We start from the raw sequence: 42,864 nt of genomic DNA on the forward strand, positions 1-42,864 counted from the left end.
CATGGTGTGGGCGTTTTGATGTTGTCTTCAGAACCAATATCATGCCAGAAATGGGCGCCCACGCCCCTCCATCATGCCGAGTCCGGCGATCAAATTCACACACGTGACCAGTTTTGCAAGTGCCTCAATTGCTCGAAGCACCCGCATACTCCGTTGAAAATCGTAACGGGTAGCCCCACTGTATTCATTAATGGCCTTCCGGCCGCCAGGGTTGGCGACAAGATTGAATGCAGTGCCTTTATCGTCGAAGGTTCTGGTAATGTGTTTATCGGTGGCGGCACAGTGCAGACTGACCAAACTTTGCCAGATGTCGCCTTGGTGCCAGGAATTCAAAACGCCTTGCGGTTGGCAGCCGGCGGTGCGGCCGCCGCCTTGTCTGGAGCGTTAGAGGCAGCTGCAAAACAGTTGCTGGATAGCGGCTTGGGACGTAGCGTTACGGCAGCGCTGATGCCCGGGTGGATGGTAAATGCGGATAGTGGCGCAGGCATGCCGGCGCAGGCTAATTCTGCCCGCTACAATCCGGCTGAGGGCTATCTGATTCCGCAGGTGAACGTCAGGAAAGGAGCTGAAAAACCGATAGCGCTCACTACCAGGGAGCAAGTGGTAGGACAGCGGGCCTTCAGAATAAAATTCAATGAAAACGTGCCACAAGATCTTGTCAACGCCGTTTCAAAGAACTTGCAGACGCTTGAAGCCACTCTTCCAGACCTGTCAAAGCGCTTCAACGCCATGAACAAAATGGGGAATGGACCAAATGTTACCGTGATGGGCGTTGATGAGTACAACAAAGTCTATTTGCCGCAGTATACAAAAGATGGCAAACAGGCTTTCTGGCAGTTGAAGCCATTGGCCTCCGACACAACGCTCATGTGGACGCTCCACAACGATATCGTGGTCGTGAACAATAAGGTTGCATCGGCGGTGCAGCCTTCGCCCGGAGATTGGGCAAGTGCCTTCGGACACGAGTTGGTACATGAGTGGCAGTGGGAATCACGGCAGATGCCGAAAATGCCTCAGCCAGAACCAAACGCCTATCAATGGCAGATTGATAATATGGGAAAATTTGGCGAGCAAAAGGTATTCTCGGCTGAAGCATTGGAAAAATCGCGTGACGCCTATAAAAACGGGAAGCAGCCAGGCGCTGGCTCTGAAAATAAGACGCCGAGCCCGGCCGGGAAAAAATGAGAATTCACGTCTACAAGTTTCTATGCTCAATTTGCCTTGTTTTGCTAAGTGCATTCCCCACGCTGACACGTGCGCAAATGCGTCATGTGGTTTTTCAATCGAATTCCACGTTCTATGCACCTGAGGTCAACGTTGTGTTATTCAACGATAAAGCTCACCCGGTTTCCGTCGCGCTGGACTTCGGAACCGCCGGTGCGAATCTGGATCTGCTTACGGAGCGGACATGTTACTCGCGCAATCGTGCAGCGCAGTTTGCCGGCAGTCGTTTTGAAGCTTTGTTTGATAGGGACGGCATAAAACGAGCCAAGCTGTTCGAGGCGGAATCGACAATTGCTATCATTCCTCCTAAGAGCTTTGCCCATCGTTATTATCCGGTTGGATTCCTTTCCACATTCCCATGCGAAGTCTTGTTTACATTGACAGATCTGCCTGGAGATAAACGCGTTACTCGTCAATTCATGGTCAAGCCAACTGCAAAAGCACACTTTCAGGATGTTGTCGATGTTAGTGTTAATTCAAGCGTCGAAACTTTTTCCGATAATAAATTGATGTTTATAACGCTGTTGTTTAGAAATAACGGTAACAAGCCGACGCACTTCAAACTGATGCGAAAAACCTTACTGGGATGTGCGGCCGATATCAGGGATGGGATGGTACGTCAGGGTATGGAGGGTGGTGTCGTCGAGATAGACCCGCTCTCGTATGCTGCGACAAAAACGGTGATAGAACTTCGCAAAAGCGCGACCGCAGAAAATTGTCGCTTGATAGTGGAATTTGCTGGAATTGGCGGGGTTGCCATTCCTAAATATCTGCAAAAAATCACTGTTCCGATGAAGCAGCGTGGGAAGTATCAGTTCTTGCCGAGCGTGATGTTGCATGAGTAAGCTAACTGGTGTGTTTCTTGACGTACCTGTATTTAGCGCGAATCGCGTTGTTTCAACAGCACTTGGCTCAACTGGCGCACCAGAGGGTACATCATCCCGGCCAACGAATTAATCAGCACCACAAAGACGAAGGTTGTCGGGATAAAGGAATAATTCGGGAAATCGAGTCCCTTGGCATTATGAAGACTTATCAGGACCACCGCCATCTACCCAGAGCCGTCCACCGCCGTTTTTTGCCCACTCGGGTACGCAACAATCATGGAAATCAATATTTTGTCCGACACGGAAGTAATTTAGAAGAGGTAAAGCCTGACAATTTCTCTGACTTATCTTCTCGTTTTATCAGTAGGTGAAACGAGCCGTGGACTTTTAATCGTTGATTGCAATTTCAAATCTCGCACGGCTACTGAGTAGTTGCGAATATTGAATCCAGCGCTTCTAACCATTTAATCCAATAGCTGTCCATGAATCTATAATGTCCCAAAATTTCAAATTCATCTTTGGCAACTTATTACTCCACCAGATCATAGCGGCGCACTCTTCTTTGGGCGGCGAAACATCAAGACAGACGTAACCAGACATTCCATTTGTAAAGAATGCGATCGTTTTATCGAGATTAACCGGAGCCAGACCAATTTCATCCAAAATACCCCAATCTTCGTCGGAAAGCACGAACAATTCCTCTGCGGGTAGCAACCCCATGGAATGCGACGCCAAATAGAACCAGCCGTCATGCACCGCATAGAAATCTCGAATACTTTGCGGGACACGTGGCCACAAAGAGCAAATTTTTGAATTGAATTTCCGACAAATTGGATTCTTTGCCTGATAGTATAAGATTCGTTCTGCAGCACTAACTCCATATAGCAACGAATAAGTATCACCTTCTTTCAAAAGATCAACAGAAACTAGGCTGCTCTTCAATTTATCCGTAACTTCGGATAGCCCTTCACCAAATCTCTCCCACAAGGCAATGACGTAAGAAATGCGCTCTTTCCCTTCCAACGAAAGGAGGTCGATCCACTCCGCCGGAAGAGCCTCCATTCCTGATCCGGAATCGGAAAGCGCAACAATGCTTGGGCTCGCACAATATTTCTCTAAATAATGAAGAAGTTCGGTGGTCATACAACTCCTTTCGATACTAATTAGTGTTTTGGCCGCATTTTGGGATGCGCGAGATCGCAATCGAGGGGCATTTCAGATAGGCTGCCAGCGCCGCCACGACGCGATCGAGGCACTGGCGCGACGCCCGTCCGGCCACGCCGTAGGCCCTGTGCAGCGCATGCTTGCCGAGAAGGAGCCGGTCGTTCTCGGCGAACCGTCGTACCAGCTCGACCACCCACGCTTCGCAGGCCAGGTGAAACCCGTGCTTGCCGCAAGCGCTGCACACGCCGGGACCGAAGAGATCGTCATCGCCCTGGGTCAGGTATTGTTCGTTCAACGGCTTCACTTCCTCCATCGCGGCACTCACATACCGTGCAAATGCCGCGCCGCCGCCAGGAAATCGGCGTCGCCAATGTCGCTCAGCTCCACCACTTCGGCCTTGCCGACCTGGATGAAATTGCGGTCGATCGAGCGCAGGTAGGCCGGATCGTAATGCGACGCCAGCAGTTCGTCCACCAGCACCGGCATCTGCCCGCCGCTGGCCAGCGCGTGCCAGCTGTCGATCTTGTCGCGCCCGTGCAGCTGCGCCAGGCAGTCGAGCTGGGTATTGAGCGTGTCCGGGCTGTTGGTGAAATGCTCGTAATCCTCCATCAGCAGGCGCACGCGGTTCGGGCGCGACAGCATCAAGGAAATGCAGGGCGATTGCCGCATCTTGTCCATCAGCGCGTCCGGTACGCGCAACTGGCCGACCTTTTTGCTTTCGGACTCCACGAACACCGGCCGCGCCGGGTCGAAGCGACGCAGCTTTTCCCAGATCGTCGTCTCGAACCTCTTTTGCGACGGCTGTGGCTTGCTCGGCAAATTGCCCAGCACCGAGCCGCGATGCGCGGCCAGCTGTTCCAGGTCCAGCACTTGCGCGCCGATCGAGTCGAGCACCTGCAGCAGGCGGCTCTTGCCGCTGCCCGTGGTGCCGCAAATGACCTTCAATTCGGGCAGGGGCGATTCGAGCAGCGCCGCGCTCACGTGGGCGCGATACGCCTTGTAGCCGCCGTCGAGCTGCACCGCCGGCCAGCCGATCTTGGCCAGGATCAGCGCCATCGAGCCGCTGCGGTTGCCGCCGCGCCAGCAATAAATCAGTGGACGCCATTCCTTCGGCTTGTCCAGGAACAAAGTTTCGATATGGCGCGCGATATTCTTGGCCACCAGCGCCGCGCCGACCTTTTTCGCTTCGAACGCGTTGATCTGTTTGTACATGGTGCCGACCCGCACCCGCTCCGGATCGCTCAGCACCGGGCAGTTGATGGCGCCGGGAAGATGGTCGAGCGCAAATTCGGATTCGCTGCGCGCGTCGATGATGCAGTCGAACTGGTCGAGCTGCGGCAGCAGGGCCGCAAAATTTTCAAGGGCGGGATATTTCATCGTGATGTCACCAATGGCAGCATGTGCGGCCAGATCGTGGCCAGGATGATCGGATGCGCGTTGGCGGCCGGATGCAGGCGGTCTGGCTGGAACAGCGGTGGCTTGTCGGCCACGCCGTCCAGCATGAACGGCACCAGCCCCGTTTTGTACTGGGTGGCGAGCGACTTGTACATGCCGAAAAAGCTGTCGGTGTATTGACGTCCATAGTTGGGAGGAATGCGCATGCCGACCAACAGCACGCGCGCCTTGGTTTTCTGCGCCAGCTCGATCATGGTGCGCATGTTCGCTTCGGCGGCCGGCACCGGCAAGCCGCGCAAGCCGTCGTTGGCCCCCAGTTCGATGACCACGACGTCGGGCTTGTGCCTGGTCAGCAGGGCCGGCAGGCGCGCGCGCCCGCCACTGGTGGTCTCGCCGCTGATGCTGGCGTTGACGATGGCCGCCTCGATATTTTCGGCCTTGAGTTTCTGTTCCATCAGCGCGACCCAGCCGGCGCCGCGATTGAGGCCATACTCGGCGGACAGGCTGTCGCCCAGCACAAGCACGGTTTTTGGTGCAGAATAGGCGCTCGCCGAGGCGGCCATCATCAGCAGCCCGTAAACAGACCATTTTTTGAGATAAACAAGCATGCGTGACATTCCTGATTCTTCCAATCGTTACGTAAGTGACCATGCAAGGGCGCCTGCGGCGATCGAGGTGATCGGCCTGTCGAAGCGCGTAGCCGATGCCAGTGGCGAACTGACCATCCTGCACAGCGTCGATTTTACAGTGCAACCGGCCGAGACGCTCGCGATCGTGGGCGCGTCCGGTTCGGGCAAGTCGACCTTGCTGGGACTACTGGCGGGCCTGGACACGCCGTCCAGCGGCAAGGTGATCCTCGCCGGCGACGATATCTTCGCGCTCGATGAAGATGGCCGCGCCAGTCTGCGCAAGGCCAAGCTGGGCTTCGTGTTCCAGTCGTTCCAGTTGTTGGCGCATTTGAATGCGCTGGAAAACGTCATGCTGCCGATGGAGCTGCGCGGCGAAAGCGATGCCAGGGAAAAGGCGGCGGCGATGCTGGGACGGGTAGGGCTGTCGAGCCGCCTGAAGCATTATCCCAAGTTCTTGTCGGGCGGGGAGCAGCAGCGGGTGGCCCTGGCGCGCGCGTTCGTGACCGAGCCGCCGTTGTTGTTCGCCGACGAGCCGACCGGCAGCCTGGATGCGGCGACCGGCGAGGCGGTGATTCAATTGATGTTCGAGTTGAACCGCGAGCGCGGTTCAACCCTGGTGCTGGTGACGCACGATCCGTCGATTGCGGCGCGTTGCGGCAGGACGATTACGATTGCGGGTGGACGGTTGGTATAGGTCTTTCGTTCAGCGCTTACCCCGTCGTTCCCGCGCAGGCGGGAACCCAAGTTTTTTGGGCCGCCACCGGCTACGGCACGAACTTGGGTTCCCGCCTGCGCGGGAACGACGTAATTCTAGCGCGCCAGCGCGTTAAGCACCGCGCGCGCGGCCACCGGCAATTCCCCGGCCGTCAACCCAATCGGCCCGCTCCCTTGCGCCACCAGGCGGTCGGCCGCCGCGCCGTGCACCCATACCGCGCCAATCGCCGCCTCCCACGCCTGCCACCCCTGCGCCAGCAAACTGCCGCACATCCCGGCCAGCACATCGCCGCTGCCCGCTGTCGCCAGGCCCGCGTTGCCGGTCGGATTAATCACCACCGCGCCGCCGGCATTGGCAATGACCGTGCCCGAGCCCTTCAGCACCACCACCGCGTTCAAGCGCGACGCCAGTTCGCGCGCAGCAGCGAGCCGGTCGCCCTGGACCACGGCGCTGGTCACGCCCAACAGCCGCGCCGCCTCCAGCGGATGGGGCGTGACGATCGCCGTCGCCTCGCGCTGCGCCAGCCGTCCCTGCAAGTCCGGGCTGTCGGCGATCAGATTGAGCGCATCGGCGTCGATCACCAGCGCCGCCTTGCCTTCGAGCGCCTTGAACAGCACCCGCATCGCGGTCACCGAGTCGCCCATGCCCGGTCCGATCACCAGGGTGGCGTCGCCGCTGTCGAAGTCCTGGGCGTCGCGCATCATGATCTCTGGCTGCACGAAATCGACCGCGCCCGCCGGCTCGATGGCCGCCACGAACACCCGCCCGGCTCCGGTAAACAGCGCCCCGCGCGCCGCCATCAGCGGCGCGCCCGCCATGCCTTTGGCGCCGCCGATCACCGCCACGTCGCCAAAGCTGCCTTTGTGGCTGTTATGCCGGCGCGGCGCCAGGTGGCGCGCAAACAGCGCTGGCTCGTTCAGGCGCGCCGCAGCCGCCGGCCGCTGGCCCGGATCGATGCCCAGCGGCGCCAGCTGCACCTGGCCCGCGTAATCGCGTCCTTCAAACGTATGCAGGCCGGGCTTGTCGCCGATGAAGGTAATCGTGCGCGTGGCCCGGATCGCCACGCCATCGGGGCCGATCACGGCGCCGGTGTCGGCATCGAGCCCGCTCGGTACATCGAGCGCCAGCACCGGTCGCCCGAGCGCGTTGATGGCCTCGACCAGCGCGCGCATGTCGCCCTCGATCGGGCGCCCCAGGCCAATGCCGAACAAACCGTCGACGATCAGGCCCCAGTCGCGCCCGAGCGGCAGGCTGTCGACAAACACCGCCTTGCTGGCGCGCGCACGGGCCAGCGCCTGCGCGCTGTCGGCCGAGGGGGCGGGGCCGCCGAGGTACAGCACCGTCACCTCGGCGTCAAGGTCGGTGTCGGCGCCGGCCAGGTTGGCCGCCACTTCGAGCGCGTCGCCTCCGTTGTTGCCAGGGCCGGCCAGCACAAGCACCTTGCGTCCGGCCAGCATGGCGCGCGCGGCGCTGGCCGCCGCTTCGCCGGCGCGCTGCATGAGCGTGCCGGCCGGCAGACTTTCTGCCATGCTGTGTTCGATACTGCGGATTTCGGCGACGCTGTACAGTGATTTCATCATAACTCCGTTGCAAAGGCGCCAAGATTGCGCCAGTTTCAATACACGCTGACTAAAATTTCGGGATGGGCACTACAATATGCGCCATCCCAAACACATTTAAGGATGGCACATGGATTGGCAATTCTGGATCGATCGCGGCGGCACATTTACCGACATCGTGGCGCGTCAGCCTGACGGCAGCCTGGTGACCCATAAATTGTTGTCCGAGAATCCGGAGCAGTACGGCGACGCCGCCGTCGCCGGCATCCGCCACCTGCTTGGCCTCGCCGCCGACGCTCCGATGCCGGTGGACGCCATCGAGGCTGTCAAAATGGGCACCACCGTCGCCACCAACGCCCTGCTCGAGCGCAAAGGCGAGCGCACGGCGCTGGCCATCACGCGGGGCTTTCGCGACGCGCTGCGCATAGCGTATCAGAACCGGCCAAAATTGTTCGATCGGCATATCGTGCTGCCGGAACTGCTGTACAGCCATGTGGTGGAAATCGACGAACGGATCGGCGCCCATGGCGACGTGCTCACGGCGCTCGACGACGCCACCACCCGCGCCGCCCTGCAAACGGCCTACGACGACGGCGCCCGTTCGCTGGCCATCGTCTTCATGCACGGCTACCGCTACACCGCCCACGAGGCCGCTTGCGCGCGCATCGCCCGCGCCATCGGCTTTACCCAGGTCTCGGTCTCGCACGAGGTGAGCCCGATGATGAAACTGGTCGCGCGCGGCGACACCACCGTCGTCGACGCCTACCTGTCGCCGATTTTGCGCCGCTATGTCGACCAGGTGGCCACCGAAATGCCGGGCGTGAACCTGCAATTCATGCAGTCGAACGGCGGCCTGACCGACGCCCGCGCCTTCCAGGGCAAGGACAGCATCTTGTCCGGCCCCGCCGGCGGCATCGTCGGCATGGCGCGCGCCAGCCAGGCGGCCGGTTTCGACAAGGTGATCGGCTTCGACATGGGCGGCACCTCGACCGACGTGTCGCACTTTTCGGGCGAATTCGAACGCGTGTTCGAAACCCTGGTCGCGGGCGTGCGAATGCGCGCCCCGATGATGAGCATTCATACGGTCGCCGCCGGCGGCGGCTCGCTGCTGCATTTCGACGGCAGCCGCTATCGCGTGGGGCCCGACAGCGCCGGCGCCAATCCGGGGCCGGCCAGCTACCGGCGCGGCGGCCCGCTCGCGGTCACCGACTGCAACGTCATGCTGGGTAAAATCCAGCCCGCCCATTTTCCGCGCCTGTTCGGACCAAGCGCCAACCAGCCGCTCGACGTCGAGCGCGTGCGTGCCCAGTTCCTCGCCATGGCGCAGAAAATCGGTGCCGCCACCGGGGTCACCCCGGCGCCGGAGCAGGTGGCCGAAGGCTTCATCCAGATCGCGGTCGGGAACATGGCCAACGCGATCAAGCAGATCTCGGTGCAGCGCGGCCACGACGTGACCGAGTACGCGCTGACCAGTTTCGGCGGCGCCGGCGGGCAGCACGCCTGCCTCGTGGCCGACGCCCTCGGCATGAAAACCGTGTTCGTGCACTCGCTGGCCGGCGTGCTGTCGGCCTACGGCATGGGCCTGGCCGACCAGCGCGCCATGCGCGAACGCGCGGTCGAACTGCGCCTGCTCGATACCACCCCCGATATGCTGCACGGCTACCTCAGCGCGCTGGGGGACGCATTGACCCGTGAACTGACCGACCAGGGCGTGGCCGCCGCGCGCATTGGCCTGGTGCGGCGCGTGCACCTGCGCTACGAAGGCACCGATTCGGCCATCATCGTGCTGTTCGATAATCCCGAGCGCATGAAGAACCAGTTCGAAGCAGCCTACAAAAAGCGCTTCTCGTTCCTGATGCCGTCCAAGGCGATGGTCGTGGAAGCGGTGTCGGTGGAAGCCATCGGCGCCTCCGACGCCCCGGCCGAGAGCCTGGCGGTGCAGGCCCCGCGCGCAGGCGCGCTCAAGGCGCGCGAGACGGTGCGCATGTTCGGCGCCGATTCGTGGCACAACACGGGCCTGTACAAGCGCGCCGACATGCGCCCGGGCGACGTGATCAAAGGCCCGGCCATTGTCGCCGAAGACAACGCCACCACCGTGGTGGAACTGGGCTGGCAGGCCAGGGTCACGCCGCACAATCATCTGGTGCTCACGCGCATCGAAGCGATGCCCGAACGACGCGCCATCGGCACCACGGCCGATCCGGTGATGCTCGAGATTTTCAATAACCTGTTCATGTCGATCGCCGAGCAAATGGGACTGCGCCTGCAGAACACCGCGTACTCGGTCAACATCAAGGAACGGCTGGACTTCAGCTGCGCCATTTTCGACGCTTGCGGCAACCTGATCGCCAATGCGCCGCACATGCCGGTGCATCTGGGCTCGATGGGCGAGTCGATCAAGACGGTCATGACCGAAAACGCGGGCAAGATGCGTCCGGGCGACGTGTTCATGCTCAACGACCCTTACCACGGCGGCACCCACCTGCCGGACGTCACGGTCATTACGCCAGTGTTCGACCAGGCGGGCGGCGCGATCCTGTTTTACGTCGGCTCGCGCGGCCACCACGCCGACATCGGCGGCACCACGCCGGGGTCGATGCCGCCGGACTCGGTCTTCATCGAGCAGGAAGGCGTGTTGATCGATAACTTCAAGCTGGTCGACGGCGTCGACGGGCTGCTGCGCGACCTTGAGGCGCGCGCGCTCCTGGGCGGCGCGCGCTACCCGGCGCGCAATCCCGACCAGAACATGGCAGACCTGCGCGCGCAGGTGGCCGCCAACCAGAAGGGCGTGGACGAACTGCGCAAGATGGTCGCGCACTTCGGCCTGGGCGTGGTGCAGGCGTACATGGGCCACGTGCAGGACAACGCCGAAGAAGCGGTGCGGCGCGTGATCGGCGCCTTAAAGGACGGCGACTTCACCACGCAGCTCGACAACGGCGCGCAGATCAAGGTGGCGATCCGGGTCGACCAGGCCGCGCGCAGCGCCACCATCGACTTTAGCGGCACCTCGCCGCAACTGGCCAACAACTTCAACGCGCCGTCGGCGGTGTGCATGGCGGCGGTGCTGTACGTGTTCCGCACGCTGGTCGACGATGAAATTCCGCTCAACGCGGGCTGCCTGAAACCGCTGAAGGTGCTCATTCCGCCGGGCTCGATGCTCAATCCGCATTATCCGGCGTCGGTCGTGTCGGGCAATGTGGAGACCTCGACCTGCATCACCAACACGCTGTACGGCGCGCTCGGGGTCATGGCCGCGTCGCAAGGCACGATGAACAACTTCACCTTCGGGAACGCCAAATACCAGTATTACGAGACAATTTCGGGCGGCTCCGGCGCGGGCGAGGGTTACGACGGCACCGACGTCGTCCAGACCAATATGACCAATTCGCGCCTGACCGATCCGGAAATCCTGGAATTCCGCTTCCCGGTGCGGCTCGAGAGCTACGAAATCCGGCACGGATCGGGCGGGGCGGGGCGCTGGCACGGTGGTAACGGCGGCGTGCGCAAGGTGCGCTTTTTGGAGCCGATGACGGCCGCGATCCTGTCGAACAACCGCATCCACGCGCCGTTTGGCATGGCGGGCGGCAGCCCGGGCGCATGCGGCGTCAACAGCGTGGTGCGGGCCGACGGCAGCGTGGAACTGCTGGCCCACATCGGCAAAACCGAGATGGCGGCCGGCGACCTGTTTGTGATCGAAACCCCCGGCGGCGGCGGTTTTGGCGATTTGTGCTCCAAAAGTTTGTAATATTGGCTACACTTGTGACTTGGTACACAATTTAGTGTCAGATCAATAAAGGTTAGATTTTGGAATCACATGAGCAAAACGGACCTCGGCGCGTCGAGCCGAGCCTGACACCGGACGATGCGACGTTCGATCCTGCGCCACCGGCGCCTGCCGCGAAGCTGCCGGTACCGTCCTTGCTGCCCGACGAACCCGAGGGTCCGCCGGCGCTGTCGGGCATCCTGCAGGAAAAACCGCCCGAGGACAACTGGATCGGCACGGCGGTGGCATGGGGCGGCGGCGCGCTTGCGCTGGCGGCGCTGATTGGCGGCGGACTGTGGTTCAATGCCGAACGCAAGCTCGACGACGCCATGCATGCCGTGGCGATGAGCGCCAAGGTCGATCCGGCGGCGCCGGCCAAGCCAGCGGCCAAGCCGCCGAAGGCTGCTCTCGCTCCGGTGGTCACCGAACCCGTGCCGGACAACACCGCGCCGCCGCCGGGCCGGATCACGCCGGCGCCGGAACCGATACCGCCCCTGGTGGTCTTGCCGCCGGAGCCGGAAAAACCGGTGGTCAACAAGCCGGTCGAAAGTGCGCATGTGGAAAAGCCGCTACCGGTACCGAAACCGAAACCGAAACCGGCGCCCACACGTGCGCATCCGCTGGCTGTCACCGTGGTAAAAAAAGCGCCTGCGGCCAAGCCGGTGGCGAAAGCCAGGGCGCCCACGATTCCGACGAAAAAGCCGCTCGCAAAGGCAAAAGCACCTGTGGCGCCGGTCAAGCCGGCGGCCAGGAAAACCATGCCGCCGGCGCCAGCGAAAGCGGCTGCGAAAAAGAAGCTCGCCGTCGTTCCGGCAAAAGCTGGCGTCAAGCCCAAAGTGGCAGCCAAGCCAGCGGCCAAGCCTGCCGTGAAGGCCAAACCCGCCCCTGCGAAACCGGTAGCTGGGCATCAACCGGCGTTCAAGCTGCATACGCCGGCCAATGCCGATCCGTGCAAGAGTGGGGGGCTGGCGCGCGAGTGCTGAAGCGCTGTCCGGCAAGCGGGACTCTTTGACGGCGTGCCGGTGACGATTGCCGTTCCGGTTGCCGGCCATCGCGCCGCCGTGCGGGTGATTATTTCCGGCCGGGCATCTCGTCGAGATGTCCGCACATTCCCCATCAATGTTATCGAAATACTCACGCCGAGTAGTTGCTGCGGGTAAAATGCCGGGCACAATCCGACTCGCCCACGCACGTCATCATGCCGACCCAGCCCATCCTGATCCGAAATCATTTCCAGCCCGACGACGAATATGACGATCTGCTCGTTATTCATGAGGGCGTGGCGCGCGCCATGGAGCCACCGCTGGTCCAGGTGCTGGGGCCGTTCTGGGACGACGGACGCGGCGGCCTGATCGCCGCCGCCTCGGCCGGCGACGATGCATGCGGCTACATCAACGCGACCGGTGACTGGCTGGTGGCGCCCGATCTGGAAGACGCGCGCACGTTCAGCGACGATGGCCTTTCCCGCTTCCGCACGAACGGCCTCTGGGGCTACATGAATTTGCTTGGACAGTGCGTCATCGCACCTAGGCATGAGGCGGTGAGCGCGTTTGCGCACGGGTTGGCGGCCGTGAAAGTGTCTGCGGCCGCGTGGCGGTATATCGATATGCACGGCCAGTTCGCCTTCGACGGCAGCTTCTTCAACGCCGGGCAATTCGCCGCGAACGGCCTGGCCGCCGCGCGCCTGGGCGAACAAGATCAGACCGGTTACATCGGCCGCGATGGGCAGTGGGTCATCGCTGCGCAGTTTGACGATGCGCTCGGGTTTTCCGTCCACGGCGTGGCGCCAGCGGCGAGCGCGCCGAAAATGTTCGGCCTGATCGACACGGCAGGCAACTGGATTGTGCCACCGCGTCATGATCGGATCGACGAATTCAATGCCGACGGACTTGCATTTTGTCTTCAGAAGGGCTTCAAGTTCGCTTATCTGGACGCCAGCGGCAAGCATGTGCTCAAGGATCAGTCCTATCACCTGTCCACGACGATGACGTGCGGAATCGTCAAATATGGCGAAAAAACGTACTTCAAGGCGGACGGGAGCGAACTCGACACGCAGTATGTCTATTGGGGAACGGATTTCACCGAGCACGGGTTTGCCATCGGCCACGGCTCCCCTGCTGCGGAAGATCCCACCGGAATCGATGACGGCTCCCTGATATGGGGCCTCGTGCGCAGCGACGGCGTGTTCCTGCCGGCGCCGAAAGAGGTCATCGAAGTATTGTCGTCCGACGGCGCACTGTGGCTTCCGGAGGCGAATACGCCGCTGGCGCCGTTCCTTGGGCGCGATGGCGTGGTGCTGCTCGACCGCGACGCGCGCGTGGCGTACCGCTGGCGGCGCGAACATGGCGACGCGGGCCAGTTCGCCGCGCTCTACGATCACGCGGGACGTTTGGTGTGGCAGGGCCGCCCCCGGGCGGAGGTGGCCATGCCGCCGGTCTTTTTTGCAGCCGCTCCGGACACCTTCCTGGACGAACTCGAATCGCGCGCCGCTTTCCCCGACCTGGTGCGGGACATGCTTGCCGAGACCATGCAAAAACTGCAGCGCCATGCCAACGACCCGGGGTTCGACGTCTGGGCTGCCGGGGAGCACGATGACGGGGATGGCGAGGACGACGAGGATGACGTAGACGAGCACGACAGGTATGACCGCGCCAGGTGTTATGGCCCCTCGGCCGTGCGCCGCATATTTCGCAGCTACCGCGACGAAGGCGTGAACGGCGCATACCAGTTTTTGAGCAGCATGCGCGTGGAGGCGCAGGAGGCCATCTATAACGATCTTGCGGCGCAGTTGGTGGCGCAGTTTGGCCCGGGCGACCCGGCCCCCGACCACGCCTGCCTTCGCGGCCTGTACCGGGAACAAGGCTGGGCTGTCGACTTGCCGGCCCCACTGGCAGGGACGGAAGGCGCGAAGGAATTGAATCGTGTGTGGCTCGTCATCGCCACCTTTGGCGACAGCGGCGATGGCGACGAATGGGACGAAGTCTGGTTAAGCTGCTCGCCGTCCGGCAAGACCCTCGAGGCAGCCGATGGCGCGCGCAGCCTGCTCACGGAACTTGAATCCGATTGACGCCATGACCCGCACCGTGGTGGTCCGGCATTCGCCGAAACCACCCTGCGAGCCAGGCGAGCTGCTTCGCATCGATGACGGGGACGCCCTGATCGCCGACGCGGTCTGTCAGCGCGTGTTCCGCGCGCCAGAACAGCCGCTCGAACGGCGCTGCCCCTTCCCCGACAGCGAGCGCGCCGACGTGCTGGACAACACGCGCGACGAACTGCTGGCGCAGCTGGACGCGCGCTTCGGCGGATCGGCCTTGACGGCTCAACGATGACGCAGTGTGCCATCGTCGCCAATGGGGATTTTCGTGAACGCCAGACCCCGGACCTCGTCGACCGCGATCTGGAATCCGGTAACCTCATTGCCATTGCCTCGATTGAATTTGATACTCCCCATGAAGTCCTTATTGCCGGAAAAGAGGTCGGCCGTAATGGGCTTGAAAACGACCGTGCCAACACGTAGGTTTCTGGCAGTCAGGAGTCCGCCACGCGTCTCCAGTACAAAGGAAGAGTCGAGTTCCTTGCAGTAGAATGTGCCGGCGAACTGTGCCAAGGCGCTTTCCGAGTAGGAAACGGGTGTGTACGACTCGAAAACAAGCGGATCGCTGTTTGCCATGATGAAGTGCATGTCCCGGCCTTCTTTCTTCTCCACAAACTTGATCGTATATTTGTCGTCGCCGTCGATTTTCAGCTGAAAAACCGAGTCGCTTAGCGGGATCGCGGCGCGTCCGTCCGAGCCTTCCGTCCTGCTGTAATGTAAGACACCGTCTTTGACGTGAACTTTTGCGGAAATGGCGCGCAGGCGGTTCCAATAGTTTCCCGCGTATTTCCGCAGCAGTTCGGGACGCACCTTGGCACCTGCGATGCCCGCATAGTCGATTGTCTCCGGTTCGGTGAAATGGTTTTTCAGCACAACGGAGGCGATCCGCATTGCATAATTTCCGTTATAGGCCAGGCCGGAACTGAGCGCAATCGCTGTGACATTCTGCTCGGGAAAATGAAAGATCGAACTGGCGTACCCGCCAGAATTTCCCGTTCGATAGAACTTGGAAATGCCTCTTTCCATGCCCGCATGCAGCTGCCCATATGTGGAAATACCGGAAATATCCCTGACCACGTTTCCGGCATCTAGCCTGACAGGCGCATTCAATCTGTCCGCCAGCGATTTTTTGCCCGGCGCTGGCGCTGACATGGCCGCCCTCCAGAGTGAAAGATCCCGGATCGTTGTGTAAAGATCGATCGGTCCTGCCGCTTTGCCTCCGGCGTGGGTGGTTTTGTACGCTCCTTTGGCTTCGGCAAGGTACGGTACCGCCACGTTGCTCACCGGTTCGGAATTTTCGTTAAGAAACAGCGTGTTCGACATGTTGAGAGGTGAAAATATGTTCTCCTTCATGTAAGTGTCGAAGGCTTGCCCCGACACGCGCTCCACAATTTTCATCAACAGGACGAGCCTGGTGTCGCCACCGGGCGAAAACGCTTCTCCAGGGTTGAAATTGAGTGCTTTTTGTCCTTTTATGAATGGCAAAATGGTCTCGTAGCGTTCCGGCTCTTTCGGTTCCCATCCACCCAGGGACTTCATGACCCGATATCCGTACAGACCATCGGTGGAGCTCAGTAAATGGTTGATGGATATTTTTTTGCCGAAATCGGGTATTTGCGGCAGGTATTTCCTGATGTCGTCGGTCAGTGCCAGCTGCCCTCGCTCTTCCAGCGTCAGGATAGCGGACGCGATGAATTCCCATGCCAGCGAATCGACTTGAAATTTCGTATCGACTGTCGCTGCCACCTTGTATTCAAGATTGGCATTCCCGAAGGCGTTCTCGTAAATGACCTTTCCATCTTGCAAAAGGGTGATGGCTAACGCAGGCTTGTCCGGCCCTCCATACTCGCTGAGCACCTTGGCGATGGCTTGCCCATGCGCGGTCTCTGCAAGATTGCTGGCGTTGGCCGTCACTGGGCATAGTGCGAGGCAGCCGGCGATCAGATAGTTTGTTGGTGAAAAGTTTTCGTTCATGTCGATGTCTTCCTGTGAATTCGAATGGTCAGGCTGCGGAGTCAGGGCGCTGTCAGTGCATTTTCTGAATGGTCTCAATGACTTTCCGCGCGACCGAAGCAGTGGAAGAGGGGTCTTGCCCTGTTATGAAGTTGCCGTCGACCACATGAAAATTGTCGCCGAAGCGCTTTGAATGGACAAAATTCCCGCCTTGCCTGGCGATTTCCTTGCCGATGGAAAAAGGGAAGGTCTTGTAATAGTCGGCTGCGGTATTTTCGAATATGTCGGGGAAGCCGGTAATTTTCCTGTTTGAAAAAATGGACGCGCCGGCACTGTTTTTCAGGTTCACGATGCCGGCAGTGCCATGGCAGACAGCCGATATCACACCGCCATTGTCGTGAATCTTGAGCGCGATGCGTTGAATGTCCGCGTTCTCGGCGACGCCGAACATGGCCGCGCCGCCACCGCTGTAGTAGATCGCCTTGTAGTCATTCGGATCGACCTGTGCCGGCTTGAAGGTATTCTTCAGCAGATTCATGAAACCGGCGTCGTACAGGTAGTCCTTTTGCGTCTGGTTGGATGTGTCGACATAGCCCACGGGAATCGCCCCACCGTTGGGGCTGACAAAATCCACGACCAGGCCGCTTTTCCTGAAAATGTCATAGGCGATGACGATTTCTTCAAAGTGGTTTGACGCATTCAACTTGGTATTGCCGTAGGTGTGTTGATTCGAGGTGATGAACAAGACCTTGTCTTTGCTTTTGGGAGCCTCCTTCCAGGTGTAACTCTTGTGCACGATCTTCCAGCCGCCTTCATATTTCAGCAGCATGAAGTAATCGGTATATATCCTGAAGTTGGGCATCGCGATTTCGACTTTCGCGCTTGCCGCATTGTTTTCGACGTCGATCGACAGGATGCGCCCGATCCGGTTGACCTTGTTTCCCGGTTTTATGTCCGCGATATATTTTCCGCCAGAACGAACCAGCAATGTACCGGCTTCGGTGACCGCATACAGATTGAAGTCCGGGTGAAAGGCGCGTCTTAGCCGTTCGGGTTCGCCATTTGCCGTCCCTTCCATGTAGTCCGTTAAGGTTTCGCGGATTTGTTCGGTATCGCCCGGCGCGGCGATTGCCGTCGCCCGCCCGGACAGGCAAAACAGAAGACAGGCGCCGAGCAGGGCGCGCAAGAAGAAGTGTTGACGCATACATTATCCCAAAGTCCTACAAGTACCTTTTACCGAAGGTAGATACGGTTGTCCGGCAGGTGCGCTGCTGTGCGCCATGCCGAACGGTAGGATAGGGCGAACGTGGTGGCCTGCTGTCGCAAGCCATGATCCGGGACTCCGGATACATGATTCCGCACCGTGGCGGTGGTGGGAGGCCCGGCGGATGCGCCGGTGAGCGGCGAAAAATCGGCCGGCAAACGGAAGGGTCAGGAAGGGATGCCGGGCTGGTGGTCGGGTGATGATGAAGCATGCCGGGCCGCAGATGTGGCGCGATAGCTTGCCGGTGTTTGGCCGGCGATCTTCTTGAACGCCGCAAAAAATGTCGAGTTGGAGTTGAATCCGCTACGTTCCGCAACGAGTTCCATGGTCAAATGGGACTCATCGCTCAATAACTGCTTGGCGTATTGAATGCGAAACTCGTTGATGTAAAGATTGAAACTCTTGTCCAGTTTTTCATTAATCGCCTGGGATACGGTCGTTTGCAGATAGCCGACTTTCTTGGCCAATAGCGGCAGGCTCAGGTTTGGATTCAAGTACAGCCGCTGTTCGGACATCGCCCGGTCCAGCGAATCGAGCAGTGCGCGGGAATCCTCGTCCGCCAGCTGTCGATTCTGATACTTCTCCTTTTTGGCGGTCTCCACCCGCGCGTCTTTTTGCAGGACGAAGATCAGGATGCTGATATGCATCGACACGGTAAACGAAATCGCCCCCACAATATACGAGGTAAACGGCGTGCTGGCATAGGCCACGAGGATCAGGAAACTGCTGACATAAACGCTGAGAACGAGATAACTTTGACGTGATATCCGTCCGTCTGCGCCGAGCAGCACGTCGCGCGCTTGCCACAGCTGTTTGCCGGCCAATAACAGATAGAACAACCAGTAAGCATGTACGGCAAGAATCGAATAACACCAGATATGCGGGTAGCGGGAATAGGGAAAGATGATGCCAATGCCGATCGCACATAGCGCCAGCAAAAGATGCGTGCGCCAATGCTTGCCGACGGCACGCTGCGCCAGGTCCGCGAGATGGCAATGCACATACAGATAGGATAATGGACCGATCAGCAGGCAAGCCGATATCCCGGCCTGCAGGATCTCGACGGCAATAGCGGGGTTGAAGTAGTAAAAAGTCGACTTTGCAGTACGAAACCCGATCGCCAGCAGCAATGCGCCCAACATGCTGTTGGTGAGGCGATGCGATCGGCGGCTGAACTGGTAGCAGGCCAGGAAAATCCCGTTGACCGCGCCGAGCGCGCTAATGAAAAACAGCAGTTGGCTTGAAATCACGAGTCGACGATGTGGAAGTGAAGAGCGGGATCCGGTTCGCATGCGCGCCGGCGTCGGAAGCGCATCAGCTCGAAATACCGTACTTGCGCTGGGCGCCGTGGTAATCCTCGGTCAGCCCCGGCAACAGCGGGTTGCCCGGATCGGTCTTGCGCACGGCCTCGATCTGGCTGATGCACACTTCGGCCAGCGGATGATCCCAGCCCAGGTCTTCGAGCTGGCGCAAGATCGCCTTGGCCAGCGCCAGCATGACCTGCACGTTCTTGGGCGCCATGTGCTGCGCTTCGAGCAGGGTCTGCACCGCGCCCTTGACGTCGCCCATGTTGCCTTTTTCGGCGGCCAGGTCGAGCAATTCCCGCACCTGGGTCATCAGGCGCGAGTTCATGCCTTCGGCCAGGTCGGGGCGGCCGGCCTTGACGAACACGCTCATCGCATCCTGCATCGACACATTGCTGTCGACATCGTTCATCACCGTGAGCATCACTTCCGCCGCCGCGTTATCGAGCCGGTTCGACAGGCAGGTGCGCGCAAGGCCCATCTTGAAGTCGCTCGATAAGCCCTTGGACAGACGCACCGCCGCCACCGCCGCGTTCAGTTCCGTCACCGCCGCCGAGGTATTGCCCGCCGATTCATGCAGCAGCGCCACCGAAACGGCCTTGCAGGCGTCGATCGCGGCATTGCCGCGCAGTGACTTTTCCATATCGCGGATGACGCTGCCGGCCTGGTTGGCGTCACCCTTTTTCAGCAGCGTCTTGACCAGCTTGACGTGGTCTTCCGGATCGCGAAATTCGGAGTATTTGGACTTCGATACCACCTGTTTAAACGATTTTTCGGCCACCACCACGTCGCCCGCTTCCAGCGCCACCTCGCCCAGGCGACGCAGGCGGCGCACCATGTGCGGCGAAATCGCCACCGCTTCTTCCAGGGTTTTCTGGGCGCGATAGGCGGCGCCGTTCATTTCGTGGCATTTGGCCAGCAAGTCGTAGGCGGCCATGAACTTCGGATTGTCTTCGATGAGCTTGGTGACAACGGCCTCGGCTTCCTCGATCTTGTCCTGCGCAAACAGCACGCGCGCCAGGCCCAGGCTGGCCCAGCCGATCGACTTGCTGGCCAGGATATCGGTGTAGATATCCTCGGCCTGGGGCAATTCGCCGAGCGTCACATGCATGTCGGCGCGCAGGCGGGCAAAATCGGCCACATGGCGCGGGTGCGACGCTTCGCCGGCCGCCGCCGACTTGATCGCCTCGCGCAGGTTGCCCTGGCCGATCAGGTGATAGGTCGGCAGGAACACCGCGCGGCGCTCGATGGCGCGGTTGATGCGCACGCTGAGCGTGTCCACCGTGAACGGCTTGAGGATGTAGTCGGTCGGGGTCAGTTCGGCGGCGCTGACCACCTTGCTGTAGACGCCTTCCGAGGTAATGATGATAAAAATGGTGCCGAGGCCGATCAACTTGTGATGGCGCATGTCTTCCAGCAACTGCTGGCCATCCTGGCCGCTCTCGGCGCCGCCGCCCTCTAAATCGTACTCGCACAGGATCAGGTCGTACTTGCGCTTGTCGACCTGCTTGATGGCGGTGCTGGCGTTGACGGCGAAGTCGATCTTGGTGATGCTCGACTGCGTCAGCATGTTTTGCAGGCTGCCGCGCATGCCCGGATTCGGGTCGATCACCAATACCGACAAGTTGCTGTTATCTTGCATCTGTTCACTTTCGTGCCCCCTTGAGCGGGGGGTACACCTATTAACGGTTCGTGCGGGAAACTCTTGAAACCCTACGATACGCTAATCCCGACGCCGTCGGCAACTGTCACGCAATGGCGGTGAGGCGAATACGCCGCGCTGCCGGGGTAGCAACACGGTATAATGTCGGCCTAAAGGATTCCAGCCCTGCCCAGTTTCGTGCCTTCATTACCTTTAACCCCGCAGCCTCGCTGCATCAACCACCTTCCAACCATGTTGATACTACCGGGTTCCAATGCCCTGTCCGTATTTCGCAGCCAACGCCTCCTGAGCCAATTGCAAGCTGTCGCCCCGGCGATTACGGCGGTCCAGGCGCGTTTTTATCACTTTATCGATACCAGCGCCGCGTTGTCGGCCGAGGACACGTCGCGCCTGGACGCGATGCTGACCTACGGCGAACCGGCTGCGGCGAGCCCGCGCGAGGGCGTGACGGAAGAATTCTTCGTCATTCCGCGCCTGGGCACCATTTCGCCATGGGCTTCGAAAGCGACCGATATCGCGCACAACTGCGGCATGGCGCAGGTGCACCGGATCGAGCGCGGGATTGCCTTTTCGATCAGCCTGAAAACGGGCTTGCTCGGTTCGAGCATCGGCGCGGCCAAAAAGCTGACGGACGCTGAAACCGGGGCTGTCGCAGCGCTGCTGCACGACCGCATGACCGAGAGCGTGCTGCGCAATGCCGACCAGGCCTCCGACCTGTTCCGCGAACTCGAAGCGCGGCCACTGGAATCGGTCGACGTGATCGGCGCCGGCAGGCACGCGCTGGAAAAAGCCAACACCGAACTTGGCCTGGCCATGTCGGACGACGAAATCGATTACCTGTTCCAGGCCTTCAGCACGGCCGGGCGCAACCCGACCGACGTCGAACTGATGATGTTCGCGCAGGCGAACAGTGAACACTGCCGCCACAAGATCTTCAACGCCGACTGGATCGTCGACGGCATCTCGCAGCTGAAGACGCTGTTCCAGATGATCAAGAACACCCACGAGTTGCAGCCGAAGGGGACCATCGTCGCCTACAGCGACAACTCGTCGATCATGGAAGGCGCGACCGTGATGCGCTTCTATCCGCGCGGCGCCGGGCACGAATACGCCCCGTCGACGGAACTGACGCACACCCTCATGAAGGTCGAGACGCACAATCACCCGACCGCGATTTCGCCATTCCCCGGCGCCTCTACCGGCGCGGGCGGCGAGATCCGCGACGAAGGCGCGACCGGGCGCGGCGCCAAGCCAAAAGCCGGCCTGACCGGCTTTACGGTCTCGAACCTGATGATCCCGGACGCCGTGCGTCCATGGGAAAACGCGGCCAACGTCACCCAGCCGGCCGGCCAGCGCGCCGAGGCGGCGGCCTACGGCAAGCCTGACCGCATCGCTTCGCCGCTGCAGATCATGATCGAAGGCCCGCTCGGCGGCGCCGCGTTCAGCAACGAATTCGGACGCCCCGTGTTGGGCGGCTACTTCCGCACCTACGAACAGAATGTCGGCGCCCTGAGCGCCGGCCTGCCCGACGCGGTGTTCGGCTACCACAAGCCGATCATGATCGCCGGCGGCATCGGCAACATCTCGGGCCAGCACACGCACAAGAACGACATCCCGGTCGGCAGCCTGCTGATCCAGCTCGGTGGTCCGGGCATGCGCATCGGGATGGGCGGCAGCGCCGCGTCGTCGATGGCGACCGGCACCAACACGGCCGACCTGGACTTCGACTCGGTCCAGCGCGGCAATCCGGAGATGGAACGGCGCGCGCAGGAAGTCATCAACGCGTGCTGGCAGATGGGCGCCGACAATCCGATCATCTCGATCCACGATGTGGGTGCGGGCGGCCTGTCGAACGCTTTCCCGGAAATCACCAACGACGCCAAGCGCGGCGCGATTTTCGACCTGCGCAAAGTGCCGCTCGAAGAAAGCGGCATGGCGCCGAAAGAAATCTGGTCCAATGAATCGCAGGAACGCTACGTGCTGGCCATTGCGCCGGACAGCCTGCCGCTGTTCGCCGCCATGTGCGAGCGCGAGCGCTGCCTGTTCGCCGCCGTCGGCGTGGCCACCGAAGAACGCCAGCTCAAGCTGATCGATCCGGAACTGGGCAACTCGCCGGTCGACATGCCGATGAACGTCTTGCTCGGCAAGCCGCCCAAAATGCTGCGCAACGTCACCCACGTGCACAATACCTTCCCGGCGCTCGACCTGACCGGGATCGATCTGCTTGACGTGGCCAAACGCGTGCTGCTGCTGCCTGCGGTGGCCGACAAGTCGTTCCTGATCACGATTGGCGACCGCACGGTGGGCGGCATCACGGTGCGCGACCAGATGGTCGGCCCGTGGCAGGTACCGGTGGCCGATTGCGCCGTCACCGCCATGAGCTTCGAAGGCTACCTTGGCGAAGCGATGGCGATGGGCGAACGCACCCCGCTGGCGGTGATTAATGCCGCCGCGTCGGGCCGCATGGCGGTGGGCGAAGCGGTGACCAACATCGCCGCCGCGCCGATCCGCGACATCTCCGACATCAAACTGTCGGCCAACTGGATGGCCGCGTGCGGCCAGCCGGGGCAGGATGCCGCGCTGTTCGACACCGTCAAGGCGGTCGGCATGGAACTGTGCCCGGCCCTGGGAATCAGTATCCCGGTCGGCAAGGATTCGCTGTCGATGCGCACGACCTGGCGCGATGAAGACGCGGCCAAGGCGGTGGTCTCGCCGGTGTCGCTGATCGTCTCTTCGTTTGCGCCGGTGTACGACGTGCGCCGTTCGCTCACGCCGCAGATCAAGATGGATGCCGGCGAGACGGCGCTGATCCTGATCGACCTGGGACGCGGCAAGAACCGCCTCGGAGCTTCGGCGCTGTCGCTGGTGATCCAGCAGCTCGGCAACGAGACGCCGGACGTGGACAGCGCCGACGACCTGAAAGGCTTCTTCGCCGCGATCCAGCAGTTGAACGCCGACGGCAAGCTGCTCGCGTACCACGACCGTTCCGACGGCGGCCTGTTTGCGACGCTGTGCGAGATGGCGTTCGCGGGCCGCAGCGGCTTGTCGGTCAACCTCGACATCCTCACCTTGGAGGCCGGCCATGGCGCCGACTGGGGCGACGCCAAGAACTGGGCGGGCCAGGTGGCCGAACGGCGCAACGAGCAAACCCTGGGCGCCTTGTTCAACGAGGAACTGGGCGCCGTGATCCAGGTGCGCGCCGATGAAAAATCGGCCGTGATGAACGTGCTGCGCGAGCATAACCTCGGTGCATGCAGCCATATCATCGGCAAGCCGAATGAGCGTGGCGTTATCGAATTCACGCGCGACGCCAAGGTGATCTATACCGAAGCGCGCAGCGCGCTGCACCGCGTGTGGAGCGACACGAGCTGGCGCATCGCGCGCCTGCGCGACAACCCGGCATGCGCCGATGCCGAATACGATCGCCTGCTGGACGAAACCGATCCGGGGATCACGCCGAAGCTTAGTTTTGATGCGAGCGAGAACGTCGCCGCGCCGTTCGTGGCGACCGGCGTGCGTCCGCGCGTGGCGATCCTGCGCGAGCAGGGCGTCAATTCGCACATCGAAACCGCGTGGGTGATGCACCAGGCCGGATTTGCGGCGGTCGATGTGCACATGAGCGACCTGATTGCCGGCCGCGCCAGGCTGGACGACTTCCAGGGCATCATCGCCGTCGGTGGTTTTTCGTATGGCGACGTGCTCGGTGCGGGCGAAGGCTGGGCCAAGACGATTTTGTTCAACGCGCAGTTGGCGGAACAGTTCGCGCGCTTCTTCAGCCGTGGCGACACGTTCGGGCTGGGCGTGTGCAACGGTTGCCAGATGATGAGCAACCTGAAATCGATCATTCCGGGTGCGCACGCGTGGCCGAAGTTCACGCGCAATAAGTCGGAGCAGTTCGAAGCGCGCTTTGCGATGGTCGAAGTGCTTGATTCGCCGTCGATCTTCTTTAGCGGCATGGCCGGCACGCAGGCGGCGATTGCGATTGCCCACGGCGAGGGTTTTGCCGACTTCTCGCAGACGGGCGATATCGACGCGGTGGTCAAGGCGATGCGCTTTGTCGACAACCGTGGCGTGGCGACCGAAGCCTATCCGTTCAACCCGAACGGCTCGCCGCAGGGATTGACGTCGGTGACGACGGCGGACGGGCGCTTCAGTGTGTTGATGCCGCATGCCGAGCGCGTGTTCCGGTCGGTGCAGCAGTCGTACCATCCCGCGTCGTGGGGCGAGGATTCGCCGTGGATGCGCATGTTCCGCAATGCGCGCACGTGGGTGGGTTAAGCCAAAGTGAATGTGGAACGTAGAACGTAGAACGTAAAGCTCGGAAAGTATAGCTTAGAAGGTAAAACGTAGAACGTTCAACGCGACCACCACCCCTAAAACCGTCATTCCCGCGCAGGCGGGAATCCAAGGCACGTCGCTCAGCGGAGTGGCCTTGGATTCCCGCCTGCGCGGGAATGACGGTTTTGCGGTTAACGGCTAACGGCTAACGCTTACGCTTACGCTTACGCTTAACCTTAACCTTACCCTTACCTGAAACTAAAACTGAAACTGGAGCATCACAATGAACGTAACAATCGAAGACATCGACAGCGCATCCATGCGCCCGATCGGCTTCACCCCTCAACCGAGTTTCGTGGTCCACTTCCGCAGCGCAGCGTTCAGCGGCATCGCCCGGCTGGTCCCGGCGCTCGAACGCGCCGAAGACTGTTTGGGCCAGGAGTTCAACGTGGAGATCTGCCAGGGTTCGGTCACGCAGTTTGGCGTGCTCGATCAGCCGGCATTGAACGCGGTGGAAGCGCAAGACACACCAGGGTCATTCAAGGTCACCGGCATCGTCGAAAGCCAATCGGGCGACCCCGGTGCGCAACGTTACGCCTTCATCACGGCCGGCGAAGCCTGTTTCTGCTTGTCCGAAGCAGAAATGAGTGGCGCGTGGCCCGACCCGGGTAATGCGGTCACCTTTGTCGCGCACGACGTCTCACTCTGGGACGAGGCTCTCTAGCTAGCAGCCTGCCACGCGCGTGTCGATGGTTCGTCCCAGGCCGAACCATCGACTGGCGGCGTGCCGTTATAGTCAGGTCTTCACCCAACCGAGGACCACCATGACCATCGCTTGTTTCATCCGTTACGAAATCGACCCGTTCCAGCGCGAGGCCTTCCGCGAGTATGCCGAGAACTGGGGCCGCATCATTCCACGCTGCGGCGGTAATCTGATCGGATACTTCCTGCCGCTCGAAGGGACCAATTACGAAGCCTGGGGCCTGGTCGGCTTCGACAGCCTGGCCGCGTACGAAGCCTACCGCGCGCGCCTGCGCGTCGATCCCGAGAGCCGCGCCAACTTCGCCATGGCCCAGGAAAAGCGCTTCATCCTGCGCGAAGAGCGCACCTTCACCGAGGTGGTCGAAGGCGCCTTCCAGCGCGCGGCGCAATGATCGCCGTGATCTTCGAGGTCGTTCCGCACGACGACCAGCGCCAGGCTTACCTGGACGCCGCCGCCAGCTTGCGCGGGCATCTGGAGCAGATGGATGGCTTCGTGTCGATCGAGCGCTTCCAGAGCCTGGCAACGCCCGGCAAGATCCTGTCGCTGTCGTTCTGGCGCGATGAAGACGCCGTGCGCGTCTGGCGCAACCACGGCTTGCACCGCGCAACCCAGGAGCAGGGGCGCGCCTTCATCTTTGCCGATTACCGCTTGCGGGTAGCGGCGGTCCTGCGCGACTACGGGATGGATGAGCGGGCCGAAGCGCCGTCCGATTCGCGCGCCCGCCACGACGCGCCGCCCGTAGCACGGCTTACCTGAGCTTGATGACGACCTTGCCCTTGGCCCGCCCGGCTTCCACGTAATCGCGTGCCGCGTTGGTGTCGGCGAACGGGAACACGCGGTCGATCACAGGACGGATGGCGCCGGCGTCGATCAGGCTGGCAATCTGGCCCAGCTGCTTGCCCTCGGCCCGCATGAAGAGGAAGGAGTAGCCAACGCCGAGCTTCTTCGCTTTCTTGCGCGCGCCATGACTGAGCGCCGTCATCACCATCTTCACGAACCAGGGCAGCCCCAGTTCGACGGCAAAGTCGGGATCGGGCGGCCCGGAGATGGAAATGAGCTTGCCGCCCGGTTTGAGTACGCGCAAGGATTTTTCGAGCGTGACGGCATCCTGGCTGTTGAGCACCACATCGTAGTCGCGCAAAACGTCCTCGAAGTCCGCGTTTTTGTAGTCGATGACGATATCGGCCCCGAGCCGCTTGACCATCTCGATATTGGCGCCGCTGGCGGTGGTGGCGACCGTCGCGCCCAGGTGCTTGGCCAACTGGATGGCAAACGTGCCAACCCCGGCGGCGCCAGCCTGGATTCACACTTTCCGGCCCCTTTTCACGTCGGCTTTCTCGACCAGCGCCTGCCAGGCGGTCAGGCCGACCAGCGGAATCGACGCCGCTTCTTCCATGTTCAGCGTTGCCGGCTTGAGCGCGACATCGCTTTCGTTCATGGCGATGTACTCGGCAAACGTGCCGCTGCGGTCCTTGCCGGGCCGGGCGTAGACTTCGTCGCCGACCTTGAAGCGGCGCACGCCCGGGCCGACCTTGACCACTACGCCGGCGACGTCGTTACCCATGATCTGCGGCAGCCGGTAAGGCAGGACCAGCTTGAATTCGCCGGTCTTGATCTTGGCGTCGAGCACGTTGACGGCGGTGGCGTGGACCTGCACCAGCACATCGTCGGCGCCCACCACCGGTTCCGCCACCTCGGCGTGACGCAGCGTGCTCTTTTTCGAATAGGCGTCGAGAATGAATGCTTTCATACGATTCCAATCTTCATGGCAATTTCTCGGCAGTGGGGTCCAGCATTGGCTCTTATTATGATGATCATCATATATTTATCAAAACGTTGATGAGAAGCGCCGAGTTGAAAACGGCTGGTTTGCTTGATTTTGAATGATGATCATCATATTATATTTTGCGGCAATGCGCTTATACATTGTGTTGGCATGTTGCGTAAACCGTCCGGCGGCGCCTTTGTAACAGGCGTAAAAAAAGCGCATCGGACGATGCGCTTTTTTTAGAGAGGCAGACCAGGAATTACTTGATCGACGCTTTCTTCATCAGCTCTTCGCGGAACGCTTGCAGCTTGCGCTGTTGCAGCTGTTCGGCGATTTGCTGTTTGACTTCTTCCATCGGTGGAATCTTGGCCGTACGGGTGTCTTCCAGCTTGATGACGTGGTAACCGAACTGCGTCTTGACCGGGATGTCGGTGATGGCGCCTTTTTGCAGGGCAACCATGGCTTTCGAGAACTCAGGCACGTAACCGGCCGGGCTCGCCCAATCCAGATCGCCACCGTTGGCGGCCGAGCCGTCTTTGGACGAGGCCTTGGCCAGGTCTTCGAACTTGCTGCCGGCTTTCAGCTTGGCGATGATGGCCTTGGCTTCTTCTTCGGTTGGCACCAGGATGTGCTTGGCGTGATATTCCTTGTCGCCCATCGTGGCTTTGAACTTGTCGTACTCGGCCTTGATCTCGGGATCCTTGACCGGGTTCTTTTTCACGTAATCAGCCAGCATCGCGTTGATGATGATGCTCTGGCGCGCGTTTTCGAGCGCGGACTTGACTTCAGGACGGATGCCGAAGCCTTGCTTGTCGGCTTCCTGGATCATGACTTCGCGGCCGATCAGGTCTTTCTTGATGGCTTCGCGCAGTTGCGGGGAATCGGTTTGCTTGCCTTGGGCAACGACTTGCTTGACGACTTGGTCTACCTTGGCGGCAGGAATGCCTTTACCGTTGACGGTAGCAATATTTTGCGCGAACGCAGGCGCGGCGGCGAGCGCGAGCAGGGCTAACAACAGGCGGGCAGGCTTCAACATCATTATCTTGGATCCTTTATCAATACAAAAGTAAGCGGCTGGACGGGATCATACCGCCAATCAGTCCAGCGAGCCGGCGCACGCGTGCGCCGCGGCAATCGTGCGCCGTGCACCGATCTATTTGACCGACGCTTTCTTGACCATGTCATCCTGGTAGGCTTGCAGCTTCTTCTGTTGCAGCGAATCGGAGATCTGCGGCTTGACTTCGTCGAACGTCGGCAGTTTTGCCGCACGGGTGTCGTCGAGCTTGACGACGTGGAAACCGGCTGGCGTTTTCACCGGGTTCTCGCCGACCTGGCCTTTTTGCAGGCTGACGAAGGCGTCGCTGAATTCTTTCGGGAACGACGATGGCAATGCCCAGTCGAGGTCGCCGCCATTGTTGGCGGTGCCGCTGTCCTTGGAGGTCTTGGCCAGGTCTTCGAACTTGGCGCCGCCCTTGAGCTTGGCGATGATGGCCTTGGCGTCGGCTTCGTTCTCGGCCAGGATGTGGCGGACATGGTATTCCTTGTCGCCGGCCTGCGACTTGTAGCGATCGTATTCGGCCTTGAGGTCGGCGTCGCTGACGGCGTTCTTGCTCACGAAGTCACGCACCAGGGCGTTGATGACGATGGTCTGGCGCGCGCTCTCGAGCTGCTGCTTGACGGTGGCGTCTTTCTCGAAACCCTTCTTGACGGCTTCTTGCATCATCACTTCGCGGGCGATCAGGTCTTTCTTGACCATGTCGCGCAGTTGTGGGGAATCGGGCTGTTGGCCTTGGGCGACAACTTGCTTGACGACTGCATCGACGCGGGCCGAAGGAATGGGCTTGCCGTTGACAACAGCAACGTTCTGCGCAAAGGCAGGCATGGCGGCAACGGCGATCAGTGCTAACAGCAAGCGGGCTGGCTTAAAGGTCATTATTCGTTCCTGTTCGGGGATGGTTACTTGGACAAAGATTAGATTAGTTTTTTTACTTTACGTTCAATTGTCGGACAGATTTCTTAAGGCGCTCTGAAAGCGCACGGTTCACAGCTCGGACGGCGCCAGTGCGGTGATGGCCAGTGCGTGTATCTCATTGTGCATCATATCGTGCACGGAATCATACACGAGTCGATGTCGCATGACGAGCCTGAGCCCCTCGAAACGCGCTGAAACGATCTTCAGGCGGAAGTGGCTGCCTCCAGAAGCGGCCCCGGCGTGGCCTGCATGCAAGGCCGATTCGTCGGTCAGCTCGAGCACGCTCGGCGCCAGCGCGGCGCTCAAGAGCGCGCGGATGCGCTCGGGTCGGGTTGACTGGTTCATGCTTGTTCCTCCGCTTCAATGTACTTCGACAGCATCAGGGTCTGGACGATGATGAAAACGAACAGCAGGCCGTTGATGCCGAACAGCTTGAAGCTGACCCAGGCGCTCGTGTTGCCTTTGAAAATGACAAACGCGGCGAGCAGGTTGATCACGCCGAGCACGAAGAAGAACACCATCCACGACAGGCCGACGTTTTTCCAGACCGGCTCGGGCAGCTTGATCTGCGCTTCCATCGCCTGGCGCATCAGGTTCTTGCCGAAGCCGAACTGCGCCACGCACATGACCAGCGCGAACACCCAGTAGATGATGGTCGGCTTCCACTTGATAAACGCATCGTCGTGGAAGTAGATGGTCATGCTGCCGAAGATGGTGATGATCAGGAAGGATACCCACAGCATGGCGTCGATCTTGCGGCCGCGCAGCTTGAGGTAGACCAGCTGCAAGGTGGTGGCGACGATCGCGACCACGGTGGCGATCATGATCGGCGCCTGGTCCGGCTTGATGGTCCCACCCATGACGAGTCCGCCCAAAAACTTGGTGGCGATGGCCAACGATGCCTGCTGGTTGATCTCGGCCAGTTTGAAGACGCCGAAGAACAGCAGGATGGGGAAAAAGTCGAACAGAAGTTTCATATTGTTATTCGTGGATCAGGTTGGGTCGAAGCGCAGCGACGCGGAATTGATGCAATAACGCAATCCGGTTGGCGGTGGGCCGTCCGGAAACACGTGGCCGAGATGCGCGTCACAGACCGCGCAAATAATCTCGGTGCGCAGCATACCATGCGTGCGGTCGGTTTTTTCGATCACATTGGCCGGGTCGAGCGCGGTGAAGTAACTTGGCCAGCCGCAGCCGGAATCGAACTTGGCGTCGGAGGCGAACAGCGGCGTTTCGCAGCACACGCAGGTGTAGATGCCGTGCTCGTGGTGATCCCAGAATTTGCCGGTGAAGGCGCGTTCGGTGGCCGCGTGGCGCGTGACCTCGTACTCCATCGGATCGAGCATGGCACGCCATTCGGCGTCGGTTTTGCTGACTTTATCGGACATGATGATTGCTTTCAGGAAGAACAGCTCACTGCCAGGTGGCTCGCCCAGTCGGGCGGCAACGCGCAATAGTGATCGTTATGGGGTTGTTCGTCGAATGGATGCTCCAGCACGGCCAGCAGCCGCGCCACTTCGGAAAAATCCTTGTCCTGCGCTTTTTCGATGGCCGCCTGGGCCAGGTAATTGCGCAATACATACTTTGGGTTGACACGGTCCATTGCAAGCTTGCGTTCGGGGTCGACGCGGTTTTCCAGGCGCAGGCGGGCGCGGTAGCGCACCGCCCAGGCGTCGAAATCCTCGCGCGCGATGAACATGTCGCGCAGCGGCGCGTCCTGGTCCGGCGCGTCCAGGCGCAGCGTGCCGAGCTTGCGGAAGAACAGGGTGAAGTCGGCGTGATTGGCGTGCATCAAGGTGAACATGGCATCGAACAGTTGCGCATCGTCCTCTTGCGCGGTCGCCAGGCCCAGCTTGGCGCGCAACAGTTCGTCGATCTTGCCGGCAAAGGTAGGTTGGTAGACCGCCAGCGCCTCCTCGGCTTCTTCCACGCTGCCGATGAGCGGCAGCAGCGCCTGCGCCAGCGCGTAGCAATTCCAGTGGCCCACCTGCGGCTGGTTGGCGTAGGAATAGCGCCCCTGCTGGTCGGTGTGGTTGCAGATGTGTTCGGAGTCGAAGGCGTCCATGAAGCCGAACGGGCCGTAGTCGAGCGTCAGGCCGAGGATCGACATATTGTCGGTGTTCATCACGCCATGCATGAAGCCAACCGCTTGCCAGTGCGCAATCATGTGCGCGGTGCGGCGGGTCACTTCTTTCAGCAGGGCCTGGTAGGGGTTGGGCGCGCCGGCCAGTTCCGGGTAAAACGTGGCGATGACGTAATCGGCCAGGATGCGCAGTTCCTCGGGCTTGTCGCGCGAGGACCAGTGCTCGAAGGAGCCGAAGCGCACGAAGCTGGGCGCCATGCGGGTGACCACGGCGGCGCTTTCGACCGTTTCGCGCAGGATGCCCTGGTCGGAACCGGTGAGCACCAGCGCGCGGGTAGTAGGGATGCCGAGCGCGGCCATTGCTTCGGAACACAGGAATTCGCGGATCGACGAGCGCAGCACGGCGCGTCCGTCGCCCATGCGCGAGTACGGGGTTTTGCCGGCGCCCTTGAGTTGCAGTTCCATCGGACCTTGCGGACCGGCGAGCTGGCCGAGCAGGATGGCGCGGCCGTCGCCGAGCTGGCCGGCCCAGACCCCGAACTGGTGGCCGGAATAGACGGCGGCAAGCGGCTGGGCGCGCGGCGGGACGTGGTTGCCGGTGAAGGTGGCGACGAAGTCGTCCTGCTCGAGCAGGGCTCGGTCGAGGCCCACCAGGGCGGCGGCGCGCGCGCTGGCGGCCACGAAGTAGGGCGCTGGCAGCGGCGTGGGCATCAGCCGGGTGTAGAAAGCGGGAGGCAATCCGGCAAACGAATTGTCCAGCGGCAAGTCATCGACGTTAATAGCGGATCCAGTCGCGGTAAGGGGTGAAAACAATAGCGGAATTCTACCGTACCGGCTGTTTTTTGGCCGGTCATGCACGCTATCATCGCCGTCAACGACATTATCGAGCATCCAGACGACAGTGGCGCCAACTGCTCATCGACCGAGCTTGCGGCCAGCCATGATCATTGAAGTTCCGCAGCCAGGGAAACTGCGCTGATCGCGGAATTGATCTTTTTCCCGTCGTGGCCGGCGTGCTGGTCAGGCGCGTAAGTAACTTTGTAAAGCGTTCCGCCATTCACCCAGAGTACTTCCTCGAGTCTCTGGCCCTGATCGTCGGTCAGCACGATGGAGATGGCCGGTTTGCCTGCCACTGTCGTATTGACCGCCGCTTTGTTCAGGTAAAACATGCCACCCGACGCGGCCAGGTCCGTTTCGGATACGCGCCAGTAGCCGCTGCCTTCGATATGGAAGTAGCGCTCGATGCCGGTCCATTTGCCATTGATGATCGTGCCTTGGGGCGTCGCCCCGATAAGCTTGCCGCTACGCACGGCCACAGCATGGAAGCCTACCTTCAGGTCTCCCGCGCTGTTGACGACGATGGGAGTGGTCGGGATCGGCTTTCCGGACTTGACTGTCTCGACAAACGCGGCCGCTTCCGCCGCAGTCGACTGGCGCCCTTTTATCACCGCCAGCTCGTTCATGAACTTGCATACCTGCTCGGGCGACTTTTTGACAGTGCTGAAGCCGTCTTCCGCCTTGATCATGGCGCTGCGCTGCAGCTGATGCAACTGCCCGGGCGGCGGCGGAAGCGGCATCTTATCGGGCGCGACCAGCAGCACACGGTCGGCCCCGCCCTTTGCCGGGCCAGGCATGGCGTGCGGGCCTTGCGCGAACGCACTCGTACAAGCCAAGGTAACGGCGGCAACAATTATCTTTTTCATGATTCATCCCGTTTTTGTGTGTCGAGCATTGTATTTCGGCTGAGAAGGCAACAACAGGTTCGGCATCGCGCGGGCTGTAACGTGCCGACAAGTGTCGAGCCCGATAGTAATGCCGATCAACGTACCACAGGTCGCCTGAGCACTGGACCATCCGGTCTGGATGCGCTGCAGCATCGAAAATGATTGACTGTTTTAGCACGGTCGTACGAAACTAAGTCAACGGTTGCCGGAGCGCAGCCGCAATGTAATGACAGGAGTATTGATGACGTCTTACCCGATGAGCCCACTGATGGGGCAAATGATGGACCAGCCTTTGCTCATCTCCAGCATTATCGAATTCGCGGCAAGGCACTACGGCAGCACCGAAATCGTTTCGCGCCGGGTCGAAGGCGATATCCACCGCTACACCTACAGCGACTGCCACCGGCGCGCGCGCCAGATGGCCAATGCGCTTACCAAGCTCGGCGTCCAGCTCGGCGACCGGGTCGCCACCCTGGCCTGGAACGGCTACCGCCACATGGAACTGTATTACGCGGTGTCCGGATCGGGCGCCGTGCTGCATACGGTCAACCCGCGCCTGCATCCGGAACAGATCGCCTACATCGCCAACCACGCCGAAGACCAATACCTGTTCTTCGACCTGAGCTTCCTGCCGCTGATCGAAGCCGTGGCCGCGCACTGCAAGACGGTCAAGGCGTTCATCCTGATGGCCGGGCGCGAGCACATGCCGGCCGAGACAAAGATTGCCCAGCTGCTGTGCTACGAAGACTTGATTTCGAGCAGCTCGGCCGACTACACCTGGCCGTTGTTCGACGAAAACTCGGCCGCCTCGCTGTGCTACACGTCCGGCACCACGGGCAACCCCAAGGGGGCCTTGTACTCGCATCGTTCGACCGTGCTGCACGCGTATGGTTCCGCGATGCCGAATGCGCTCAACGTGTCGTCGGCCGACACCGTGCTGCCGGTGGTGCCGATGTTCCACGTCAATGCGTGGGGCTTGCCGTATTCGGTACTGCTGTCGGGCGCGAAGATGGTCTATCCGGGCGCGGCGCTGGACGGCAAGTCGCTGTACGAGCTGTTCGAAGCTGAAAAGGTCACGTTCTCGGCCGGCGTGCCGACCGTCTGGCTGGGCCTGATCAATTATGCGCTCCAGAATCAGCTGCAGTTCAGCACGTTCCGGCGCACGGTCATCGGCGGTTCGGCCTGTCCGCCGGCGATGATGGATACCTTGATCGACAAGTTCGATGTCGAGGTCATCCACGCCTGGGGCATGACCGAAATGTCGCCGCTGGGCACTGCGGGCGGCTTGCAGACCAGGCATTTGAGCTTGCCGAAAGAGGCCCAGCGCAAGATTTTGCAGAAGCAGGGGCATGCGATTTACGGCGTGGACATGAAAATCGTCGACGACGCCGGTACGGAGTTGCCGTGGGATGGCAGTACTTACGGCCACTTGCTGGTAAAAGGCCCATGGATCATCAAGAGCTACTTCAAGAACGAGGGCGGCGACGTGCTGCAGGATGGCTGGTTTCCAACCGGCGATGTAGCCACCATCGACGCCGACGGCTACATGCAGATTACCGACCGCAGCAAGGATGTGATCAAGTCCGGCGGCGAGTGGATCGGCACGATTGACCTGGAGAACATTGCCATGTCGCATCCGGCGGTGCTGCAGGCGGCATGTATCGGCATCGCGCATCCAAAATGGGATGAACGTCCGCTGTTATTGGTGGTCAAACGTCCAGGGATGGAAGTGACGCGGGAAGAGATGCTGGCTTTCTTTGGTGGCAAGATCGCCAAGTTCTGGATGCCGGACGATGTGGTGTTCATCGAGGCGCTGCCGATGGGAGCGACCGGCAAGATTCAGAAGAACAAGTTGCGCGATCAGTTCAAGGCCCATCAGTTGCCGGTGGTTTGAATGGGCAAACGCCAGATAAGATGCACTAGTCGCGATGGACATTAATCTCTGGACCGTCGCCCCCCGCCTGCGCGGGGGCGACGGATCGCTATTTAGCTCAGTAACAAGCACAGCCGTACGACCAACGTTTAGAGAAGAGGTTTTCAGCACCAGGATGGGCAGCACTTGCTGCAAGGGCATCAGACCCGCATAGACAATAGAGAAGGATGGAGACGCATGATCAAGACTATTCGCCCGTTGACACTGGCTGTTTCGGTTGCATTGCTGTCGGCTGCGGCCCAGGCCGAAACCGTGAAGATCGCCTACATCGACCCTCTGTCGGGGCCTTTCGCACCGGTTGGGCAGAACCAGCTGAAAAGCTTCCAGTTGATCGCCGACATGGCCACCCAGCAAAAATGGGCCGGCGAGCATAAACTCGAGGTGGTCGGCTTCGACAACAAAGGCAGCCCCCAGGAGTCGCTCACCCTGCTCAAAACCGTCATCGACCAGGGCTACCGCTACATCACCCAGGGCAGCGGCTCCGGCGTCGGCCTGGCCCTGCTCGACGCCATCAACAAGCATAACGAGCGCAATCCGGGCAAGGAAGTCGTGTACCTCAACTACGCGGCCATCGATCCGGACATGACCAACAGCAAGTGCAGCTTCTGGCACTTTCGCTTCGACGCCAATTCCGACATGAAAATGGAGGCGCTGACCTCCTACATGGCGCCCAACAAGGACATCAAAAGCGTCTACATCATCGGCCAGAACTATGCCTTCGGCCAGGCCGTCAGCCGCGCCGCCAAGGAATACCTGAAACGCAAGCGTCCGGACATCAAGATCGCCGGCGACGACCTGCACCCGATCGCCCAGGTCAAGGATTTCTCACCTTACATCGCCAAGATCAAGGCGTCCGGGGCCGACACCGTCATCACCGGCAACTGGGGCGCCGACCTGGCCCTCTTGATCCGCGCCGCCAAAGACGCCGACCTCAAGGCCAATTTCTACACCTACTACGGCGTCACCACGGGCGTGCCAACCGCCATGGGCGCGGCCGGCGCCGATCGCGTCAAGATCGTCGGCAACTGGATGGTCAACAACGACAAGTTCGTCGGCAAGGACATCGTCGAAGCGTTCAAGAAGAAATACAACGACGATTACTACGCCGCCCAGACCCACAGCGGCATTGGCATGCTGGCCCAGGCCATCAAGGCCGCCAAGACAACCGACCCGGTCAAAGTGGCGTTCGCCATGGAAGGCGCCAAGTTCAACAGCATCAATGGCGAAGTCATCATGAACAAGGTCGATCACCAGTTGCAGCAGCCGCTGTACATCGGCACCTGGACCAAGACCAACGGCAAGGACATCAAGTACGATCAGGAAAATACCGGCTACGGCTGGAGAATGGACAAGAAGATCGACGCCTACCTGGCGAACCAGCCGACTTCCTGCCAGATGAAGCGGCCCGGGGCTTAAGCAGCGCTCCGGCTGCGGGATGCGTCGTCCGGCCACAAGCCGGCGGCCCGGTCCCGGCAAGACTGCAGGGTGGACGGGTCCGGTTCCGGTAGTTGCGGCGCGCGTGTCCACCACCTTCGCGTTTCCGAACACGGTGGAGCCCGCACGCCCACCCAACCTGATCACACCTATGGAATTTACACTGTTCACCCTGCTGAACGGGATCAGTTACGGACTGCTGCTGTTCATGCTCTCGTCCGGACTGACCCTCATCTTCAGCATGATGGGCGTGCTCAACTTTGCGCACGCCAGTTTCTACATGCTCGGCGCCTACATCGCCTATACCATCAGCAGCGTGCTCGGATTCTGGCCGGCGCTGGTGCTCGCGCCCGTCGCGGTCGGCCTGATCGGCGCGCTGGTCGAGCGCTACGGCCTGCGTCCGCTGCATAAATTCGGACATATTCCGGAACTGTTGTTCACCTTCGGCCTGTCCTTCCTGGTGGTCGAGCTGGTCCAGCTGATCTGGGGCAGGGCGGCGGTGCCGTATCCCATCCCGAAGGAACTCGACGGCCCGCTGTTTACCCTGTTTTCGACGAGTTTCCCGATGTATCGCGGCTTCATGATGCTTGTTGCGCTGTCGATGCTGGCCGGTATTTACCTGGTGCTCACGCGCACCCGGGTCGGGCTGGTGATCCAGGCGGCGCTCAGCCATCCGGACGCGGTCGAGGCGCTTGGCCACAATGTACCGCGCATCTTCATGTGGGTGTTCGGCGGCGGTTGCGCGCTGGCCGGGCTGGCTGGTGTGATCGGCGGCAACGCCTTCGTGACCGAACCGGGCATGGCGGCCACGGTTGGCAGCATCATCTTCGTGGTGGTCGTGGTGGGCGGCATGGGCTCGCTGGCCGGGGCGTTTTATGCCTCGATCCTGATTGGCGTGCTGCAAACTTTTGCCGTGGCGCTCGATTATTCGCTGATGAGCCTGTTCAACGGCCTGGGCGCCAACATCACCACGGACACGCCCGGCTACGAGGTGCTCAAGCTGACCATCTCGCAGAGTGCGGCCATCCTGCCGTTCCTGCTGCTGGTATTGATCCTGATTTTCCGCCCAAAAGGCTTGATGGGAACACGCGAATGAGGCTCACCTACACCCCACTGAACCTGGGCCGCTATCTCGTCTGGGGCGGCTTTGCGCTGCTGCTGGTGCTGGCGCCGCTGATCTTTTCCAAGGGTGCGGCGCTGTCGATCCTGTCCCAGATCGGCACGGTCATGATTTTCGGCCTGTCCTACAACATGTTGCTGGGGCAAGGCGGCATGCTGTCGTTCGGCCACGCCGTCTATTCCGGCCTGGGCGCCTTCTTTGCTATCCATGCCATGAACAGCAGCGGCATCGGCGCGCTGGTGCCGACCTCGCTCATTCCGCTGGTGGGCGGCGTGGCCGGCATGGGCTTCGGCGTGCTGTTCGGCTACGTGACGACCAAGAAATCCGGCACCACCTTCGCCATGATTACCCTCGGCCTGGTGGAACTGGTGTTTGCCTGCTCGCTGATGTTTCCCGGCTTTTTTGGCGGCGAGGGCGGCATCACCACCAACCGCGTGCGTGGCCAAGCCTTCATGGGCCTGACCTACGGGCCGCAGGTGCAGGTGTACTACCTCATCGCCGCGTGGCTGTTCGTCAGCACGGTCGCCATGTTCGCCTTCACGCAAACGCCGCTCGGGCGCATGGCCAACGCCGTGCGCGACAATCCGGAACGGGTCGGATTCATCGGCTACGACACCCAGTGGGTACGCTACCTGACCCTGATCCTGTCCGCTTTCTTTGCCGGCATCTCAGGTGGGCTGTCGGCGATCAATTTCGAGATCGTCAGCGCCGAGAACGTCAGCGCCATCCGCTCGGGCAGCATCTTGCTGTTCGTATTCATCGGAGGGATTGGATTCTTCTTCGGTCCCTTGCTCGGCACCATTGTCGGCGTGTTCTTTTCGGTGATGTTGTCGGACTTCACGCCGGCGTGGCAACTGTACCTGGGCTTGTTCTTCATCTTGCTGGTGCGCTATGCCCCGGCGGGGCTGTCGAGCCTGATTTTGCTGCTGCTGCGAGTGGCGGGGGCGCGCAAGTTCGGACGCATCTGGAAGCCGCTGCTGGCGGTAAGCGCCTGCGCGCTGGTCGGAATGGTGGGCTTGGTGATGGGCATCGAGATGCTGTATCACCTGACCCTGGACGCGGCCAACGGCAGCGTCATCACCCGTTTCGGGCAGGCGATCGACACCAGAACGGCCGGGCCGTGGCTGGTGGCCGGCGCTTTCCTGCTGGCGGGCATTGTTGGCTACCGGCGCTTCCAGCCGGGATATGACGCAGTCTGGAGTGATGTGAATGCAGAAATCGTGGCCCAACAGCGCGGAGGTGTCGCATGACAACGGCCGCACTTGAATTGAAAGACGTGCGCAAGAGTTTTGGCCGTTCCGAAATTATCCGGGGCGCGAACCTGACCGTGCAAAAAGGCGAGCGCTGCGCCGTGATCGGGCCGAACGGGGCGGGTAAATCGACCTTGTTCAACCTGGTATCAGGCCGTTTTCCGATCAGCTCAGGCGATATCTGCCTCGACGGGAACAGCATCAGCGGCTTGCGGCCGTTTGAAATCAACCGCCTGGGATTATCGCGCAGCTTCCAGATCAGTAATCTGTTCGACAAGCTGTCGGTGTATGAAAACCTGCGCTGCGCGGTATTGTGGTCGCTCGGGTATAGATACTCGTTCTGGCAGCGCCTGAACGGGCTGCGCGACGCCCACGAGCGCGCGGAACAGGTATTGGAACAGATCGGCATGCAGCGTCAGCGCAAGGTGCTGGCCGGGGTGCTGACCTATGCCGAACAGCGCGCACTGGAAATCGGCATCACCATCGCCGGCGGGGCCGATGTGATTTTGCTCGACGAGCCGACCGCCGGCATGAGCCGTTCGGAGTCCGACGCGGCGGTCGAGTTGATCCGTAAGGTCACGGTCGGCAAATCGCTGGTGATGGTGGAGCACGATATGAGCGTGGTGTTCGGGCTGGCCGATAAAATCGCAGTGCTGGTGTATGGCGAGGTCATTGCCTGCGATACGCCGGCCAATATCCGCTCGAATGCGGCGGTGCAGGCGGCCTACCTGGGCCATGAAGGCAGCGAGGAAGCCGCATGAGCGCCATTCTGGAGATTAAAAACCTGCATGCGTTTTATGGCAAGGGACATATTTTGCATGGCGTCGATCTGCAGATCGGCAAAGGCGAGATTGTTTCCCTGCTGGGACGCAATGGGGTGGGGCGCTCCACCCTGGTCAAGGCGGTGATGGGGCAGGTCAATGCGACCGGCTCGGTGCGGTTCAAGGGCGAGGAAGTGCTGGGCTTGAAGGCGTTCCAGATCGCGCATAAAGGACTGGCGTATGTGCCGGAAAATCGTGATATTTTCCCGACCTTGACGGTGGAACAGAATCTGATTCTGGGGCAGAAGAAGACGGGTGCGGTGGGGCGCTGGTCGCTCGAGGATATGTACAAGATGTTCCCGCGCTTGCTGGAGCGGCGTACCGTGGCGGCCGGTTTTTTGTCGGGCGGGGAGCAGCAGATGCTGACCTTGTGCCGGAGTTTGATGGGCGATCCGGACTTGATCATGATTGATGAACCGACCGAGGGCCTGGCGCCGAAGATCGTGGCGCTGGTGGCCGAGTATTTGCTGGCGCTGAAGGAAAAGGGGATTTCGGTGCTGCTGGTCGAGCAAAAACTGGCCATTGCGCTGGAGATTTCGCAGCGGGTATATGTGATGGGGCACGGGGCGATGGTGTTCGAAGGCACGCCGCAGGCGTTGAAGGCGGATGCGGGGGTACGCAAGGAGTGGTTGGAGGTGTAGGTGGATTGACGAAATTGGGTTGCCGTGGGGGCGCCGAGCCCTGCGCGGGAACGACGGATTTAAGGGCCGTGGACAAAACATACCTCCGTCGTTCCCGCGCAGGCGGGAACCCAATTTTCCCGCGCAGACGATTACGATGAAAACTCCCGTCTATCTCCCCACAAAAAATAATACGACCGTTCTATTATGATGTATAGTCGAAGACTGCTGAACCCACTAACAAAGGAAGAGACATGAGCGCCGAATACCTGGTCAATGGCAGCGTTGCCGTCATCACACTGAACAATCCACCGGTCAATGGACTGGGCCTTGAGACGCGTACCGCCGCGGTCGCCGGCATTCGCCGCGCGCTGGCGGACGACGCCGTCAAGGCGATCGTCATCACCGGCGCCGGCAAGGCCTTCTCCGGTGGCGCCGACATCAAGGAATTCAATTCGCCCAAGGCCCTTACCGAACCATCGCTGCATTCGCTGATCCAGGTCGCCGAAAGCTCGACCAAGCCGGTCGTCGCGGCCATCCACACGGTCTGCATGGGCGGCGGCCTCGAACTGGCCCTCGGCTGCAACTACCGTGTCGCCATGCCGGGCGCGCAAATCGCCCTGCCGGAAGTCAAGCTCGGCCTGCTGCCGGGCGCCGGCGGCACCCAGCGCCTGCCGCGTGTGGTTGGCCTCGAAATGGCCCTGAACATGATTGTCTCCGGCACGCCTGTGCTGTCGGAAAAGTTCGCCGGCACCGCGCTGTTCGATGAAGTCTTCGCCTCCGACGCCAAGCTGATCGATGCGGCCGTGGCCTTCGCCAACAAGGTCGCCGACGTGCGTCCGCTGCCGCGCGTGCGCGACCGCAAAGTCAACTACCCGAACCACGAAGCGTTCCTGCAATTTTCGCGCAATACCGTCAAGGCCATGTCGGGCGCGTTCCCGGCGCCGCTGGAATGCGTCGAGACTGTCGCAGCCTCGGTCACGAAGAAGTTTGAAGACGGCATCAAGTTCGAACGCGAACGCTTCCTGCACCTGATCCAGACGCCGGAATCGAAGTCCTTGCGCCACGCCTTCTTCGCCGAACGCCTCGCCAGCAAGATTCCCGACGTGCCGGCCGACACGCCGACCCGCGAGATCAAGCAGGCCGCCATCATCGGCGCCGGCACCATGGGCGGCGGCATCGCCATGAATTTCGTCAACGCCGGGATTCCCGTCATCCTGCTCGAAACCAAGCAGGAAGCGCTCGACAAAGGCATTGCCACGATCCGCAAGAACTACGAAAACACGATGAAAAAGGGCAAGCTCACACAAGAGAAGTTCGAACAGCGCGTCGGCCTCATCAGCGGCACGCTGAACTATGCCGACATTGCCCAGGCCGACATCGTGGTCGAAGCCGTGTTCGAAGACATGGGCGTGAAGGAATCGGTGTTCAAGCAACTCGACGCGGTCATGAAGCCGGGCGCGATCCTGGCGTCGAACACCTCGACCCTGGACGTGAACAAGATCGCCGACTTCACCAGCCGTCCACAGGACGTGGTCGGCACGCACTTCTTCAGCCCCGCCAACGTCATGAAGCTGCTCGAAATCGTGCGCGGCGCCAAGACCGGCAAGGACGTGCTGGCCACCACCCTGGCGCTGTCGAAAAAACTGCGCAAGACCGGCGTGGTATCGGGCGTGTGCGACGGCTTCATCGGCAATCGCATGATCGAACAGTACAGCCGCCAGGCCGGTTTCTTGCTGGAAGAGGGCTGCTTGCCGGAACAGGTCGATAAAGCTGTCGAAAAATTCGGATTTGCCATGGGCCCGTTCCGCATGGGCGACCTGGCTGGCAACGATATCGGCTGGTACATCCGCAAGCGCCGCTATGTGGAGTCGCCGGAAATCACGTACTCGAAAACCGCCGACCTGCTGTGCGAAATGGGCCGCTATGGCCAGAAAACCAGTGCGGGCTGGTACGACTACAAGGCGGGCGACCGCAAGGCCTACGTCGCGCAGGATGTGAACGACATGATCGTCAAGCACTCGGCCGACATTGGCGTCGAACGGCGCAAGATCAGCGATGAAGAAATCGTCGAACGCCTGGTGTATTCGCTGGTCAACGAAGGCGCGCAGATCCTGGAAGAAGGCATTGCCATGCGCGCATCGGACATCGACATGGTCTACCTGACCGGCTACGGCTTCCCCGTGTTCCGTGGCGGTCCGATGTTCTATGCCGACACGGTCGGCCTGGCGAATGTGCTCATGGCGATGGAGAAATACGCCAAGGGCCGCCATGGCGACGCCTGGAAACCGGCGCCGCTGATGGTGCGCCTGGCTGCCGAAGGCAAGGGCTTCAACAGCTGATCAAGCGTTATCCCGATAAAAAGCAGCCCCGGTAATCCGGCGCTGCTTTTTTGTTTGCCCGCATGATGCGGGCTCTAGCCTGAATGTTGCATAAACCGCCGCCGCAGCGTCACTTTTCCGATGCCGGAGTTTTTCAACTTAAATCGGAATGTCGCGGGCGATAGCGTCCCTACCCAATTGAACGGGACATTCAATGAAGCGG

General features: G+C 60.8%; 34 protein-coding genes and 1 pseudogene. 18 read left to right on the forward strand and 17 right to left on the reverse strand.

All coding sequences use genetic code 11. The features are described from left to right. Positions 1-1,185, forward strand: a 1,185-nt coding sequence (locus tag F2P46_RS31700) for a PAAR domain-containing protein (RefSeq protein ID WP_208296856.1), incomplete at its 5' end; no start/stop codon positions are given. Continuing rightward, a complete protein-coding gene (locus tag F2P46_RS31705; protein ID WP_166897980.1) occupies positions 1,182-2,069 on the forward strand; it encodes a hypothetical protein in 888 nt (295 codons plus the stop codon). The genes F2P46_RS31700 and F2P46_RS31705, both read left to right, overlap by 4 nt. A 438-nt stretch (positions 2,070-2,507) precedes the next feature. Here the strand turns inward: F2P46_RS31705 and F2P46_RS31710 are convergent, their stop codons facing one another. The 4 genes from F2P46_RS31710 to F2P46_RS31725 are packed head-to-tail and all read right to left on the reverse strand — an operon-like array spanning position 2,508 to position 5,218. After that, on the reverse strand, positions 2,508-3,194 hold the full coding sequence (locus tag F2P46_RS31710; protein WP_166897982.1) for an SMI1/KNR4 family protein: 687 nt from the start codon (positions 3,192-3,194) through the stop codon (positions 2,508-2,510). A gap of 16 nt (positions 3,195-3,210) precedes the next feature. Further along, positions 3,211-3,519, reverse strand: a complete 309-nt coding sequence (locus tag F2P46_RS31715) for a hypothetical protein (protein WP_166897983.1) — start codon at positions 3,517-3,519, stop codon at positions 3,211-3,213. 17 nt (positions 3,520-3,536) lie between these two features. Beyond that, positions 3,537-4,592, reverse strand: coding sequence for a tRNA 2-selenouridine(34) synthase MnmH (gene mnmH / locus F2P46_RS31720; RefSeq protein ID WP_166897985.1), 1,056 nt, complete (start codon positions 4,590-4,592; stop codon positions 3,537-3,539). Then, on the reverse strand, positions 4,589-5,218 hold the full coding sequence (locus F2P46_RS31725; RefSeq protein WP_166897986.1) for an arylesterase: 630 nt from the start codon (positions 5,216-5,218) through the stop codon (positions 4,589-4,591). The genes mnmH and F2P46_RS31725 overlap by 4 nt, the downstream gene beginning before the upstream one ends. Here F2P46_RS31725 and F2P46_RS31730 point away from each other — a divergent pair. Beyond that, complete coding sequence (locus F2P46_RS31730; RefSeq protein ID WP_166897988.1) at positions 5,217-5,933, forward strand: ABC transporter ATP-binding protein; 717 nt, start codon at positions 5,217-5,219, stop codon at positions 5,931-5,933. The two genes, F2P46_RS31725 and F2P46_RS31730, sit on opposite strands and share 2 nt — an antisense overlap. A gap of 116 nt (positions 5,934-6,049) precedes the next feature. On the opposite strand, the gene F2P46_RS31735 is transcribed toward F2P46_RS31730, so the two are convergent. Further along, positions 6,050-7,531: an NAD(P)H-hydrate dehydratase gene (locus F2P46_RS31735; RefSeq protein WP_166897990.1), complete on the reverse strand. Its 1,482-nt coding sequence runs from the start codon at positions 7,529-7,531 to the stop codon at positions 6,050-6,052. Between the two features lie 112 nt (positions 7,532-7,643). Between F2P46_RS31735 and F2P46_RS31740 the strand changes: the two genes are divergently transcribed. The 4 genes from F2P46_RS31740 (at position 7,644) to F2P46_RS31755 (ending at position 14,605) form a co-directional block, all read left to right on the forward strand. Then, positions 7,644-11,258 carry a hydantoinase B/oxoprolinase family protein gene (locus F2P46_RS31740; RefSeq protein WP_166897991.1) on the forward strand — a complete coding sequence of 1,205 codons (3,615 nt, stop codon included), beginning with the start codon at positions 7,644-7,646 and terminating at the stop codon, positions 11,256-11,258. 59 nt (positions 11,259-11,317) lie between these two features. Then, entirely contained in the window at positions 11,318-12,259 is a 942-nt protein-coding gene (locus F2P46_RS31745) for a hypothetical protein (RefSeq protein ID WP_166897993.1), read from the forward strand. A 215-nt stretch (positions 12,260-12,474) separates the two neighbouring features. Then, on the forward strand, positions 12,475-14,343 hold the full coding sequence (locus tag F2P46_RS31750; protein ID WP_166897995.1) for a WG repeat-containing protein: 1,869 nt from the start codon (positions 12,475-12,477) through the stop codon (positions 14,341-14,343). A gap of 4 nt (positions 14,344-14,347) precedes the next feature. Continuing rightward, on the forward strand, positions 14,348-14,605 hold the full coding sequence (locus F2P46_RS31755) for a hypothetical protein (RefSeq protein WP_166897997.1): 258 nt from the start codon (positions 14,348-14,350) through the stop codon (positions 14,603-14,605). Here the strand turns inward: F2P46_RS31755 and F2P46_RS31760 are convergent. The 4 genes from F2P46_RS31760 to F2P46_RS31775 all read right to left on the reverse strand — a co-directional run bounded on the left by F2P46_RS31760 (position 14,596) and on the right by F2P46_RS31775 (position 20,533). Beyond that, positions 14,596-16,344 (reverse strand): serine hydrolase, encoded by a 1,749-nt coding sequence (locus F2P46_RS31760; protein WP_166897998.1) that lies wholly within the window; start codon positions 16,342-16,344, stop codon positions 14,596-14,598. The genes F2P46_RS31755 and F2P46_RS31760 overlap by 10 nt on opposite strands. A 52-nt stretch (positions 16,345-16,396) precedes the next feature. Further along, entirely contained in the window at positions 16,397-17,527 is a 1,131-nt protein-coding gene (locus tag F2P46_RS31765) for a nuclear transport factor 2 family protein (protein ID WP_166898000.1), read from the reverse strand. Positions 17,528-17,754: 227 nt separating this feature from the next. Continuing rightward, on the reverse strand, positions 17,755-18,837 hold the full coding sequence (locus tag F2P46_RS38645; protein WP_166898002.1) for a helix-turn-helix domain-containing protein: 1,083 nt from the start codon (positions 18,835-18,837) through the stop codon (positions 17,755-17,757). Positions 18,838-18,901: 64 nt separating this feature from the next. Then, on the reverse strand, positions 18,902-20,533 hold the full coding sequence (locus F2P46_RS31775; protein WP_166898003.1) for a tetratricopeptide repeat-containing response regulator: 1,632 nt from the start codon (positions 20,531-20,533) through the stop codon (positions 18,902-18,904). Positions 20,534-20,785: 252 nt separating this feature from the next. Between F2P46_RS31775 and purL the strand changes: the two genes are divergently transcribed. From purL to F2P46_RS31795, 4 genes are all read left to right on the forward strand, one after another. Further along, positions 20,786-24,832: a phosphoribosylformylglycinamidine synthase gene (gene purL / locus F2P46_RS31780; protein WP_166898004.1), complete on the forward strand. Its 4,047-nt coding sequence runs from the start codon at positions 20,786-20,788 to the stop codon at positions 24,830-24,832. A 283-nt stretch (positions 24,833-25,115) separates the two neighbouring features. Then, positions 25,116-25,556, forward strand: a complete 441-nt coding sequence (locus F2P46_RS31785) for a hypothetical protein (protein WP_166898005.1) — start codon at positions 25,116-25,118, stop codon at positions 25,554-25,556. A gap of 100 nt (positions 25,557-25,656) precedes the next feature. Then, positions 25,657-25,986: an NIPSNAP family protein gene (locus F2P46_RS31790; RefSeq protein WP_166898006.1), complete on the forward strand. Its 330-nt coding sequence runs from the start codon at positions 25,657-25,659 to the stop codon at positions 25,984-25,986. Beyond that, positions 25,983-26,351 carry an antibiotic biosynthesis monooxygenase gene (locus F2P46_RS31795; protein WP_166898007.1) on the forward strand — a complete coding sequence of 123 codons (369 nt, stop codon included), beginning with the start codon at positions 25,983-25,985 and terminating at the stop codon, positions 26,349-26,351. The genes F2P46_RS31790 and F2P46_RS31795 overlap by 4 nt, the downstream gene beginning before the upstream one ends. Here the strand turns inward: F2P46_RS31795 and F2P46_RS31800 are convergent. The 8 genes and pseudogenes from F2P46_RS31800 to F2P46_RS31835 form a co-directional block, all read right to left on the reverse strand. Then, positions 26,344-27,345 (reverse strand): annotated as a pseudogene (locus tag F2P46_RS31800) (NADP-dependent oxidoreductase). The gene F2P46_RS31795 and the pseudogene F2P46_RS31800 sit on opposite strands and share 8 nt — an antisense overlap. Positions 27,346-27,622: 277 nt before the next feature. Next, entirely contained in the window at positions 27,623-28,402 is a 780-nt protein-coding gene (locus F2P46_RS31805; protein ID WP_166898008.1) for a peptidylprolyl isomerase, read from the reverse strand. Between the two features lie 114 nt (positions 28,403-28,516). Then, complete coding sequence (locus F2P46_RS31810; protein ID WP_166898009.1) at positions 28,517-29,296, reverse strand: peptidyl-prolyl cis-trans isomerase; 780 nt, start codon at positions 29,294-29,296, stop codon at positions 28,517-28,519. A gap of 108 nt (positions 29,297-29,404) precedes the next feature. After that, entirely contained in the window at positions 29,405-29,680 is a 276-nt protein-coding gene (locus F2P46_RS31815) for a BolA family transcriptional regulator (protein ID WP_166898010.1), read from the reverse strand. After that, positions 29,677-30,312 (reverse strand): septation protein A, encoded by a 636-nt coding sequence (locus tag F2P46_RS31820; protein WP_166898011.1) that lies wholly within the window; start codon positions 30,310-30,312, stop codon positions 29,677-29,679. The genes F2P46_RS31815 and F2P46_RS31820 overlap by 4 nt, the downstream gene beginning before the upstream one ends. 15 nt (positions 30,313-30,327) lie before the next feature. Further along, on the reverse strand, positions 30,328-30,723 hold the full coding sequence (gene msrB / locus F2P46_RS31825) for a peptide-methionine (R)-S-oxide reductase MsrB (RefSeq protein ID WP_166898012.1): 396 nt from the start codon (positions 30,721-30,723) through the stop codon (positions 30,328-30,330). Positions 30,724-30,734: 11 nt separating this feature from the next. After that, the gene (locus F2P46_RS31830) at positions 30,735-32,183 is read right to left on the reverse strand and encodes a YdiU family protein (protein WP_267875905.1); all 1,449 of its coding nucleotides are present in this window, start codon (positions 32,181-32,183) and stop codon (positions 30,735-30,737) included. A 179-nt stretch (positions 32,184-32,362) separates the two neighbouring features. After that, entirely contained in the window at positions 32,363-33,121 is a 759-nt protein-coding gene (locus F2P46_RS31835) for a hypothetical protein (RefSeq protein WP_166898014.1), read from the reverse strand. Positions 33,122-33,383: 262 nt separating this feature from the next. Here F2P46_RS31835 and F2P46_RS31840 point away from each other — a divergent pair, with 262 nt between their 5' ends. The 7 genes from F2P46_RS31840 to F2P46_RS31870 all read left to right on the forward strand — a co-directional run bounded on the left by F2P46_RS31840 (position 33,384) and on the right by F2P46_RS31870 (position 42,662). After that, positions 33,384-35,036 carry a 3-(methylthio)propionyl-CoA ligase gene (locus F2P46_RS31840; protein WP_166898015.1) on the forward strand — a complete coding sequence of 551 codons (1,653 nt, stop codon included), beginning with the start codon at positions 33,384-33,386 and terminating at the stop codon, positions 35,034-35,036. Positions 35,037-35,252: 216 nt separating this feature from the next. Next, positions 35,253-36,491, forward strand: coding sequence for a branched-chain amino acid ABC transporter substrate-binding protein (locus F2P46_RS31845; RefSeq protein ID WP_166898016.1), 1,239 nt, complete (start codon positions 35,253-35,255; stop codon positions 36,489-36,491). A gap of 169 nt (positions 36,492-36,660) precedes the next feature. Then, a complete protein-coding gene (locus F2P46_RS31850) occupies positions 36,661-37,605 on the forward strand; it encodes a branched-chain amino acid ABC transporter permease (RefSeq protein WP_166898017.1) in 945 nt (314 codons plus the stop codon). Then, positions 37,602-38,879: a branched-chain amino acid ABC transporter permease gene (locus F2P46_RS31855; RefSeq protein WP_166898018.1), complete on the forward strand. Its 1,278-nt coding sequence runs from the start codon at positions 37,602-37,604 to the stop codon at positions 38,877-38,879. The genes F2P46_RS31850 and F2P46_RS31855 overlap by 4 nt, the downstream gene beginning before the upstream one ends. Next, on the forward strand, positions 38,876-39,640 hold the full coding sequence (locus F2P46_RS31860; protein ID WP_166898020.1) for an ABC transporter ATP-binding protein: 765 nt from the start codon (positions 38,876-38,878) through the stop codon (positions 39,638-39,640). Before F2P46_RS31855 ends, F2P46_RS31860 begins: the two co-directional genes overlap by 4 nt. Continuing rightward, complete coding sequence (locus tag F2P46_RS31865; protein WP_208296857.1) at positions 39,637-40,341, forward strand: ABC transporter ATP-binding protein; 705 nt, start codon at positions 39,637-39,639, stop codon at positions 40,339-40,341. The genes F2P46_RS31860 and F2P46_RS31865 overlap by 4 nt, the downstream gene beginning before the upstream one ends. A gap of 233 nt (positions 40,342-40,574) precedes the next feature. Next, positions 40,575-42,662 carry a 3-hydroxyacyl-CoA dehydrogenase NAD-binding domain-containing protein gene (locus F2P46_RS31870; protein WP_166898021.1) on the forward strand — a complete coding sequence of 696 codons (2,088 nt, stop codon included), beginning with the start codon at positions 40,575-40,577 and terminating at the stop codon, positions 42,660-42,662. Positions 42,663-42,864 lie beyond the last annotated feature (202 nt).

The organism is Massilia sp. CCM 8734 (assembly GCF_011682155.1).
GTDB lineage: Bacteria > Pseudomonadota > Gammaproteobacteria > Burkholderiales > Burkholderiaceae_D > Telluria_A > Telluria_A rubra.

What these genes read in the sequence shown, in the direction of transcription:
- F2P46_RS31810 (WP_166898009.1), bottom strand. Translation starts at nt 29,296, where the DNA reads ATGACCTTTAAGCCAGCCCGCTTGCTGTTAGCACTGATCGCCGTTGCC.
- F2P46_RS31815 (WP_166898010.1), bottom strand. Translation starts at nt 29,680, where the DNA reads ATGAACCAGTCAACCCGACCCGAGCGCATCCGCGCGCTCTTGAGCGCC.
- mnmH (WP_166897985.1), bottom strand. Translation starts at nt 4,592, where the DNA reads ATGAAATATCCCGCCCTTGAAAATTTTGCGGCCCTGCTGCCGCAGCTC.
- F2P46_RS31855 (WP_166898018.1), top strand. Translation starts at nt 37,602, where the DNA reads ATGAGGCTCACCTACACCCCACTGAACCTGGGCCGCTATCTCGTCTGG.
- F2P46_RS31710 (WP_166897982.1), bottom strand. Translation starts at nt 3,194, where the DNA reads ATGACCACCGAACTTCTTCATTATTTAGAGAAATATTGTGCGAGCCCA.
- F2P46_RS31805 (WP_166898008.1), bottom strand. Translation starts at nt 28,402, where the DNA reads ATGATGTTGAAGCCTGCCCGCCTGTTGTTAGCCCTGCTCGCGCTCGCC.
- F2P46_RS31820 (WP_166898011.1), bottom strand. Translation starts at nt 30,312, where the DNA reads ATGAAACTTCTGTTCGACTTTTTCCCCATCCTGCTGTTCTTCGGCGTC.
- F2P46_RS31725 (WP_166897986.1), bottom strand. Translation starts at nt 5,218, where the DNA reads ATGCTTGTTTATCTCAAAAAATGGTCTGTTTACGGGCTGCTGATGATG.
- F2P46_RS31860 (WP_166898020.1), top strand. Translation starts at nt 38,876, where the DNA reads ATGACAACGGCCGCACTTGAATTGAAAGACGTGCGCAAGAGTTTTGGC.
- F2P46_RS31795 (WP_166898007.1), top strand. Translation starts at nt 25,983, where the DNA reads ATGATCGCCGTGATCTTCGAGGTCGTTCCGCACGACGACCAGCGCCAG.
- F2P46_RS31740 (WP_166897991.1), top strand. Translation starts at nt 7,644, where the DNA reads ATGGATTGGCAATTCTGGATCGATCGCGGCGGCACATTTACCGACATC.
- F2P46_RS31730 (WP_166897988.1), top strand. Translation starts at nt 5,217, where the DNA reads ATGCGTGACATTCCTGATTCTTCCAATCGTTACGTAAGTGACCATGCA.
- F2P46_RS31750 (WP_166897995.1), top strand. Translation starts at nt 12,475, where the DNA reads ATGCCGACCCAGCCCATCCTGATCCGAAATCATTTCCAGCCCGACGAC.
- F2P46_RS31870 (WP_166898021.1), top strand. Translation starts at nt 40,575, where the DNA reads ATGAGCGCCGAATACCTGGTCAATGGCAGCGTTGCCGTCATCACACTG.
- F2P46_RS31790 (WP_166898006.1), top strand. Translation starts at nt 25,657, where the DNA reads ATGACCATCGCTTGTTTCATCCGTTACGAAATCGACCCGTTCCAGCGC.
- F2P46_RS31755 (WP_166897997.1), top strand. Translation starts at nt 14,348, where the DNA reads ATGACCCGCACCGTGGTGGTCCGGCATTCGCCGAAACCACCCTGCGAG.
- F2P46_RS31850 (WP_166898017.1), top strand. Translation starts at nt 36,661, where the DNA reads ATGGAATTTACACTGTTCACCCTGCTGAACGGGATCAGTTACGGACTG.
- F2P46_RS31735 (WP_166897990.1), bottom strand. Translation starts at nt 7,531, where the DNA reads ATGAAATCACTGTACAGCGTCGCCGAAATCCGCAGTATCGAACACAGC.
- F2P46_RS31865 (WP_208296857.1), top strand. Translation starts at nt 39,637, where the DNA reads ATGAGCGCCATTCTGGAGATTAAAAACCTGCATGCGTTTTATGGCAAG.
- F2P46_RS31705 (WP_166897980.1), top strand. Translation starts at nt 1,182, where the DNA reads ATGAGAATTCACGTCTACAAGTTTCTATGCTCAATTTGCCTTGTTTTG.
- F2P46_RS31775 (WP_166898003.1), bottom strand. Translation starts at nt 20,533, where the DNA reads ATGCAAGATAACAGCAACTTGTCGGTATTGGTGATCGACCCGAATCCG.
- F2P46_RS31760 (WP_166897998.1), bottom strand. Translation starts at nt 16,344, where the DNA reads ATGAACGAAAACTTTTCACCAACAAACTATCTGATCGCCGGCTGCCTC.
- F2P46_RS31845 (WP_166898016.1), top strand. Translation starts at nt 35,253, where the DNA reads ATGATCAAGACTATTCGCCCGTTGACACTGGCTGTTTCGGTTGCATTG.
- F2P46_RS31840 (WP_166898015.1), top strand. Translation starts at nt 33,384, where the DNA reads ATGACGTCTTACCCGATGAGCCCACTGATGGGGCAAATGATGGACCAG.
- purL (WP_166898004.1), top strand. Translation starts at nt 20,786, where the DNA reads ATGTTGATACTACCGGGTTCCAATGCCCTGTCCGTATTTCGCAGCCAA.
- msrB (WP_166898012.1), bottom strand. Translation starts at nt 30,723, where the DNA reads ATGTCCGATAAAGTCAGCAAAACCGACGCCGAATGGCGTGCCATGCTC.
- F2P46_RS31835 (WP_166898014.1), bottom strand. Translation starts at nt 33,121, where the DNA reads ATGAAAAAGATAATTGTTGCCGCCGTTACCTTGGCTTGTACGAGTGCG.
- F2P46_RS31765 (WP_166898000.1), bottom strand. Translation starts at nt 17,527, where the DNA reads ATGCGTCAACACTTCTTCTTGCGCGCCCTGCTCGGCGCCTGTCTTCTG.
- F2P46_RS31785 (WP_166898005.1), top strand. Translation starts at nt 25,116, where the DNA reads ATGAACGTAACAATCGAAGACATCGACAGCGCATCCATGCGCCCGATC.